The organism is Streptomyces sp. A012304, from assembly GCF_026008495.1.
Classification (GTDB): domain Bacteria; phylum Actinomycetota; class Actinomycetes; order Streptomycetales; family Streptomycetaceae; genus Streptomyces.
This window is the reverse complement of record NZ_BQUN01000228.1, coordinates 42,808-99,927: the sequence shown is the minus strand read 5'-3', so window position 1 is coordinate 99,927 and position 57,120 is coordinate 42,808. Positions and strand designations below refer to the sequence as shown.

At 70.3% G+C, this 57,120-nt stretch carries 51 protein-coding genes and 2 pseudogenes (1 of these 53 only partly in view); 35 read left to right on the top strand and 18 right to left on the bottom strand.

Features of this window, described 5'->3' with window-relative positions; all coding sequences use genetic code 11:
* A protein-coding gene (locus ALMP_RS43380; RefSeq protein ID WP_264937576.1) for a helix-turn-helix domain-containing protein crosses the window boundary here: on the bottom strand, window positions 1-100 show its 5' portion. It extends 368 nt beyond the left edge of the window; 100 of the gene's 468 nt are visible here — the first part of the coding sequence; its start codon is at window positions 98-100; the stop codon falls past the left edge of the window.
* A gap of 93 nt (window positions 101-193) precedes the next feature.
* Between ALMP_RS43380 and ALMP_RS43375 the strand changes: the two genes are divergently transcribed.
* Both ALMP_RS43375 and ALMP_RS43365 read left to right on the top strand, forming a co-directional pair.
* Window positions 194-694: a PaaI family thioesterase gene (locus tag ALMP_RS43375; RefSeq protein WP_264937575.1), complete on the top strand. Its 501-nt coding sequence runs from the start codon at window positions 194-196 to the stop codon at window positions 692-694.
* 476 nt (window positions 695-1,170) lie between these two features.
* Window positions 1,171-1,624: pseudogene (locus ALMP_RS43365) on the top strand (aldehyde dehydrogenase family protein); the annotation flags it as partial.
* 18 nt (window positions 1,625-1,642) lie between these two features.
* Here ALMP_RS43365 and ALMP_RS43360 read toward each other — a convergent pair.
* Window positions 1,643-2,168: pseudogene (locus tag ALMP_RS43360) on the bottom strand (TetR/AcrR family transcriptional regulator).
* Window positions 2,169-2,480: 312 nt separating this feature from the next.
* Between ALMP_RS43360 and ALMP_RS43355 the strand changes: the two are divergent.
* The 6 genes from ALMP_RS43355 to ALMP_RS43330 all read left to right on the top strand — a co-directional run bounded on the left by ALMP_RS43355 (window position 2,481) and on the right by ALMP_RS43330 (window position 8,239).
* Complete coding sequence (locus ALMP_RS43355) at window positions 2,481-3,107, top strand: TetR-like C-terminal domain-containing protein (protein ID WP_264937574.1); 627 nt, start codon at window positions 2,481-2,483, stop codon at window positions 3,105-3,107.
* Window positions 3,104-4,594 carry an FAD-dependent oxidoreductase gene (locus ALMP_RS43350; RefSeq protein WP_264937573.1) on the top strand — a complete coding sequence of 497 codons (1,491 nt, stop codon included), beginning with the start codon at window positions 3,104-3,106 and terminating at the stop codon, window positions 4,592-4,594. The genes ALMP_RS43355 and ALMP_RS43350 overlap by 4 nt, the downstream gene beginning before the upstream one ends.
* Before the next feature lie 39 nt (window positions 4,595-4,633).
* Window positions 4,634-5,860, top strand: a complete 1,227-nt coding sequence (locus ALMP_RS43345) for a cytochrome P450 (protein WP_264937572.1) — start codon at window positions 4,634-4,636, stop codon at window positions 5,858-5,860.
* A gap of 119 nt (window positions 5,861-5,979) precedes the next feature.
* The gene (locus ALMP_RS43340) at window positions 5,980-6,663 is read left to right on the top strand and encodes an SDR family NAD(P)-dependent oxidoreductase (protein WP_264937571.1); all 684 of its coding nucleotides are present in this window, start codon (window positions 5,980-5,982) and stop codon (window positions 6,661-6,663) included.
* Between the two features lie 203 nt (window positions 6,664-6,866).
* Window positions 6,867-7,616 (top strand): dienelactone hydrolase family protein, encoded by a 750-nt coding sequence (locus ALMP_RS43335; RefSeq protein ID WP_375803630.1) that lies wholly within the window; start codon window positions 6,867-6,869, stop codon window positions 7,614-7,616.
* 128 nt (window positions 7,617-7,744) lie between these two features.
* Complete coding sequence (locus ALMP_RS43330) at window positions 7,745-8,239, top strand: hypothetical protein (protein WP_264937569.1); 495 nt, start codon at window positions 7,745-7,747, stop codon at window positions 8,237-8,239.
* 190 nt (window positions 8,240-8,429) lie between these two features.
* Here the strand turns inward: ALMP_RS43330 and ALMP_RS43325 are convergent, their stop codons facing one another.
* Complete coding sequence (locus ALMP_RS43325) at window positions 8,430-9,077, bottom strand: response regulator transcription factor (protein WP_264937568.1); 648 nt, start codon at window positions 9,075-9,077, stop codon at window positions 8,430-8,432.
* Window positions 9,074-10,321: a sensor histidine kinase gene (locus ALMP_RS43320; protein WP_264937567.1), complete on the bottom strand. Its 1,248-nt coding sequence runs from the start codon at window positions 10,319-10,321 to the stop codon at window positions 9,074-9,076. Before ALMP_RS43320 ends, ALMP_RS43325 begins: the two co-directional genes overlap by 4 nt.
* 178 nt (window positions 10,322-10,499) lie before the next feature.
* Here ALMP_RS43320 and lgt point away from each other — a divergent pair, with 178 nt between their 5' ends.
* Both lgt and ALMP_RS43310 read left to right on the top strand, forming a co-directional pair.
* Window positions 10,500-11,366: a prolipoprotein diacylglyceryl transferase gene (gene lgt, locus ALMP_RS43315; RefSeq protein ID WP_264937566.1), complete on the top strand. Its 867-nt coding sequence runs from the start codon at window positions 10,500-10,502 to the stop codon at window positions 11,364-11,366.
* Between the two features lie 30 nt (window positions 11,367-11,396).
* A complete protein-coding gene (locus ALMP_RS43310; protein ID WP_264937565.1) occupies window positions 11,397-11,819 on the top strand; it encodes a DUF6069 family protein in 423 nt (140 codons plus the stop codon).
* Between the two features lie 224 nt (window positions 11,820-12,043).
* Here ALMP_RS43310 and ALMP_RS43305 read toward each other — a convergent pair whose 3' ends face one another.
* The 4 genes from ALMP_RS43305 to ALMP_RS43290 form a co-directional block, all read right to left on the bottom strand.
* A complete protein-coding gene (locus ALMP_RS43305) occupies window positions 12,044-15,238 on the bottom strand; it encodes a glycoside hydrolase N-terminal domain-containing protein (protein ID WP_264937564.1) in 3,195 nt (1,064 codons plus the stop codon).
* Window positions 15,239-15,747: 509 nt separating this feature from the next.
* A complete protein-coding gene (locus ALMP_RS43300) occupies window positions 15,748-16,692 on the bottom strand; it encodes an NADP-dependent oxidoreductase (RefSeq protein WP_264937562.1) in 945 nt (314 codons plus the stop codon).
* Between the two features lie 252 nt (window positions 16,693-16,944).
* Complete coding sequence (locus ALMP_RS43295; RefSeq protein ID WP_264937560.1) at window positions 16,945-17,421, bottom strand: peroxiredoxin; 477 nt, start codon at window positions 17,419-17,421, stop codon at window positions 16,945-16,947.
* A 267-nt stretch (window positions 17,422-17,688) separates the two neighbouring features.
* Entirely contained in the window at window positions 17,689-18,432 is a 744-nt protein-coding gene (locus ALMP_RS43290) for an NADPH-dependent F420 reductase (protein ID WP_264937559.1), read from the bottom strand.
* 322 nt (window positions 18,433-18,754) lie between these two features.
* On the opposite strand from ALMP_RS43290, the gene ALMP_RS43285 reads away from it, so the two are divergent.
* From ALMP_RS43285 to ALMP_RS43265, 5 genes are all read left to right on the top strand, one after another.
* Window positions 18,755-19,459, top strand: a complete 705-nt coding sequence (locus ALMP_RS43285; RefSeq protein WP_264937557.1) for a TetR/AcrR family transcriptional regulator — start codon at window positions 18,755-18,757, stop codon at window positions 19,457-19,459.
* Between the two features lie 844 nt (window positions 19,460-20,303).
* A complete protein-coding gene (locus tag ALMP_RS43280) occupies window positions 20,304-21,179 on the top strand; it encodes a catechol 1,2-dioxygenase (RefSeq protein ID WP_264937556.1) in 876 nt (291 codons plus the stop codon).
* Between the two features lie 272 nt (window positions 21,180-21,451).
* Window positions 21,452-21,700 (top strand): SDR family oxidoreductase, encoded by a 249-nt coding sequence (locus tag ALMP_RS43275; RefSeq protein WP_264937718.1) that lies wholly within the window; start codon window positions 21,452-21,454, stop codon window positions 21,698-21,700.
* Between the two features lie 382 nt (window positions 21,701-22,082).
* Window positions 22,083-23,633, top strand: coding sequence for an MFS transporter (locus ALMP_RS43270; RefSeq protein ID WP_264937555.1), 1,551 nt, complete (start codon window positions 22,083-22,085; stop codon window positions 23,631-23,633).
* Between the two features lie 5 nt (window positions 23,634-23,638).
* Window positions 23,639-24,271, top strand: coding sequence for an NAD(P)-dependent oxidoreductase (locus ALMP_RS43265; protein WP_264937554.1), 633 nt, complete (start codon window positions 23,639-23,641; stop codon window positions 24,269-24,271).
* A 115-nt stretch (window positions 24,272-24,386) separates the two neighbouring features.
* On the opposite strand, the gene ALMP_RS43260 is transcribed toward ALMP_RS43265, so the two are convergent.
* From ALMP_RS43260 to ALMP_RS43250, 3 genes are all read right to left on the bottom strand, one after another.
* Window positions 24,387-24,737, bottom strand: coding sequence for a Tn3 family transposase (locus ALMP_RS43260; protein ID WP_375803629.1), 351 nt, complete (start codon window positions 24,735-24,737; stop codon window positions 24,387-24,389).
* 142 nt (window positions 24,738-24,879) lie between these two features.
* Entirely contained in the window at window positions 24,880-26,283 is a 1,404-nt protein-coding gene (locus ALMP_RS43255) for a Tn3 family transposase (RefSeq protein ID WP_264937553.1), read from the bottom strand.
* Between the two features lie 528 nt (window positions 26,284-26,811).
* Window positions 26,812-27,510 (bottom strand): TetR/AcrR family transcriptional regulator, encoded by a 699-nt coding sequence (locus tag ALMP_RS43250; RefSeq protein WP_264937552.1) that lies wholly within the window; start codon window positions 27,508-27,510, stop codon window positions 26,812-26,814.
* A 143-nt stretch (window positions 27,511-27,653) separates the two neighbouring features.
* Here ALMP_RS43250 and ALMP_RS43245 point away from each other — a divergent pair, with 143 nt between their 5' ends.
* From ALMP_RS43245 to ALMP_RS43195, 11 genes are all read left to right on the top strand, one after another.
* Entirely contained in the window at window positions 27,654-28,598 is a 945-nt protein-coding gene (locus ALMP_RS43245; protein WP_264937551.1) for an NADP-dependent oxidoreductase, read from the top strand.
* 44 nt (window positions 28,599-28,642) lie between these two features.
* The gene (locus tag ALMP_RS43240) at window positions 28,643-29,326 is read left to right on the top strand and encodes an SDR family oxidoreductase (protein WP_264937549.1); all 684 of its coding nucleotides are present in this window, start codon (window positions 28,643-28,645) and stop codon (window positions 29,324-29,326) included.
* A 111-nt stretch (window positions 29,327-29,437) separates the two neighbouring features.
* A complete protein-coding gene (locus tag ALMP_RS43235) occupies window positions 29,438-29,809 on the top strand; it encodes a DoxX family protein (RefSeq protein WP_264937548.1) in 372 nt (123 codons plus the stop codon).
* A gap of 94 nt (window positions 29,810-29,903) precedes the next feature.
* A complete protein-coding gene (locus ALMP_RS43230) occupies window positions 29,904-30,962 on the top strand; it encodes an LLM class flavin-dependent oxidoreductase (protein WP_264937547.1) in 1,059 nt (352 codons plus the stop codon).
* Between the two features lie 1,027 nt (window positions 30,963-31,989).
* On the top strand, window positions 31,990-33,057 hold the full coding sequence (locus ALMP_RS43225; RefSeq protein WP_264937546.1) for an aromatic ring-hydroxylating dioxygenase subunit alpha: 1,068 nt from the start codon (window positions 31,990-31,992) through the stop codon (window positions 33,055-33,057).
* Window positions 33,054-33,248: a hypothetical protein gene (locus tag ALMP_RS43220; RefSeq protein WP_264937545.1), complete on the top strand. Its 195-nt coding sequence runs from the start codon at window positions 33,054-33,056 to the stop codon at window positions 33,246-33,248. The genes ALMP_RS43225 and ALMP_RS43220 overlap by 4 nt, the downstream gene beginning before the upstream one ends.
* Window positions 33,245-34,183: a PDR/VanB family oxidoreductase gene (locus ALMP_RS43215; RefSeq protein WP_264937544.1), complete on the top strand. Its 939-nt coding sequence runs from the start codon at window positions 33,245-33,247 to the stop codon at window positions 34,181-34,183. The genes ALMP_RS43220 and ALMP_RS43215 overlap by 4 nt, the downstream gene beginning before the upstream one ends.
* A gap of 202 nt (window positions 34,184-34,385) precedes the next feature.
* Entirely contained in the window at window positions 34,386-35,357 is a 972-nt protein-coding gene (locus ALMP_RS43210; protein WP_264937543.1) for an ABC transporter substrate-binding protein, read from the top strand.
* The gene (locus ALMP_RS43205; RefSeq protein ID WP_264937542.1) at window positions 35,354-36,127 is read left to right on the top strand and encodes an ABC transporter permease; all 774 of its coding nucleotides are present in this window, start codon (window positions 35,354-35,356) and stop codon (window positions 36,125-36,127) included. The genes ALMP_RS43210 and ALMP_RS43205 overlap by 4 nt, the downstream gene beginning before the upstream one ends.
* Window positions 36,124-36,903 carry an ABC transporter permease gene (locus ALMP_RS43200; protein WP_264937541.1) on the top strand — a complete coding sequence of 260 codons (780 nt, stop codon included), beginning with the start codon at window positions 36,124-36,126 and terminating at the stop codon, window positions 36,901-36,903. Before ALMP_RS43205 ends, ALMP_RS43200 begins: the two co-directional genes overlap by 4 nt.
* A 29-nt stretch (window positions 36,904-36,932) precedes the next feature.
* Window positions 36,933-37,745, top strand: a complete 813-nt coding sequence (locus tag ALMP_RS43195; protein ID WP_264937540.1) for an ABC transporter ATP-binding protein — start codon at window positions 36,933-36,935, stop codon at window positions 37,743-37,745.
* A 60-nt stretch (window positions 37,746-37,805) separates the two neighbouring features.
* Here ALMP_RS43195 and ALMP_RS43190 read toward each other — a convergent pair whose 3' ends face one another.
* A complete protein-coding gene (locus ALMP_RS43190; RefSeq protein ID WP_264937539.1) occupies window positions 37,806-38,471 on the bottom strand; it encodes a hypothetical protein in 666 nt (221 codons plus the stop codon).
* Between the two features lie 227 nt (window positions 38,472-38,698).
* On the opposite strand from ALMP_RS43190, the gene ALMP_RS43185 reads away from it, so the two are divergent.
* The 3 genes from ALMP_RS43185 to ALMP_RS43175 all read left to right on the top strand — a co-directional run bounded on the left by ALMP_RS43185 (window position 38,699) and on the right by ALMP_RS43175 (window position 40,466).
* Window positions 38,699-39,349, top strand: a complete 651-nt coding sequence (locus tag ALMP_RS43185) for a helix-turn-helix transcriptional regulator (protein ID WP_264937538.1) — start codon at window positions 38,699-38,701, stop codon at window positions 39,347-39,349.
* 32 nt (window positions 39,350-39,381) lie between these two features.
* Window positions 39,382-39,924: a toxin-antitoxin system, toxin component gene (locus tag ALMP_RS43180; protein ID WP_264937716.1), complete on the top strand. Its 543-nt coding sequence runs from the start codon at window positions 39,382-39,384 to the stop codon at window positions 39,922-39,924.
* 302 nt (window positions 39,925-40,226) lie between these two features.
* Window positions 40,227-40,466 (top strand): hypothetical protein, encoded by a 240-nt coding sequence (locus tag ALMP_RS43175; protein ID WP_264937537.1) that lies wholly within the window; start codon window positions 40,227-40,229, stop codon window positions 40,464-40,466.
* Window positions 40,467-40,624: 158 nt separating this feature from the next.
* On the opposite strand, the gene ALMP_RS43170 is transcribed toward ALMP_RS43175, so the two are convergent.
* Together ALMP_RS43170 and ALMP_RS43165 are read right to left on the bottom strand one after the other, a co-directional pair.
* Complete coding sequence (locus tag ALMP_RS43170) at window positions 40,625-41,314, bottom strand: 4'-phosphopantetheinyl transferase (RefSeq protein ID WP_264937536.1); 690 nt, start codon at window positions 41,312-41,314, stop codon at window positions 40,625-40,627.
* Window positions 41,311-42,171, bottom strand: coding sequence for a metallophosphoesterase (locus ALMP_RS43165; RefSeq protein ID WP_264937535.1), 861 nt, complete (start codon window positions 42,169-42,171; stop codon window positions 41,311-41,313). The genes ALMP_RS43170 and ALMP_RS43165 overlap by 4 nt, the downstream gene beginning before the upstream one ends.
* A gap of 319 nt (window positions 42,172-42,490) precedes the next feature.
* Between ALMP_RS43165 and ALMP_RS43160 the strand changes: the two genes are divergently transcribed.
* On the top strand, window positions 42,491-43,621 hold the full coding sequence (locus tag ALMP_RS43160; RefSeq protein WP_264937534.1) for an ATP-grasp domain-containing protein: 1,131 nt from the start codon (window positions 42,491-42,493) through the stop codon (window positions 43,619-43,621).
* A gap of 389 nt (window positions 43,622-44,010) precedes the next feature.
* Here ALMP_RS43160 and ALMP_RS43155 read toward each other — a convergent pair whose 3' ends face one another.
* From ALMP_RS43155 to ALMP_RS43140, 4 genes are all read right to left on the bottom strand, one after another.
* Window positions 44,011-45,261 (bottom strand): alpha-L-fucosidase, encoded by a 1,251-nt coding sequence (locus tag ALMP_RS43155; protein ID WP_264937533.1) that lies wholly within the window; start codon window positions 45,259-45,261, stop codon window positions 44,011-44,013.
* Between the two features lie 86 nt (window positions 45,262-45,347).
* Window positions 45,348-48,404, bottom strand: coding sequence for a glycoside hydrolase family 38 C-terminal domain-containing protein (locus tag ALMP_RS43150; protein WP_264937532.1), 3,057 nt, complete (start codon window positions 48,402-48,404; stop codon window positions 45,348-45,350).
* A 70-nt stretch (window positions 48,405-48,474) separates the two neighbouring features.
* The gene (locus tag ALMP_RS43145) at window positions 48,475-49,812 is read right to left on the bottom strand and encodes a 6-phospho-beta-glucosidase (protein WP_264937531.1); all 1,338 of its coding nucleotides are present in this window, start codon (window positions 49,810-49,812) and stop codon (window positions 48,475-48,477) included.
* On the bottom strand, window positions 49,809-50,573 hold the full coding sequence (locus ALMP_RS43140) for a DeoR/GlpR family DNA-binding transcription regulator (protein WP_264937530.1): 765 nt from the start codon (window positions 50,571-50,573) through the stop codon (window positions 49,809-49,811). The genes ALMP_RS43145 and ALMP_RS43140 overlap by 4 nt, the downstream gene beginning before the upstream one ends.
* Before the next feature lie 214 nt (window positions 50,574-50,787).
* On the opposite strand from ALMP_RS43140, the gene ALMP_RS43135 reads away from it, so the two are divergent.
* From ALMP_RS43135 to ALMP_RS43115, 5 genes are all read left to right on the top strand, one after another.
* The gene (locus ALMP_RS43135; protein WP_264937529.1) at window positions 50,788-51,807 is read left to right on the top strand and encodes a carbohydrate kinase family protein; all 1,020 of its coding nucleotides are present in this window, start codon (window positions 50,788-50,790) and stop codon (window positions 51,805-51,807) included.
* 90 nt (window positions 51,808-51,897) lie between these two features.
* On the top strand, window positions 51,898-53,184 hold the full coding sequence (locus tag ALMP_RS43130) for an ABC transporter substrate-binding protein (protein ID WP_264937528.1): 1,287 nt from the start codon (window positions 51,898-51,900) through the stop codon (window positions 53,182-53,184).
* A complete protein-coding gene (locus ALMP_RS43125; protein ID WP_264937527.1) occupies window positions 53,184-54,149 on the top strand; it encodes a carbohydrate ABC transporter permease in 966 nt (321 codons plus the stop codon). Before ALMP_RS43130 ends, ALMP_RS43125 begins: the two co-directional genes overlap by 1 nt.
* An 11-nt stretch (window positions 54,150-54,160) precedes the next feature.
* Entirely contained in the window at window positions 54,161-54,997 is an 837-nt protein-coding gene (locus ALMP_RS43120) for a carbohydrate ABC transporter permease (RefSeq protein ID WP_264937526.1), read from the top strand.
* The coding region (locus ALMP_RS43115; protein ID WP_264937525.1) for a glycoside hydrolase family 2 TIM barrel-domain containing protein at window positions 54,994-57,120 on the top strand (2,127 nt) is incomplete at its 3' end. The genes ALMP_RS43120 and ALMP_RS43115, both read left to right, overlap by 4 nt.

Below are 57,120 nucleotides of genomic sequence, written 5' to 3'. Positions count from 1 at the left end.
TGACGGCGTCCCGCAGGATCAGCAACGTCCATTTCTCTCCGACCACGTCGAGCGTGCGCTGGACGGGGCAGTTCTCCGTGCTCGTCTCAAGCCACTCCATCCAGCCATCGTAGGCGCCTGACTTCGTCATTGACAGTCAGGTGAGCGGAAAGCTAGCTTCACCTGTAAAAGCCAGATGGGAAGGCGCTCGGTCGTGGGACGAACGCGTACGTATCAGTGGGAAGATCCCGCGGTCTCAGCGGAGGCCGCCGGACGCATGGCCGGCATCGACTTCCTGCGCGAGTTGCAGGCGGGGCGACTGCCGGGGGCGCCCATCGGCTCCGCCATCGACTTCCGCCTGGACGAGGTGGAGCCCGGCAGGGTCGTCTTTTCCCTGACGCCGGGCGAGGAGCACTACAACCCGATCGGCAGCGTGCACGGCGGAGTCTTCGCCACCCTGCTCGACTCCGCCGCCGGATGCGCCGTCCAGACCACCCTGCCGCAAGGCATGGCGTACACCTCACTCGACCTGACGGTGAAGTTCCTACGGCGGATCACCGCGGAGACGGGCACGGTGCGCGCCGTCGGAACGGTTGTCAACAAGGGCCGCCAAACCGCCCTCGCACAAGCGCAGTTGGTCGACGCGAAAGACCGTCTGCTCGCCCACGCCACCAGTAGTTGCCTGCTCTTCCCGGTTCCTCCGCCTCAAAGGTGAGGGTCTGTTGGCGACCGGTGAATCAGACTCGCGGCCGATCAGGTCCGGGGCCGGCTTCGCCTTCTTGTCCGGCCGGGTCAGTGAGCGGTGCTTGCGGCGGGTGACGCCGCGGATGTCGCGCTCGCGCATCACCCGGGATATGCGCTTGCGGTTCACCCGCCGCCCGAGGCGGCGCAGCTCGGCGTGGATGCGCGGGACACCGTAGGCACGGCGGGAGGCGAGGTGCAGCCCGGCTCACCGTGCCGCTCGCGCGGCGGCGCGGTCGCCTCCGCTCACCACACGCGCCGCTTCGCCATGGTGCCCCGGCTGAAGAAGGCGCTGCGGGTCCCCACCCCGGCCGACCGCGGGCCGGGCCGACCGCGGCGGCCCGGCACACCGCCGCCGGCGCCGCTCGACCCAGACCGGCCGAGCGCCGACATCCGCATCGGCTACGCGAGATGCTCTCCGGCCCGCTGCCCGGCACTTACGTGCCACCGGGCGCGGAGATGGGCCCCCTCGTCGGCGACCGCCAGCTGGAGACCGTCACGAGGCACGTCGACGAGGCCCTGGCGAAGGGCGCGAAGGTGGTGGCCGGCGGCGTGACCCGCCCCGACATCGGCCCCTTCTTCTACGAGCCCACGATCCTCGACGGCGTCTCGGAACCCATGGCCGTCTGCACGCAGGAGACCTTCGGCCCGGTCGTCTCCATCTACCGCTTCAAGACGGACGAGGAGGCGATAGAGCACGCCAACGGCACGCCGTACGGCCTCGATTCGCCGGTCTGGACAAAGAACGGCCGCCGAGGCCACGCCGTCGCCGCCCAACTCCGCACCGGAACCGTGAACGTCAACGAGGGCTACGCGCCCGCCTACGGGCAGCCTCCAGTCCCCGATGGGCGGCATGAAGGACTCCGGCCTCGGCCGCCGCCACGGCTCCGAGGGCATCCTCAAAAGTCACTGAAGGACCCGCTCAGCCGACAAGCCCCCGGTCGTCGACTGGTGTGCCCGGTTCGGCTCGCAGGCCGGTGCACACCACGTCGATCATGCGCTGCCGGGCTTCCGGGGCGCAGCCCTGACGTTCTCGGGCCAGACAGCCGACCAGGAGCGCTTTCACATCGGCGCGAGTGATGTCCCGCCGTACCACACCCCTGCTGAGCCCTCGTCAGCAGCTCGCCCTCCACGGCCCCCAGGCTGTGCTCGGGGCGGAAGGCGACCGCCTCGACGTCGAAACCGGCACCGCTGATCGCCTCGGCAAGACCGCGGTTCACCGTCGCTTGCTCGACCATGTGGGCCAGGAACTGGAAGAACGCGCTGCCCGGATCATTCTGTGCGGAGAGGTCCCGGGCCTTGTCGACGATGCCACCGACCAGGTGAAGCACGATCGCTTCGTACAGGGATTCCTTCGTCGGGAAATGCCGACTGACGGTGCCGGCCCCTGCCCGCCGGGCGATTTCGGCCACAGGCACCGACAGGCCCTCCGTGGCAAACGTCTCCATCGCCGCCTCCAGGACGCGCTTGCGATTGCGCTGGGCGTCAGAACGCATCGGGGTCCCTTCCGGCTCGACATCCGGGACGGCCGTCCCGTACCGTTAACTGGAAAGCACCTTCCGATTAGGGCGGGGCGGGACTCCCCCACCCTGCCTGGACACCCTGAGCCACTGGGCAGCAGGCGCACATCCGCCTCGGCAGTCGTCACAGTCACCACTCCCAGAGAGACGCTCATGCCACAAGATCAACTTTCTGTCCGCCTTACGTCTGAGCAATTAGCAAAGGAACCCATGGCGTTTCCTGATTTTCTGGAGCCGTCCATGACCACGCCGACCCCAGCCACATCAGCAGGCCGCCCGATGGACGTCCACCGCGAGGCCGCGCTGCTGGACGCCACGCTGGACCTGCTGGCCGAGGTCGGCTACGAGCGGCTGACCCTGACCGCTGGGTGTGAGCGGGCCAAGGCCAGCACGAAAACGATGTACCGCCGTTGGGCGAACAAGGACGAGCTGGTGGCCGCGGCGCTGCGCCGGGCCGCGTACCGGGTGGTCGACCAATCCGCTGACGTGACCGCCACCGGATCGTTGCGCGGCGATCTGCTGCACAACTTGGTGCCGACCGGCGGCGCGCAGGTGCAGCCTTCCACCCAAGTACCTCTCCGGCCTGCTGGTCATACCCCCGACGACGGCAGTGTCGGAGGCATGACCAAGGAACTGGTCCGCCTGCACCACGCCCGTCTGGCGGAGACCGTCCTGGGCTGGGCCAGGGAACGCGGCGAGGTCGGGGATGACGCGGACCCCGTCCTGCTGGCGGATCTCGCGCGTGCCGCGATCCTGCACCAGGTCCTGGTCGCCGACGGCCAGGTCGATGCCGCCTTCGTGGAGTCCTTGGTGGACCGGATTCTGCTTCCGGTGCTCACGTCCCGGCAGGGCGGGGATGCCCAGTGAAGGTAAGTGTCGACCTGAACCGCTGCGAGGGCTACGGACAGTGCGTGTTCGCAGCCCCCGACGCCTTCACGCTGCATGGCCTGGAGGCTCTGACCTACGTACCGAACCCACCCGACGAGATGCGGGACGCGGTACACCGCGCCGCACTGGCCTGCCCCGTGCGCGCCATCACCGTCGGCACGGGCAACGCGGACGAACCCGCCACGACCAGCGGGGAGAACGGCCGCCACGTTGTCATCGTCGGCGCCTCCCTCGCCGGGCTGAAGACCGCCGAGGCCCTGCGCGAGTCCGGCTTCTCCGGACAGCTGACCATCATCGGTGATGAGCCCCATCGTCCGTACGACCGCCCTCCGCTGACCAAGGCGTGCGTGAGCGAGAAGCTGCCGCCCGATCGCCTCGAACTGCCGGTCACGCGGCCCCTGGACGCACGCTTCCGGTTGGGTGTCCCGGCGACGGGCCTGGATACGGACCACCGCCTGGTCCGGCTGGCGGACGGCGGCTCGGTCGGCTACGACAGCCTGGTCATCGCCACCGGCACCCGGGCCCGTCCGTTCCCCGGTGGTGCCGCCGACGACATCGACGGTGTCCTCACCGTCCGCACCCGCGACGACGCCGAGGAACTTCAGCGGCGCCTGGCGCGTCCACCGCGTCGCGTCGTCGTCATCGGCGCCGGCTTCCTCGGGGGCGAACTGGCCTCCGGCTGCCGCGAACTCGGCCTCGCCGTCACACTCGTCGAGGCACAGGCCACGCCGTTGCAGGGACCGCTGGGAAGCGTGGTCGGTGGCGTGGTGGCGGACCTGGCCCGAACCAAGGGCGTGGACCTGCGGCTGGGAACCGTCGTCGAGCGCTTCGTGGCGGAAGAGACCGGAACGTTGCGGCAGATCGCGTTGTCGGACGGTGACACCGTCGACGCGGACCTGGCCGTCGTGGCGCTCGGCGCACAGCGCAACGTCGAATGGCTGGACGGCTCCGCCGTACGGGCGGACAGCGGCGGCGTGCACTGCGACGACCAGTGCCACGCTCTCGGCCGCGACGGGCAGCCCCTGCCCGACGTGTACGTCGCCGGTGATGTCGCCGCCGCGCCGCATCCCCTCCTCCCGGACCGCCGGCTGTCGGTGGAGCACTGGGGCAACGCCGTGACCCAGGCCCGCACGGCCGCCCACAACATCATGCGTCGGCCCGGCCAGGAGCCGATCCCACACACCGGTCTGCCGGCCTTCTGGTCCAGCCAGTTCGGCGTGAACATCAAAGGCGTCGGCTACCCCGGCATCGCCGACCGCATCGCGGTGGTCCAGGGCGCCCTCGGCCAGGGCTCCTTCAGCGTGCTGTACGGACGCGACGACCGCACCGTCGCCGCGGTCACCTTCGACAACGGGCGTTACCTGCACTACTACGAATCACTCGTCCGCCAAGGCGCGCCGTTCCCGGCCGAGTTCATCGCCTGCGACGAGAACACCGCACGCGCCCTTCGGCCGGTCGGCCGCTGATCCCCCCGTTCCCCCCACACGAAAGCGAGTGGCACCCCCATGGCGTCCACCCTGTATAAGCAGGTTCTTCACCCCGACAGCCGCCCTCACCCCTGGCCTCTCTACACCGAACTACGCAAAGAGGCGGTCTCCGTCCAGGACGACGGAACCTGCGTCGTCAGCGGATACGACGAGGTCAGTGCGCTGCTCCGGGACCCACGCATCTCCGCCGACCGTGGCAACGCCACCCCGGACAGCCGGGTTGGCGTGGACGCTCCGGCTCCCGGTACTGCTCCGTCGTTCCTCGTGCGGGACAACCCCACCCACGACCAGCTGCGCGGCCTGGCCCAGCGCCACTTCGGCCCGCCCGCACGTCCGGGCTTCGTCGAGAGCCTACGGCCCATGGTGGAAGAGCTGATCCGCGACCACATCGACCACCTGACCGGGCGCGGCGAGTTCGACCTGGTTTCGGAGTTCTCCCATCCGATCCCCGTCCGCGTGGCCTGCCACCTCCTGGGTGTCCCGCCCGAAGACGCCTTCACGCTGGCCCCTCTCGCTGAGGAGGGGGCCGGCAGCCCGGAGTTCTTGGTCGACCCGCGCGACCCTGAGGCCGCCGCGGCCAGGAACCATGCCCAGCAGGAGCTGGCCGAGTATTTCCTCGCCCACATCGAGCGGCTTCGCAAGAAGCCGGGGCAGGACATCTTGTCGCGCATGATCCACGACGACGGCCCGGGCAGCCCGATGAGCCTGCCGGAACTGCTCAGCACCGCCATCATGCTCTTCATCGGAGGCCACGAGACCACCGTCAATCTCATAAGCAGCAGCATGCTCCTGCTGCTGCGTCACCCCGAGCAGCTGGCCCGGCTCCAGGCCGACCCCTCCCTCGCCGCCGGTGCCATCGAGGAGACCTTGCGCCTGGAGCCCTCCGTGCATCTGCGGCCGCGTGTCGCGGTCGACGACATCGTCATCGGCGACCGCACCATCCCCAAGGGTTCCACGGTCATCCTCGCCCTCGCCGCGGCCAACCGGGATCCGCGCCGCTTCCCCGACCCGGACACCTTCGACATCACTCGTCCCGACACCGGCCACCTCAGCTTCGGCGCCAGCATCCACTTCTGCTTCGGGGCCGGACTCGGCCGCATGGAAGGCCAGATCGCGGTCCGCGAGCTGACCCGACGTCTGGTCAACCCTCGCTTGTCGCAGGACCCGCCGCCCTACCGCCCGATGGCCGACCTGCGTGGCCCGTCGGCCCTGCGGATCACCGTGGACGGCGTCCGCCCGGCCTGACCCAACCCCAGGCGGCACACGTGAGTGAGGCCTGGTGCTGCGCCTCGTCCGACGTCATCGGCGCAGAGCGACCGCGGCTGCCTGCCCGCAACAGACGACCGTAAGGAAGTGATCTGACAGTGGACGGAATCTCGTTCGAGGGCAGGGTCGCCATCGTGACCGGCGCCGGCGGCGGTCTGGGTCGCACCCACGCCCTCGACCTCGCCGCGCGCGGCGCCAAGGTCGTCGTCAACGACCTCGGCGGCACGATCGCGGGCACCGGCGGCGGCACCGCCATGGCCGACCATGTCGTCACGGAAATCATCGACGCGGGGGGCCAAGCCGTCGCGAACTACGACTCGGTCGCCACCCCCGAGGGCGGCAAGGCCATCATGCAGACCGCGCTCGACGCCTACGGCACCGTGGACATCCTGATCAACAACGCGGGCAACATCCGCAACGCCCCCTTCACCGAGCTCACCCCCGATTCGATCGAGGCGTTGCTCGCCGTACACGTCAAGGGTGCCTTCTATGTCACCCAGCCCGCCTTCGCCGTGATGCGCGACAAGGGCTACGGCCGGATCGTGTTCACCTCCTCCGCCTCCGGCGTGTTCGGCAACCCCGAGCAGGCCAACTACGGCGCGGCCAAAGGAGCCGTCCTGGGCCTGGCCAACGTGGTGGCCCTCGGGGAGGGCTGGCACGTCGCCGCCGACGAGCCTCTCGCCACCGCGGACGACGTGCGAAGGCACATCGCCCGCATCCGCGACCAGGACGGCTACCACGTCCCCGGTTCTCTGATCGAGGAGGCCGGACTCATCCCCTGATCCAGCCGTGGGGCGACCGGCGCCTCGCATCTGCGCAATGGGGACCAGCGCCCTTCACGGTTGCCCGGAGAGAGAGCAACAAGCAGCTGGCCGATCTTGCGCAATCGCACATGTACGACTGTGTCACCACCGCCCAGGTATGAACCCCAGTCCATCTGCCACACCCACACCACCCCACCCCATGTCGTCGTCCGGAGGATGCCGTGCCAGATCCCGTTTCCGTCACCCTGACCCACCTCAGCGCCCCGGCCGGCGGTTCCAAGCGGCTGACCGGACATCTCGTCCGGCCGGACGGACCTGGCCCATGGCCCGGAGTCGTGGTCGCGCACGAGGTCATGGGTGCCAATGACGAGATGCTCCGACAGGCGCGGCGGCTCGCAAGCGCCGGATATCTGACCCTGATGCCCGACCTGTACACGGACGGAGGCGCACGCCGCTGCCTGATACCCACCATGCGGGCCGCGCTGTCCGGCCACGGCCGCGCCTACCAGGACATCGCCGCCGCGAGAACCTACCTCGTCGATGACCCCGACTGCACCGGCGCGGTCGGGATCATCGGTTTCTGCATGGGCGGGTCCTTCGCCCTCATGGGGGCAGGCAGCGGCATCTTCGACGCCGCGTCCGCCAACTACGGCCAGCTCCCCAAGGACATGGACCAGGCCCTGGCCGACGCCTGCCCCATCGTCGCCAGCTACGGGGGCCGCGATCGACCGCTCAAGGGGGCGGCGGCGAAGCTCGACTCCGCCCTCGACAGGCTCGGCGTCGTACACGACGTGAAGGAGTACCCACAGGCAGGCCACGCCTTCCTCAACGACGAACAATTCGGCCCGCGCCTGCTGCACCCGCTGTACCGCGTCGCCGGGTTCGGACCTGTCCCAGAAGCCTCTGTTGACGCATGGCTACGCATTGAGGCCTTCTTCGACACCCACCTCAAGCACACGACCAAGGCCTGAGAAGCCGTTGTCTTTCCGGATCTGAGTAATGAGTTTCCGCTGTTCAGGCATGGTTTCGGCATCGCCGCGGGAGAGTTCGGGCGATCAGTTCGTTCTCGGTGATGCGGAGATGACCGATGCCATCGGTGATGGGGTTGCTGGAGGAGCGGGAGGCGGCTGCCCGGGTGCGGGCGGAGGAGCTGCGCGCGGAGGTGGAGCGGATCACGGCTGAACTCGCTGACGCGGAGGCGGTGCTGCAGCGGCGGGTGATCGCCCGGGCGGAACTCGCCGAGGCCCTGGCTGCTGGGGGCGAACAGACGCAGGTGCCCGCGGCCGGTGTGCAGAAGGCGCCGGCCGTGACCGGGAAGGCTCCGGCTCCGGTTGTGGGGTCCGTCGTGCCGCGCTGGCGCGAGGCGGCGACGGTGGACGCGCTCGCGGTGGACTACCGGCGGATCGTCGAGCTGGTGGAATCCGGTGCGGGTGACGGCGAGGAGATCTCGGCGAAGCAGATTGCCGCCGGGCTTCAGCTGGAGCTGGTGCCCGCGAAGATCGAGGGGGTGCGGTCCAAGGCGAGGCGTTGGCCGAGCGGGGCTGGCTTGCGGCGTCGCCGTCGGGCCGGTTCACGCGCGGCCACTGTGCCATGACCGGGGCAGGCCGCCTCCCGGGTCGTCCGTGCTGCGAAGGCCACTGCGGCATCGTCCACCACGATCTTCTCGACCAGCACCGCGGATCTCAACCGTCTTTGACTGGCCGTCACCGGGCCACAAGGAGTGGAGCAGAGCCGAACGAACTGGTGCGGCCTCGGTCCCTGACCGCCGTGCTTCTGAGCGGCGTTCAGTCGATGCGTATGATTCCGCGGCCCAGTGCGGCGGTGACAGCGGCGGTTCGGTCGGCGACGTCGAGCTTGGTGTAAATGTGCAGCAGGTGGGTCTTGACCGTTGCCTCGGACAGGCGCAGGGCGCGGGCGATCTGCTTGTTGCTCTGTCCGCGGGCCACGGCGGACAGAACTTCGAGTTCCCGGCCGGACAGGCCGGCACTCCGGTCGCCGCGCATATGGGCGAGGACTTTGGCGGCCACTGTGGGGGACAGGGCGGCTCCTCCCCGGGCGGCGGTGCGCACGGCCTCGCACAGCTCGTGTCGTCCGGTGTCCTTGAGCAGGTAGCCGACCGCGCCGGCGTCGATGGCGGCGGTGATGTCGGCGTCCGTGTCGTAGGTGGTCAGGACGAGGACGCGGACCTGGGGGTGGGCGGCGCGGATGGCGGCGGTCGCGGCGGTGCCGTCCATGCCGGGCATCTGCAGGTCCATCAGGACGACATCGGGTGCGAGTGCGGCGGTCTGGCGTACTGCTTCGGCACCGGTGGCGGCTTCGCCGACGACCGTGAGGTCGGGCTGGGTGGCGAGCACGGCGGCCAGCCCGTCGCGGACCACGGGGTGGTCGTCGGCGAGGAGGACGCGGATCGAGGGAGTGGGCGAAGTGCTCATGGCGCCGGGGCCATGGGCTGGGCAGCGGCCGCGGGTGACGGTGCGCAGGCCGAGGGCTCGACCGGGACGGGGACCGAAGGCTCGATCGGGAGCGGCACCGTGACGGCGACGGTCGTACCCTCGCCAGCGGCGCTTTCCAGCGCGAACGTGCCGTTCAGGGCGGCGATGCGCTCGCGCATGGTGGTCAGGCCGATGCCGGCCTGCCGGGCGGCGGGTGCGAAACCGGTGCCGTCGTCCTGGATGTCGATGGCCAGGGCGTCGCCGAGGTAGGACAGCGTGACCGACACGCTCGCTGCGCGGGCATGCCGCCAGGCATTGGTCAGCGCCTCCTGCACGACCCGCAGCAACTCGCCCTCGATGCTGGCAGTCAGGGCGACCGGTTGGCCGGTCACGACCGTGTAAGCCTCGATGCCGGTCTCCTCCGTCAGCCGGGCGGTGAGCTCGCGGACCGCTTCCGCCAGGTGCGTGCGCTCCAGTGGCGCCGGGCGAAGGGCCTGCACGAGGCGGCGGCTCTCGACCAGGTTGTCCCGGGCCGTCCGCATGGCCTGCTCGACGCGGCGGGCCGCGGGAGAGCCGGGTGGCAGGTCGTCGCGTGCGGCGTCCAGCAGCATGGAGATGGACGCGAAGCCCTGGGTCAGGGTGTCATGGACCTCTCGGGCCAGGCGCTGACGTTCGGCCAGGGTGCCCGCCTGACGTTCCGCCGCCGCTCGTTCCGCCTGGGTGGCGGTGAGTTCGTCCAGGAGCCGCTGGCGCTTGTGGCTCTCGTGGTCGAGGGTGGCGACGTAGCAGACGATGGTGACCGCCACCGCGGTCGTGAGCACGCAGCCCGTGAGCGTTCGCACGTCGGCGGAGCCGTCCGTGGTGAAGCGCTGCCACTGCCAGGCGCCGCCCAGCACCAGCACCCCGCCGGCCGACCACCAGGCCCGTCGCAGCCAGTACGGGGTCAGCACGGCCACGGCGACCGGGAGCAGCGCGGGGTCCACCACGGACATGGCCACCCACGCCGTCAACGCCCCGACAAGGTAGGGCAGCGGAGGGCGACCGGCCCCGCCGCGCAGCGCGATCCAGTACGCGTACCAGGCGGCGAGTCCCACCGCCGGGCCGATCCGCAGCAGTGCCGTGCCGGTCGTCAGGTCCGTCCCGGCCAGCGCACCCAGCACGGACAGGGAAAGCACGACGGCGAAGAAGGCGTGTTGACCCACGGCCTTCCACCGTGATCTCTCCCGTACCTGTTGCAGTGCCATGGGCCTCAGCGTACGGGCAGCCGAGTAGCCGGAGGACCAGCCGGTCGGTGCGAACGCATCCACCGATCGGTGGGCGGATGATGCGTCGATCGGTTGATGTGCCAGGCCAGTGCGGGCGGCGAAGATCAGCCCCGCACCCGGCCGCCCGAGCTCCACCGCACCCCGTGAGGAACCACCAGTGCCCCTGGCCTTCATTCCCAGCCCGTCCATCGGCGAGATCCACCTGGGCCCGCTGCCGCTGCGCGGCTACTCACTGCTGCTGGTCCTAGGAATCGCCGCGGCGGTATGGCTGGGCGGCCGTCGCTGGGCCGCCCGCGGGGGAGAGAAGACCGTCGTGACGGATGTGGCCCTGTGGGCGGTCCCCTTCGGTGTGGTCGGCGCCCGCCTCTACCACGTGGTCACGTCCAGCGAGCCGTACTTCGGCAAGGGCGGCGATCCACTCAAAGCCCTCTTCGTCTGGGACGGGGGCATCGGCATCTGGGGCGCCATCGCGGGCGGTGCCGTCGGAGCCTGGATCGGCTGCCGCCGCAACGGTGTCCCCCTGCCCGCGTTCGCCGACGCCGTCGCCCCCGGCATCGCCCTTGGCCAGGCCATCGGCCGCTGGGGCAACTGGTTCAACCAGGAACTCTACGGCCGGGCCACCACCCTCCCCTGGGCGTTGGAGATCGACCCCGCGCACCGGCCCGAGGCCACCCCCGGACTGGCCACCTACCACCCCACCTTCTTGTACGAGTCGCTGTGGTGCCTCGGTGTGGCCGCCCTCATCATGTGGGCGGACCGCCGCTTCCACCTCGACCGGGGCCGCACGTTCGCGCTGTACGCCGCCGCCTACTGCGTCGGCCGCTTCTGGATCGAGTACCTGCGGGTCGACGAGGCCCACCACATCCTCGGCCTGCGCCTGAACGACTGGACCGCACTGCTGGTCTTCGCGGCCGCCGTCGCCTACCTCATCGCTGCGACACGGCGGGCGGCCGACAGCCGTGGCGATGCCGACGCCGACCGTCTCCTTCCGCGCCTGGACGCGACCAGCAGTCCCAAGAGCTGACCATCTCCCCTTTCACGGAATGGAGTTGCCATGTCCTCTGTCACCGAGACACTCCCTTCACGGCGGAGCCCGCTGGTGGTGGCGGGAGGTGTCTTCATCGCCTTCCTGCTCGCCTCCGTGGCGAACGCGTTGATCGCCGTGCTGGCCCACGCGATGAGCGCGCCCGACGACTTCCAACCGCTGGAGCCCCCGGCGTATGTCTTCATGACAGCCCTGGGTTTGCTGGCGGGAGCCGTCGGATGGGGCATCGTCCGCAGGCGTTCCCAGGACCCCGAACGCCTGCTCCGCCGACTCGTCCCATCGGTCGTCGCCATCTCCCTCGTTCCGGACTTCTTCCTGTTCGACAAGGGCGAGGCGACCGGTGTGGCGGCGCTGCTCATGATGCACCTCGCGGTCGCGGTGATCGCGGTGCAGGCGTACCGCAGGGTCATGCCACTGGGCTCGGTGCGGTGACCGCAGCGACCTTCGGGCCACGTACGCAGTTGCTTCACGGCATCCTGCCGGCTGATTCCGACCTTGCCAGCAACGAGCACGATTGCCGGACGCGACGTGTCTTGTACCGGTCGGCAGGACGCGGTCGCGAAACCGGCCGTGCCGACGGCAGCGGCGGCGCGGGACGAGAACGGATCGGTGTTCGCCGTCACGGCCCCGCGGCCGCCGTCTCCCCTTTGGCGCCGTCAGGACTTGCTCGGCTTCACCTTCGTGTCGGCGCCGTTCACCCGTACGGTGATGTTCCCCTGGTTCCGTGCCCGGTCGGCCACGATCTTGTAGGACGTGACCTTCCCGTCCCGCCATTCACAGCTGACCTCGTAGCCGCCGCGGGCGCGCAGTCCGGTGAAGGAACCCTTGGCCTTCCAGGCGTCCGGCAGGGCGGGGAGCAGGTGGATGACGTCGTCGTGGCTCTGCAGGAGCATCTCCGCGACGGCGCCCGTGATGCCGAAGTCGCCGTCCATCTGGAAGGGCGGGTGGTTGCAGAACAGGTTGGGCAGCGTGTTGTAGGTCAGCAGTCCGCGCAGCATGATCTGGGCGCGGTGTCCGTCGCCGAGGCGGGCGAAGAGGGCAGCTCGCCAGGGCCAGGTCCATGAGCGGCGGCTGTCGCCCGACACCGTCGCGGCCGTGAACGGGACGCCGTCCTTCTCACCGCACCTCGCCTTGAGCGAGACGAGGGCGGCGGCCGCGAAGTCGGGTGTCTTCGGGGTGATCTGGCGGCCCGGGTAGACCGCGAAGAGGTGTGAGGTGTGGCGGTGGATGTCGGTGGGGCTGTCGATGTCCTCCTGCCACTCCTGCAGTTGCCCCCACCGGCCGATCTTGTTCGGCGCGAGGCGTGCCTGCATGTCCGTGACCTTGGCACGGTAGGCGGGGTCGGCCTCGAGCGCCGCCTCGCAGTCGAGGTAGTTCTGGAACAGGTCCCAGATGATCTGCTGGTCGTACATGACGCCGTCCTCGCGCGGCCCGTGTTCGGGGGACCAGCCGTTCGGTGCGACGAGCAGTCCGTCCTCGCGCTCCTTGAGGTGGTCCTCCCAGAACTCGCAGATCTCCTTGATCATCGGGTAGGCGACGGTACGGAGGTACTTCATGTCCTGGGTGAACGCCCAGTGTTCGTAGAGGTGCTGCGCGTACCAGGCGCTCGCGACGGTGTTCCACTCCCACGCGTTGCCGCCGAAGATGCTCTGGCTGGTGCGGGCGGTCCAGCCTCGTGTGTCCTTTCCGAAGGCGTTGCGGGTCGCCACGCGGCTGGGCACCGCCACCTGCCTGATGAACTCGATGAGTGCTTCGTGGGACTCCGGCAGGTTCGTCGTCTCGGCCCCCCAGTAGTTCATCTGGACGTTGATGTTGGTGTGGTAATCGGAGGCCCACGCCGGTGAGTTGCTGTCGTTCCACAGGCCCTGGAGGTTGGCGGGCAGGCCGTCCGGGCGCGAGGAACTGATCAGCAGGTACCGGCCGTAGTCGAACATTGCCTGTTCGAGGGTCGGATCCTCGCCGCCCGCCGCGTAACGTGCGAGCCGGGCGTTGGTGGGCAGGGCGACGACGGCGTCGTCGGAGGTGCCCCAGTCGACAAAGACGCGGTTCATGAGAGCACGTGTCGCGGCGGTGTGCTCCTCGCGCAGCTCCCCGTAGGACCGGGCGGATGCTCTGTCGAGTGTCCTGGTGATGACCGGTTCGGGATCAGCTCCGCGCCATCCGGCGGCGGCGTCCAGCTTGTAGTCGGTGCGGGCGTCGAGCAGCAGGGTCAGGCTTGTGCAGCCGCTGAACCGGAGCATCGACCCGTCGGCGCGCAGGTCGCCGTCGGTGTCCACGACCTGGACGGTGCACGCGTGCTTGAGACCGTTGCCCATGACTCCGCCGAAGGCGATCCGCCGGGCGGCGGCGTCGACGGTCGTCGGGGCGCCTTGCTGCGCGGACGTCAGAGAGATCGCCCCGGAAAGTCCCCGGTCTCTTTCCGACCTGTACCGGAAGACCATGACGTCCGCCGACCGGCTGGCGAAGGCCTCCCGCAGGACGCGCCGCCCCGGCGCGCCGAATCGGGTGACATGGACACCGTCTACGAAGTCCAGGGCGCGCTGGTAGTCGACGAACGCGCGCTGCGTGCGTGTATCGAACCCCCTGCCTTCCAGGGCGACTTCGGCGATCTGGAAGCCGGTGGACGACCCGCCGGGGGTGAACGTGAGCCGGTAGGTGCGGTAGGCGGTGCTGTTGGTGATCCGGAACGCCCGGGTCTCACCGCGGTCGGCGAAGGGCGCACCGGGGTTCTGCGTGTCGAGGGTCACCCACGCCCGCCCGTCCTGCGACGCCTCCAGCGTCCAGCGCCGGGGGTCGTCCTGCGGACGGTCCGGGGCCGCCGTCAGCGTGTACGAGGTGACGGCGACCGCGCGGGGCAGGTCGGTCTGCCAGATGACCGTGGGGGCGGCGTCGTCGACCCGCCAGACGGTGGCCGGATCGCGGTCCACCGAACACGAGATGTCCATGGCCCCGGCCCCGGCACCCGATCCCTCGGAGTGCCCGCTCGGCGACGACAGGTACAGCGCGGCGCCGCCGAGGTCGACGCCGGACAGACCGATCTCGGCCACCTGAAAGTGGCTGACCCCTGCCTTGGGGATGAAGTCGAACCGGTAGAAGCGGTACGACCCGCTGGTGGCGCAGGTGAACTCCTTCGTCTGGAAACGGCTCTCGAAGGGCGCCGCCAAAGTGCGGCTGTCCAGCGTGGTCCAGGCGGATCCGTCGGCGGAACCGGACAGCGTCCACTCCTGCGGGTCGCGCTGCGGCACATCGTTCGCACTCGTCAGACGGTAGGAGGGGACCTCGGCGGGCTCGGGGAGCTCGACCTGCCACCGCACCCTCGAACCGGGCCCGTCGATGCACCACTTGGTGCTCGCGTTGCCGTCGTACGACTTCTCCACGCCCTCGGACGAGGACGTGCGGTACGGCCCGCCGGGAGCCGTGACCTTCGCACGGTCGGCGAAGGTGACGACGACGTCGCCGAAGTTCCGGTACGAGCCGAAGCCGGTCATGCTGGTGTCGAACGCGTTGTCGGGCTTGCCCGCGAGCGCGTTGTCGTAGTTGTTGACCCCGCCCCACAGACTCTGCTCGTTGAACTGGATGCGCTCCTGGTCGGGGTCGGCGAACAGCATGGCGCCGAGACGGCCGTTGCCGATCGGCAGCGCCTGCGACTGCCAGTCCAGGGCGGGGACCGAGTACTTCAGCGCCTTGCGCGACAGGGTCGGCCACCGGACGGCCGCCGACGCGGCGGAAGTGGCGGCGAAGGCCGGCCCCGCAGGGGTGCCGCCGGCCAGCTGAGTGATCAGGGGTGCGAAGGCCAGGGCGCCGCCCAGCTTCAGGACGCTTCTTCGCTGCGGGTGGGATGCATCGGTCACGGCAAGATCTCCCAGCCATGGGTGTGCTGACATAAGGGGGAGTGCAACCTCTTCGAGTCCTCCGAGGGGCACGTCATCTTCGCCGCGGTATAGATCGGATGTCTAGAGGGCTGCAGCACCAACTCGTGTGACTTCCACCGGCAACTCGCAGACCACTCTGGCGTGATGAGAGACGAACCGCCTGCGTGTCGACTGCGCCCAAAGCAGCAGAGGACAGCGAGGAGCTTCGCAATACATCGGATGTCAGTCGCCTTGACTGACCGTGCCGATGAACGTCAGGCGAGCTCGCGACTCCCCCCAGTCCCGGTCGCTCAGGTCAAGTTGACGGTCATGGACGGGGCCGGAGTGCCCGCCCCGGCCGGCACAGCCGGGGAGATCTGGGTGCGCGAGCCCTCGGTGGCGGCGGTGTACCGGACCGCCGCCGGGACAGTGCCCGTGACCGACGGCGTCGGCGATTCAGGGACCCCACCCTCAAAGAACGACTCGTTGACGAAGTGAGCAGGGCCGACTTACTGAGTTGGGTCGACTACGCGCTTGCCTCGGGCGTGGCCGGTCTCGACCGCGCGGTGGGCGTCCTGGACGGCGCTCAGCGGGTAGACCTGCTCGACCACCGGGCGCAGTTCGCCGCGGTCCACATACCCGGCCAGGGTCTCCATGTCGTCGCGCCGCATCTTCTCGGACATGAAACGCATCCGGGGGCCGGGAAGCAGCACGGAGAGCAGGGCGAACGGCAGGCCCTTCATGGTCATGGTGACGGCGCGGCCTCCTCTGCGCACCATCCGGTGGTACTGGCGCGCGGAGCCTCCGTGGCAGTCCACGAGCGCGTCGAACTCCCCTGTCAGGGCGCCGGGCTTGATCGAGTCGTAGTCGAGGAACTGGTCGGCTCCGAGCTCACGGCAGAAGTCGGCATTGCGGGCACTGGCGACGGCCGTGACGCTCGCGCCCATGGCCTTGCCGAGCTGGACGGTGGTGCTGCCGACTCCACCGCTGGCGCCGACCACCAGGAGCCGCTGGCCGCTCTGCAAGCGCAGCCCGTCCCGCAGGACCTGCAGAGCGGTGAGGCCGACGGCCGGCAGCGCCGCCGCCGAGACGAAGTCGATGGTGGTGGGCGCGGCCGCCATCTGCTCCGGTCTCGCGACGAGGTACTCGGCGACGGCACCGGTCCTGCGCATGCGGATGCCCAGGAAGCCCCATACCCGCTGCCCGGGTTCCAGACCGTCGACGCCCGGGCCGAGCGCGGCCACCTCTCCCGCGTAGTCCACGCCGGTCCCGCGGGGGAAGGATCCCAGCCGGAGCCGACGCAGCTGGGTGTCGATGGGATTGACGCCGGCCGCGTACACCTTCACGAGTACCTGGCCGCGCGCCGGAGTCGGCACAGGGACATCGCGGATCTGCAGCACTTCCGGCCCACCGGAGCGGTCGATCTGAGCCGCTCTCATCGTACCGTTCGGCATGGTCATGCTCCTGTCTGAATTGTCGAACGCGGGTCGGCCACTGGCCAGGAGCGCGTCGCGGACGCCTCCTGCGGCTGCGGCCTTCCAGGGGGTGGGTGCCTGCGGTCAACAGGGAGGCGAACCGGGCTTCGCCGCTTCACCACTGGCGAAGTCGGGGAGCGGCACGGCGGAGTTGTCGTCGGGGAAACGGGTTGGACAGAACCTGCTCTGTGGCACAGCGGTCCACCCGGCCTGAGGTGGATCGCGGCGGCGTCAGACCGGGTCCTCGGTCTGGATGTTGCGGACCACGTCGAGCGCATCGTTGACGTGTTTGTCCGTGTTGGTCAGCGAGTTGAAGACATGCCGGACCGTCCCCTGACGGTCGATGACGTACGTGACCCGGCCCGGGATGATGCCCAACACGCTGGGCACCCCGTAGTCCTTGCGTACCTGCCCCTCCTCGTCGCTCAGCAGCGTGAAGGGCAGGTTGTGCCGGGCGGCGAAGGCCGCATGCTCGTGCACCGAGTCCGAACTCACGCCGATGACCTCGGCTCCGGCGTCGGTGAAGACCTCGTGGCTGTCCCGGAAAGCACACGCCTCGGCCGTGCAGCCGCGGGTTTCGTCCTTGGGATAGAAGTACAGGACGACTACCCCGTCGTCGAGCCGGTCGTACAGCCGGACCGGTGCACCGGATTGTGACGGCAGGGTGAAGTCGGGCGCCTTGTCGCCCACTTGTATGCCTCTTGCCATGTCCGTCTGCCTCTTTTCTTCCGCCGCAGGCAGGAGAGTGCTGCGGCTGTGGGGGGATGACCTGCACCCCTGCGGCCAGCGCGAGGAGACCGTCCTGGCCACGGCGCGTGAAGCCACCGGGCGCCACGTCAGGTCGCCCGGTCGAGGCCGGCGCGCATGAACGTGGTTGGCTCGTCCGACTCCCGGACGGCGGCCGGCTGTCCCGTTCCTTACCGGTGCTTCCGGACCAGCCACGGACCATTCGCGTCCGGCCTGAGCGGGCCGCCTCTAGTAGGAGAAACGGCCGCCTACCGGGCCCCGGACTGCGCTGACGGTCAGTTCCTTCACCTTGTGTGCGGGCACCGGGGCTCCGGAAGTCTCGCGGACCCAGCGCATGACCTCTTCCTGACCGGTTCCGAACGGCGGCAGACCCGGGAAGTACGGGTACACGTAGACCGGGGTGTTGGGTTCGCTGCGCCAGCTCTCGGTCAGAGTGCCAATGTCCACCGTGTCGAAGCCGAGGGTGTCCAGCAGTTCGGTTACCTCGGCCTTGGCGCTCGGCTCGTCACCGGCGATGGGCAGCGCACTGCGATCGGGCGCCCCAGAGGGACGGGCAAGGGTGAGCAGGCAGCGGAAGGAAATGTTGTTGAACGCCTTGACCACATGGGAGTCGGCCAGGTGGCGCTGCACCAGGGCGCTGGAGGTCGACTCGCCGGAGTCCAGCTCGCTGATCTGGCCGTCGCGCTCGGGGTAGTAGTTCATCGTGTCGATCACGGTCTTGCCCGCCAGCGCGGCGACAGGCAGCTTGTCATAGGCGACCAGCGGAATGGTGGCCACGACCAGGTCGCCGGACCGGGCGGCCTCGGCCGGGGTGGCCGCGCGGGCACGGGAGCCGAGGTCGGTGACGAGGTCGCTGAGGGTCTCCGGGTCCCGTGAGTTGCTCAGGACCACATTCAGGCCGGCGTCGACGGCGTGGCGGGCCACAATGCCGCCGATCGCGCCGGCGCCGATGATTCCGAGAGTCTTCCTCATGGGTCATGTCTCCTGGTAAGTCAACAGAGCTGGGTAGTAGGTCGCCGGGGCATAGCTTCGAAGGGTGCGAGTGGGCCAGGCTCGATCACGCAGGGGCAGATTCGAGGAGGCCGCCATCCGCTGGGCCCACAGAAACGCCGGCGGTCCTTCGACTCTTTCCCGGCCACGTCTGGGCCGGTCGCGAGACGTCGTCGCCGGCAGGACCTGCGCGGGAGGACGCTGGTCCGGACTCCGTATGCGACTGGCGACATGCACTCCCGACCATACAAGTCGAGGGGTCCCTCATGTTGCCCATCGTAGCAGCAAACATGAGGACTGCCTCATGTTGGGTACCCTCTCAGGTATGTCCACTCATCGAGCACGCGGCGAAGCCGCGACGGGCCGTCCTCTGCGGCGTGACGCGCAGCGCAACCGGGACGCCCTGCTCTCGGCGGCTCGCGCATGTCTGGCCGAGCAGGGCATGGAAGCCTCGTTGGAGCAGGTGGCCAAGCGAGCGGGCCTGGCCATCGGCACGCTGTACCGCCATTTCCCCACACGCCTCCACCTCGTGCAGGCGGTGTTCGCCGACAAGATCGAGGCCTGGCGGGAGGCCGCAGAGAAGGCCGAGGCCATGGACGACGCGTGGGAGGGGCTGCGCCTCTTCCTCGAGACGATGTGTGAACTCCAGGCCGGCGACAGGGGATTCCAGGACCTGGCTGCCATTCGGCTGCCGGAGACCGCCTGTCTGGCGGGGGCGCAGTCACGCATCCATGAACTCGCCGTCCGCATCGTGGAGCGCGCACAGGAGCAGGGAACGCTTCGCTCCGACGTCACACCCGAAGACCTCACCTTCGTCATCTGGGCCAACGGAAGCGTCGCCGAAGCCACTCAGGACGTCGCACCGGGGACTTGGCGCCGCTTCTTGCACCTGCTGCTCGACGGATTCCGCGCCGAGCGGGCGCATCCGCTTCCCCAACCGCCGTTGAGCAAGGACGAGTTGTACCGCGCCATGCTCCGACTCGACGGTGATCGCGACTGCACTGGGTGAAAGACGGTTCTCCGCGACGGCACACCGCGTGACGCCGCGCACAGGTGACTGCCCTGTGCCGTGACGCTCGCCAACACCGCCTGCAAGCGCTCGAAGACCTGTGGAACCGACCCGTCGGCGTCCCCTCGCAGCACGACACCCGATGGGTGTACCAGCACAGGAGCGGCGCGACCTGGACGGCGTGGCCCGCCGAGCGCCGCCCGAGGGACGTGCCGGTGTCGCGACACCGGCACGTCACCCCGTGAAGCGATCCACGAGTGCCTCATTCGGCGTGCCGTTGGCGATCGCAGCGACCAGCGCGGGCCGTGTCGCGCAGGTCGTCTTCGAGGAGTTCCGGCTGCCGCACACGATGGGGGCAATCCCCATCGTTCCCACACGATCTCCTCCATCGCCGTGCTCGGCTGCGGACTCATGGGTCTGACGAGGTCGATCAGCGGGATGGAGGAGGTTTTCCCGGCCGGGACGCGCCGCCATCGGTGGGCTCGGTGAGGAGTTTGTCGACGTCGCGCAAGAGGGTCAAATCTGGGCGTTTCCATCGGCAACCTGCTGCCTGCCGAACGACCCGGCCTCCTCGCCCGCATGCGGTCCTTGCTTCGGCCCGGCGACGTTTCCCTCCCGGGCGCGGACGTACGCAACAAGGTAGGGGGACGCGGATTCAGTGCCGTGAACGGGGTTGTCCAAGACGGCTCCGACGCCGAGTTGGTCACATTCTGCGACCAGCAGCTACGGGACCAGCTTTATTGGATAAGCCATTCCAGTTGATGTAACCTCAACTGGAGTGCCATATCCACTTGTGAGATCCGGGCCGTCGCGGCCCGACTCCCACGACCGGCAGGGGACTTTGATGAGCACGTCGGAAAGCACCAGGCTCCAGGTCGTCTTCGACGACCTCCAGTCGACGATCGCGGATCTGATCATCAAGCACGGAGTGACCGAGCAGGAGTTGCAGCGAGCCGTCGCATGGGCCCTGGAACTCGCCGAAGCCGGCGAAATGCCCATGACGATCTGGCAGTTCTTCATGCATCCGGTACTGGAGGCCAACCTGGGCGCCGCGTATGCGAATCCGGAGAAGGACGGTGCGAGCCCCTGGGTCGCCAGGGGGCCGGCCTATGTACCCGGGGCGCCGGTCCTGGAACGCCCGTACGCGCTGCCCATGCGCCCCGACGAACCCGGCGAGGTGCTCTTCGTCTCGGGACAGGTGCGCTCCACGAGCGGCGAGCCGATCGCGGGCGCGGAGCTCGACATCTGGATGACCAACGCCAAGGGCGACTACTCGAACTTGACCGCGGAGATGATCCGGCCTCTGGTCATAGACCTTGACGAGAGCCTGCCCCCGTTCAACATGCGCGGAAAGCTGCTCACGGACGACGAGGGTCGCTTCGAGTACCGGACAGTCATGCCCGGCATCGAGGTCATGGGCATCGCCGAGAACGGCCCTTTGGGCAAGCTCATCAAGAAACTGGACCGGGTCGAAATCCGCCCGCTGCACATCCACACGATCGTCACCGCCGCCGGCTTCCACACGCTGACCACGCAGTCCTACTTCGAAAGCGACCCGATCGTCTACAAGACCCTCGAACCCCGCACGACGCCCGAGTCCAGCGTGCACGCCACACAGCTCCATGACGACCCGGCCGACTTCAAGGCGCGCGGCCTGGATGCGCCCTACCACACCGTGACCCACGACTACGTACTGCGCCCGGTGACCGCAGCAGTCTGAGTGAACCGGACCCAGGCGGTTCGGCGGAGCGCGGGGCGCCAGACCGCGCTCCGCCGCAGCCCAGGCATTGGCGGCGATGTCCCTACCGTGGCGCGGACATCCATCACACCGGCCCGATTTCGCAACGTCCGTGCGTCGACACCTCCCCTCCACGCCCGGACCGGACGCCATCAAGCTCACAACTCCGTGCTGCACGGAGCGATCAAGGAGGATCCACATGCCCGACAGGGTCGCCGACGAGTTGGCCATCCGTGGCCTGACCGCACGCTTCAATCACATGGCCGACCAGTGTCGCGGGACGCGGCTGGGCCGCTTACGGCACCGCGAAGGCCGCGCTCTCCCACTACACGCGCCTTGCCGCGCTGGACCTGGCACCCCGGATCCGGGTCAACGCGATCGAGCCGGGCTCGATCGCGACGTCGGCGCTGGACGGTGCGAGCACCCCCGTAACCGGCAAGATCCTCGAAGTCGACGGCGGGAGTCAGCTTCCCCCCGATGGCCTTTGGCCGACCGACCTGTAGGACACGGCACGGGTCGATAGACCAGCCGAATCGGCCGCGAGCTCGACATTCTCGACGTAGCGGCATGCTCGGCGGCCCACGATGTCCGGCTCGCGGGGCTCGAGAAGGCACGGTCCCGCCGGGCGGCGCCAGGGTGCCCGCCGGCTTCGGTCAGATCCGGTTCACCGGCGGCGAAGGCGGCGGTCACCTCCCCGCCGAGCGCGAGGGGGTGGAGCGACTCCTGGCACCTCTTCTCCTCCATGGTGTCGATGGGATGCGCGGCAACGAACCAGGCCACGGCGTGCTCGGGACCACGTCCGGAGCGTTCGTGAAAGCCGCAAGGCTTCCCTATCGCACCACCCCCCTGTCGCCTAGCACCTCTTGTACTCACGGAGGCTCGACCATGTCCCACGCCTTTCCCCGGACCGGTGACGATGGGAGGGCCACAGCACCGAGGGCCAATGCCGTCGTGGCGGCCCTGGCCTTCGGTGGGATCGTGTTCTCGCTGATGCAGTCCCTGGTGATCCCGATCGTCCCGGACCTTCCGAAGTTCCTGGGAGCCTCGCCGTCGAACAGTTCCTGGGCCATCACCGCCACGCTGCTCGCGGCCGCCGTGGCCACCCCTGTGACGGGCCGACTCGGAGACATGATCGGCAAGCGCCGCATGCTCCTGGTCAGCCTGGTCCTGCTGGTGGCGGGCTCGGTCACCGCCGCCCTCAGCGACACACTGGCCCCGATGGTCGTCGGCCGAGCGCTGCAGGGGCTGGCCGCCGGCGTCGTCCCGCTCGGCATCAGCATCATGCGCGACGAACTGCCCCCGGAGCGACTCGGCTCCGCCACCGCGTTGATGAGCGCATCTCAAGGCGTGGGCGCTGCCCTCGGCCTGCCCGCCGCCGCGGCCATCGCGGACAACTTCGACTGGCACACGCTGTTCTGGGCCTCGGGCGCCGCAGGCGCCCTCGCCGCCGTCCTGGTGCTGGTGTTCGTACCGGAGTCGAAGGTGCGTTCCGGCGGACGCTTCGACCTCGTCGGAGCCATCGGCATGGCGGCCGGCCTGGTCTGCCTGCTCCTCGCCGTTTCCAAGGGTGCCGGCTGGGGCTGGACCAGCGGCACCACCCTCGGCCTGTTCGCCGCGGCCGTCGTGGTGCTGCTGTTGTGGGGTCTGTTCGAGCTGCGCGTCAAGGAGCCGCTGGTGGACCTGCGCACCAGCGCACGCCGCCAGGTGCTGTTCACCAACGTCGCCTCCCTCACCGTCGGGTTTAGCCTGTACATGACAATACTGATAGTGCCGCAGTTCCTGCAGCTGCCCGCGGCGACCGGTTACGGCCTGGGCAAGTCGCTGCTCACCGCGGGCCTGGTCATGGCGCCGATGGGCCTGGTGATGATGGCCACGGCTCCGGTGTCCGGCCGCGTCACCAGGGCCAGGGGCCCGAAGACGACCCTGATGATCGGCGCTCTGATCGTGGCCGCAGGCTACGGGCTGAACATTGTGCTCATGAACGCGGTCTGGCACTTCGTGCTGGTGTCCTGCATCATCGGCGCCGGCGTCGGCTTCACCTTCGGCGCCATGCCGGCTCTGGTCATGGGCGCCGTGCCCGCATCCGAGACGGGTGCCGCGAACAGTCTCAACACCCTCATGCGTGCCATCGGTACGTCGTTCGCCAGTGCCGTCGCCGCCGTGATCCTCTCCCAGATGACCACGAACTTCGGCTCCGTCGCCCTGCCGTCGGAGAACGGCTTCAAGACGGTCATGGCCGTCGGCGTCGGCGCCGGCCTCCTCGCCTTCGCCCTGGCCTCCTTCATCCCGCGCCACCGGCGCGCCACCGCCACGGCGGATACGGCATCCGAGTCCGCGACGCCGTCCGCGGTCCCGGGCGGCACCGCCGCACTGGCACGTCACGCGGTCAACACCACCGAGCCTCCGAACCAACCTCTCCACGCTGCGAAGGAATGAACCCCATGCGCGTCACCGTCTTTGGCGGAACCGGCCCCACCGGCCTGCTCCTGATCAACCAGGCCCTGGCCGAGGACCACGAGGTCACCGCCTACGCCCGCACCCCCTCGAAACTGCCCACGCACGAGCGGCTCACCGCCGTCCAGGGACAGCTCGACGACGCCGCAGCCATCACCGAGGCGGTACGCGGCAGCGACGCCGTCCTCAGCACACTCGGCCCGACCACCAAAAAGGCCGACGCCCCGCCGCTGGTCACCGGCTACCGCCACATCGTCGCGGCCATGCACGAACACGGCGTCGAGCGGCTGGTGGCGCTGGGCACGCCCAGCATCCCCGACCCGGCCGACAGCAAGGAGTTCAAGGTCGGCCTCACAGCCACCGCCGTGAAGAAGTTCGCGCCGGACGCGTACAACACCATCGTGACCATCGGCCACATCGTGCGCGAGTCCGGACTGAAGTGGACCATCGTCCGTATCCCCTGGCTCTCCAACGGCCCGAAGACCGCCTCCATCAACGTCCGCAAGGTCGGCGACAAGGGAGGACTGCGCCTCTCTCGGGCCAACGCCGCCGCGTACTTCCTCCAGCAGCTCACCGACTCCTCCCAGATCGGCCGCGCACCGTTCATAACCGACAAGTAGGCACACCGTCGGCCATGCAACAGAACGCGGCTGCCGCCTGGCCACTCCCGGACATTCCGATCAGCCGGGGGTGGCTTGCCGATGGTTCCCAAGTCGGCCGGGCCCTGGAAGTCCCTCAGCGTGACTTCGAGGTTGATCGGGCGGCCTGATGCGTCGGTGTGCGAGGGCGGGGCGCGGTTCGACGTCTCGGCGTGCTCTTTGTCGGGCCGGTCAGGGCGCCGTCCTTGCCGTAGTGGAGCACGGTGTTCGCGCTGTTCCAGTTCTCCACAACCTGGAGCCCGCCGTGGATCTCGCGGCGCAGGCCGGGACTGGCCAGATAGTCGCAGGCAAAGATCGTGCGCACGGCCCGGCCGAGTTCTTCGAGTGCCTGGTAGGTGGGGTGCTTGGGGCCGCCGCGGGTGAAGCGCCGCAGCACCTGCTCCGCCTCCGCCGTTCCGAGCCGGAGCGCAGTCGCGTACTTCACCATCTGGTCGTACTGCTGCTCGATCAGCTCCCAGCGGATCGGCCTCGTCGGCGAGGCGCCGAGCGCCGGCCAGCCGGGCGGGGTGTCGTCCGGGCGTACAGGCGGATGCTGCCGATGTTCTTCAGCCTCGGCAGCAGGCGGTAGTTCAGCAGTTCGGTGAAGGCGAACCGACGACCGAGGCGCCGTGGGTGTCGACGTGGTTCGACTCGATCTCGGCGTCGCTGCAGTGCCGCAGCAAGCCCCCGATCATTGCCGCCACCTCGCACGACGAGCAGCTCTTGAGCTGGGAGTAGACGCAGACGTTCTTCCGCTCGACGTGCCAGTAGATCATCACGCCGTTGCCGCCATAGCGGGCGTGGTACTCGGTCATGAAGTTCGAGGGCCAGGACCCGAACTTCTTCGAGTCCGACGCGCACGCGGTGCCGCCGCCCCACCACCATGCGGTGTCGCGGGCGGCGAAGGTGGCGTTCACCAGCCTGGTGACGGCGGCCCGGAGATTGCCGACGGTGATGAAGTGCCGGCGCACGTGCCACAGCGCAGCCTCGCTCTCGCCGTGCTCGCCGGTCGCCACGATCGCCCGGATACCCATGTTCGTGCCCAGAGCGAAGAGGGCCAGCAGCAGACGGCGCTGGAGGACGTCACGCTCGATGCGCTCGTCCGCGGCCACTGAGGAGAACTCCTCGGTGAAGCCGGTCAGAAAGTCGGCGTTCTTCAGCCCGTCCAGGAGGTCGAGGACGCCCCAGCGGCGTGCGACCTCCTCTTTGAGGACCGCCAGGCCGGTGGGCTCGGCCACCGGCTCCAGCTTCGGAACCGTGATCCACGGCTCGCCCTTGCGGGTGGTGACCTTCACCCCGCCTGCCGAGCCGTCCGCGAGCGCGCGGGACAGCTGGTCCAGGCCCGCGGCCATGCGCTTCCTCAGGTCCGCGATGAACGCCCTCGGGTTCAGCGGCTGCCGGATCGCGGCGTGGTGCACGGCACGAATGGCCTCGAAGTCGCCGGGCAGGTCGTCCTCCGGGTTACGCCAGCGCGCGGCGCCCTCGACGTGGATCTCGCGGCGCCGCACGGCGTCCCGCAGCGCGACCAGAACGCACAGCTCATAGGGGATGCGCTCGACCTTGTCCTTGTCGTCAACGACCGCCTCGCGCCAGTCCTTGCGCGCCACGCCGTCCAAGGGCACTTCGTCGCCGGCGTCGCAGAAGCGGGCCTCGCCGTCGACATCGGCGTATTTCTTCAGTAGCTTCATCGCGTCCATCACCGGCCGGTAGGCGGTGTTGTTGCACCTGAAGCCCAGCGTGTTCAGCAGCGGAGGCAGCATCTGCCGGTAGTACGAGCTGTACGAGGAGCGCAGGGTGGTGTGGACCTTGGCCTTTAAGACCTTCTCGTTCGTCTTCGCCTCAGCCACCAGCTCGCGCAGCGTCTTCTCCCCGACCACCGGGAACGGAGCCCGGCGCCCAACCTCGTCAAGCTTGTCGACCGCGGTCGTCGCCAACTTGAAGAGGATGCCCTCCGTCCCACGGGCCTGCCGTCGGCAGCCGCTGTCATAGTCCACGGGCGCACCTCCAGAACACCCCCTACGGCTGCGCCCCGCACGCGCACCACGCCCGACAAAGAGGCACCCACGCATGTACGAATGACCTGTACGGAAGTGGAAACCGCCGCGTACATGCGTTTCCAGATCAGCCTCAGTTCACGGCGGCACGCGCAATGAGCATCGCCACCAGTGGGACCGTTTCGGTCTGACTGTTGTTCTCCATGCCTGGCTCCCCTTTCCTCGTAGCGAGGGGAGCCGATCCAGCCGTATCGTCACGGCCCGTGCTCCCGAGCAGGCGATGCTGCGGTATCCCAGCGAGAGGCCCTGACATCAGAGCAAGACAGCTGCTGGCTCAGCTCAAGCGGTAACCGAGCAGCGCGAGGCCGGCGGGCGACGTCATCACCCTCCCGGAAGATCAGTCGTACCTGCGCTGCCAGTCATCCCGTGAGCTTGATAGATGCGTTGGCTGTCGGCCTGGGCGCCTTGGACCGACGGTGCCGGCCACCGGGCCGAGCCGCTGATGCGCATCCGGGCGCACGTGACCTTTCAGTCCTTCTTCCCGGGTTCCGGCGAGGCAGAGCACGCCTGACTGGCACGGAGCATGGCTTTGTAGAAGGCGCGGGGCTCGGGCGGGTCGGGCAGGGGGCCGCGGGCGGGGGCCTCGAAGGACTGGAGCATCAGGGCGACGACGCGTTTCCAGGCGTCGGGAGCGGCGTCGCCGGTGGCGTTGACGACGCCGGCAATGGCCATGTGCACCAGCACCAGGTCCTCGGGGCTGAAGTCCTCACGCAGACGTCCGGCGGCCTTGGCGCGGCCGATGAGCTGGACGACGCCCTCGTACGCCTGGTCTCGGCGCCCCTCCAGAGCCTTGGCTGTGGGGAAGGTCATGGTCAGCACGTCGGCGAAGCCGTAATCGGCGGCCTGCATCGCGCAGGCGGTTTCGACGAACCCCGCGAGACCGCGCCAGGGATCGGGGTCGTCGAGGGCGACGCCGACCGCGTCGACGTAGGCGTCCATACGGTCGGCGAAGACCGCGGCGACCAGGTCCTCCTTCGTCGGGAAACGGCGGAACAGGGTGGCGATGCCCACCCCCGCCTCGCGGGCCACGGAAGCCATGGAGGCATTCAGGCCGTCACGCCTGAACACCGTGCGCGCGGCGGCGACGATCCGCGCGCGGTTGCGCTCGGCATCGCTGCGCAGAGGCTGTGCGGCGGGGTCATCGCTGGATTGGGCGCCAAGGTTCATGACACTCAGTCTAACCGAATCGGAACGCCCAATCCATTTTCAGTGTTATCGTGGGCACCGCGGAACCGGATAGGTCATTCCGGATCGCGAATCGGATAGCCCTTTCTGAATCGAGCGATACCCGTGTCAAGGAGTTGATGATCATGCGCGCTGTGATATTGGCGCAGATACCCGGCAGCCCCGAGGTGACCGAGGTGGAGGTGCCCCGCCCGGAGGCCGGTGAGGTGCTGGTGAAGGTGGCCGCGTCCTCGGTGAACGGGTTCGACCTGGGCACGGTGGCCGGATACCTGCAGGGCATGATGGAGCACCGTTTCCCGCTGATCCTCGGCAAGGACTTCGCCGGCACCGTCGAGGCGGTCGGTGAGGGTGTCGAGGGTTTCGCGGTCGGCGACGCCGTGTTCGGCGTGGACGCCAAGGCGTACCTGGGTGCCGGTGCGATGGCGCAGTACGTCGCGGTTCCCGCTGCCATCGGCATCACCCACCGACCCGACGGGGTCTTGGTGCGTGACGCCGGCGCGCTCGGGCTGGCGGGCACCGCCGCCTTCGACGGTCTCGCCCTGCTCGGCCCGCTGGAGGGCAGCACGGTGCTGATCTCCGGTGCCACCGGCGGCGTGGGTGCCATCGCCGTGCAGCTGGCCGCGGCCCGGGGCGCGAGGGTGATCGCCACGGCCAAGCCGGGTTCCGAGAGCGGCTTCGTCTCAGCGCTGACCGACGCCGAGGTGACCGTCATCGACTACACCCAGGACATGACCGCGCAGGTTCGGGCGATCGCCCCGGACGGCGTGGACGCGGTGCTGCACCTCGCCGGCGACCTGGCCGAGCTCACCGCGCTCACCCGCGACGGCGGCGCCGTCGCCTCCGCCCTCACCCTCGCCCCAGTCCCCGAGGCCTCGGAGGACCGCAAGCTGCGGACCGCCATGATCCAGTCCAACCCGACCGCCGACACCCTGTCCACCCTCGCCGGGCACGTCGCCTCCGGCGCCCTCAAGGTGCCGGTGAACTCAGAGTTCGACCTCGAGCGTGCCCCCGAGGCATTCGCCGCGTTCGGCGCCGGCACCGTCGGCAAGATCGCCATCACCGTCGCCTGACCCACTCCGTACCCCAGACGCTTCCCCCACGAAAGGACTTCACCATGCCCAGCATCGCCATCGTCGGAGCCGGCCCCGGCATGGGCCTCGCCATCGCCCGCACCTTCGGCTCCCGCGGCTACGACGTCGCTCTCATCGCCCGCAACCGCGCCAAGCTCGACGGCCTCGTCGCCCGGCTCACCGCCGAGGGCATCACCGCCGCCGCGTTCCCGGCGGACGTGCGCGACCACGACGCTCTGACCCAAGCCCTCAAGGACGCCGCCACCCGCTTCGGCGGCATCGACGTCCTGGAGCACTCCCCCTCTCCGGGCAACGGCTCCATAAGCTCCATGACCCTCACCTCCCCGTCCCAGACCAGCCCCTCCGATGTGCAGGGATGGATCGACTTCCTGCTCCACAGCGCCATCACCGCCACCCAGGCCGTCCTGCCCGCGATGCGTGAGGCCGGCGCGGGCACCCTGCTCTTCACCAACGGCGCCGGCTCGGTCGACCCCATCCCGATGCTCGGCAACGTCAACCCCGCCCAGGCGGCACTGCGCAACTGGGTGCTCAACCTGCACAAGGAGCTGGCCGGCACCGGTATCCAGGCCGCGCACGTCGCCATCGGCGTGTGGATCGGCGCGGGCGGCCCTCCCGAAATCCCGACCGCCGAGGCCGAGGACATCGCCCCTCTCTACTGGGACCTGCACACCCAGCGCGACGAAGCCGAGCGCGTCTTCACCGTCTGACGCCTCCCAGCTCTCCCCCGTTGAATCTTTGTTGAACCTTGATCCGCTCCATCCTCATCCGCCGCGGCGATCCCCACCGCGGCGCGACCTAAGAAGAAGGTCTCCGCTCCGATGAACGTGTTCCTGTGGATCCTGCAGGGCGTCCTCGCCGCGCTGTTCGTGGCCGCCGGCATCACCAAGGCCACCCAGCCCCGCGAAAAGCTCATATCCCAGCTGCCGTGGGTCAGTGACGTCTCGACACCCGTGGTGCGTCTGATCGGCGTCGCCGAACTCGCCGGCGGCCTCGGGCTGATCCTGCCGGGTGCTTTCGACATCGCCACGGTGCTCACCCCGCTGGCCGCCACCGGCCTGGCTGTGATCATGGTCCTGGCCATGGGCCTCCACGCCCGCCGCAAGGAGCCGCAGGCCATCGGGTTCAACGCGATCCTGCTCATCGTCGCCGCGGTCATCATGTGGGGCCGGTTCGGGCCCCACTCCTTCTGACCACCCGGCCCCCGCCCCTTCACAGCGGCCCGGTCCGCGACCACGCCGGTCGGGCCGCTCCCTCTCAACCCCTGTCCGCCTACCGGAGACGACCGTGGAACTGGGCATCATCTCCCTGTCCGACCTGCAGACCGACCCCGCCACAGGAAAACTGCACGACCCGGGGCGCCGCACTCGCGAGATCATCTCCTACGCCATCGCCGCCGACCAGGCCGGCCTGGACGTCTTCGGTCTCGGCGAGCACCACAGCTGGGACTTCGCTGTCGCCAACCCCGCCGTCCCGCTGGCCGCGATCGCCCAGACCACCAGCCGTATCCGGCTGGCCAGTGCCGTGTCGGTGCTCTCCACCGCCGATCCGGTCCGGCTGCACCAGGACTTCGCCTCCCTCGACCTGATCAGCGACGGCCGCACCGAGATCATCGCCGGGCGCAGCGCGTTCGTCGAGGCGTTCCGCCTGTTCGGCGTGGACCTCGAGGACTACGACGACGTGTTCACGGAGAAGCTGCGGCTGCTGCTCACCATCCGTGAGAACCCCGAACACGTCACCTGGCGCGGGCGGTTCCGCCCGGCCATGGACGGCCTGTCCGTCCAGCCTCCGCCCCAGCAGCCGCAGCTGCCGCTGTGGCTCGGCGTGGGCGGCACCCCCTCCAGCGTGGAACGCGCCGGACGCCTCGGCCTGCCCATGGCGCTCGGCCTCATCGGCGGGGACATCCGAAGTGTCCGCCCCCTCGTCGAGCACTACCGTGCGGTCGGCACAGCGGCCGGCCACCCCGCCGACCGGCTGCGACTCGGCAGATCCGGCCACTTCTACGTCGGCCGCACCTCCCAGGGCGCACGCGACGACGTCTTCCCCTTCTACACGGAATACGTCCGCCCCAGGCCACCCACCGGACGCGGCTTTCACATCGGACGCGCCCAATTCGACGCCGCAGCGGTGCCGTTCGGCGCGCTGATGGTCGGCAGTCCCCAGGAGATCATCGACAAGATCCTCGCCGAACGCGAAGTGCTCGGCATCGACCGTTTCATGGGCCAGGTCGATTTCGGCGGTATGCCCGCCGGGATGGTCCATGACTCGATCGAGCTTCTCGCCACCGAGATCGCCCCCGTCATCCGCAGGGAACTCGCCCCGCCGGCCGGACCGGCCGCAGCCTGACGAACTACTGAACCGGCGTCGCGGACATCGGCGACCACGATCTTGCGACATGCGCACCCTGTTCGAAAACGACGATCGACCTGCTGAAGCACCCGGCCCGACGTCAGGCGTCCCAGGATCCTCGCCACAATCGCCACGACCGTGATCGACGATCGACCTGAAGACCTCGAAGAGAGTTACGGCGTGGGGATTGACCAACGCCCGGTCGACGTAGGACAACCCGGTCACTCAACTTCTTCTGCGAGGTCTCAGCAGACGCAGGACGCTGACGTAGTTTCCGGTGCCAGGCATCAAGCGTCCGCGCAGTCGCCGCACCAGCGGTCACCGGCTACCCGGTGCAGCGGAGTTGGTCGGCGAGACCCGGGTCGTCGTCACCGGCGGTCGTGTCACAGTGCAGGGTGACGCGGCCCGCGTCGAGGCAACGAAGTGCAGCCTGGGAGTCCTGCGGCCGCCGACGCCAGCAGCGACAGCCGCGTCGGCGTCGCCGCCCCGGCATGGCCCGCACGCTCCGCGGATTGAGCCGACACATCGCCTCCAGCTTGCTCGCGCCCTGACCGCACAGGAGCGCGGCCGCGAGCCCGACGTACCCCACAGTAGTTTGTGTGTGGCCTGTGGGCTCCTTGTGCGACCGGACTCTGCAGAGCCGCTACGCGGTCGCGAGGGGACTCACGATGAGGTTGCTGAACCAGCCGTTGCGCCGCGCCGTGCCGCCGATGGCCTCGTCGACACCTTCCCGGGCGTGGACCAGCGGGGCTCAGACATTATTGGGCGATTAACGCCAAACTGCGAGTAGTCGTTGCACTCGCCGTCGCTGCCTTCGGCTCCCTGAGCGCGAACCGAACGGCCGCACCACGCGGCACTCCACTCTGGCGACTAGAGGTTTACCGAACCAGGCTCTGACCAGCCTCTTTACAGAAGTTCTTCCGCCTGGCAGAAGCCGCCTTGCCGAGTCGACACAAGCCTCACGACCCTGATTCCAACCACGGCACGCGGGGCGAGGGCGCCCCGCCGACAGGGACGGGAATCCATGCCTCACATGACCGCCTTCGCCAGGAACCAGTGGTACGTCGCCGCCTACAGCCACGAGGTCGGGCGCGAGGAGCTGCTCGGCCGTACGATCCTCGGCGAGCCGCTCGTCCTCTACCGCACCGAGGAGGAGGGAACGCCCGTCGTGCTGCACGACCGCTGTGTGCACCGGCGCTACCCGCTCTCCGAGAGCCGCCTGGACGGCGACCGGATCGTGTGCGGATACCACGGCTTCACGTACGACACGACGGGCACCTGCGTGTACGTGCCGGGGCAGAAACGCATCCCGCGCACGGCCCGGGTCGCCTCGTACCCGGTCGTCGAGCAGGATTCCCTGGTGTGGGTGTGGATCGGCGACCCGGCGCTCGCCGACCCGCAGACCATTCCGCGCGCCCGCCACCTGGACTCCCCCGGCTGGACCACCGTGCGCGGCATGGAGCCCATCGACGCCGACTACGGGCTGCTCGTCGACAACCTGCTCGACCTCTCCCACGAGACGTATCTGCACGGCGGTTACATCGGCACCCCCGAGGTCGCGGAGACGCCGATCACCACCGAGGTGGACGAGGGCGCGGGGATCGTGCGGGTGAGCCGGCACATGGACGACGCCGAGTGCCCGCCGTTCTACGCCCGTTCGACCGGCATCGAGGGCCGGATCACCCGCTGGCAGGACATCGAGTACCACGCCCCCTGCCTGTACCTGCTGCACAGCCGGATCGCGCCGGTGGGCGTCCTGCCGGAGGCCGACGGCAGCGACCCGCACGGCTTCCACACCGAGATCACCTACGCCATCACCCCGTCCTCGGACGGCAAGGTGTACGACTTCTGGATGGTCTCGCGGGACTGGGCGACGGACGACGAGGAGGTCACCGAGTTCCTGCGGGGCAACAACCACACGGTCGTCATGCAGGACGTCGACGCGCTCAATCTCCTGCAGAAGACGCTCGGTTCGGAGCGCGAGGGCTACCAGGAGCTGAGCATCAACATCGACACCGGCGGTCTGGCCGCCCGCCGCATCCTCGCCCGGCTGGTCGAGGAGGGCGACAAGCCGGTGGAGAAGGTCCAGTGACCTCGCCGACGGGCGAGATCTACCGCATCGACTGGCTGCCGGGCACGGACATCCTGCACGGCACCTGTCACTGCGGTGCCGAGCACAGCGCCCAGGACCCGGTGGAGATGTGGGAGTGGATGCTCGGCCACCCCGAAGGACACCGGCCGGCGGCCCGGCCGGGACGCGAGCCGCGAGGGAACGACTCATGACGACCGTGTACGAAGCAGAGCTCGTCGTCGACGGTGTGCGGCCGGCGGCGGACGGTGTACGGGCGCTCGTCCTGCGCCATCCGCTGGGCGAGCCGCTGCCCGCCTGGGAGCCCGGCGCCCATGTGGACCTCGTGCTCGACGCCGGGCTGGAACGCCAGTACTCGCTGTGCGGGGACCCGGCCGACCGCACGGTCTGGCGGATCGCCGTGCTGCGCGAGCCCGACGGCCGCGGCGGTTCCGCGTACGTCCACGAGCGGCTGGGTCAGGGCGACAAGGTGCGGGTGCGCGGCCCCCGCAACCACTTCGCCCTGCGCCCCGCTCCCCGCTACCGCTTCATCGCCGGCGGCATCGGCATCACACCGATCCTGCCGATGCTCGCCGCGGCCGAGGCGGCGGGCGCCGAGTGGACCCTGCTCTACGGCGGCCGCACCCGCGCCTCCATGGCGTTCACCGACGAACTGGCGGCCTACGGCGACCGGGTGACCCTCGCCCCGCAGGACGAGACCGGTCTGCTGGACCTCGCCCCGGTCCTCGACGACCTGCCGGAGGGCACCCTCGTCTACTGCTGCGGGCCAGGACCGCTGCTCGACGCGGTCGAAGCGCGCTGCCCGTCCGGGGCACTGCGCGTCGAGCGGTTCCAGGCGAAGGAGCAACACAGCGGCGAGGACGACGAGTTCGAGGTCGTGCTCGCTCAGAGCGGACACACGCTGACGGTCGCGCCGGGTGTCTCCGTGCTGGACGCCGTGCGCGCCGCCGGAGTCGAGGTGCTCTTCTCCTGCGCCGAGGGCACCTGCGGGACCTGCGAGACCGACGTGCTCGAAGGCAGCCCCGACCACCGCGACTCCGTGCTCTCGGACGAGGAGCGGGAGGCCGGGGAGACGATGCTCATCTGTGTGTCGCGCTGCCGGGGGAAGCGCCTGGTCCTGGATCTCTGATCCACAGGTCCGCCTCGATGCCCGCCACGGCCGTGAGCAGGAGGGGCCGCGCTCGGTGCGCGGCCCCGGTGGGAGACGGTGCCGGCACGGTGGTGACCGGGCGTGAACGCGCGTGACTCCACGTTCCCTGAACGCGAGTTGGGCACTACTGTGCGAGGTGCGCACAGCCTGTCGGAAAACCGTTGTCTGCACAGGGGGAGCCATGCGTCGTCTGCTCGCCGGTCTCGCGGCCGGCGCCTTCCTGCTCACCACGGCGGCCTGTGACTCGTCCGACGACTCCGGTTCGTCGGGCTCGGGCACGTCGTCCGGGGGCACCACCACCGTCAAGCTCGGGCTGATTCCCATCGTCGACGTCGCACCCGTCTACCTGGGTGTGCGGAAGGGCTTCTACGCCAAGCACGGCCTGAAACTGTCGATCAGTACCGCGCAGGGCGGCGCGGCGATCGTGCCGGGCGTGGTCAGCGGTCAGTTCCAGTTCGGCTTCAGCAACACCACCTCCCTGATGGTCGCCTTGTCGAACGGCGTTCCCGTGGAGACCGTCTCCAACGGCATCGCGTCGACGGGCGTCCAGGGCAGGGACTTCGCGGCGCTCACGGTGAAGAGGGGCAGCCCCGTCAAGTCCGCCAAGGACCTGGAGGGCAAGAAGGTCGCCATCAACACCCTGAAGAACATCAACGAGACGGCCGTACGCGCCTCCGTGCGCAAGGCGGGCGGCGACCCGGACAAGGTGCGGTTCGTCGAGCTGCCCTTCGACCAGATGCCCGCCGCTCTCGACAGCGGGCGGATCGACGCGGCGATGGTGGTCGAGCCCGCCCTCGCCACCGTCAAGTCCCAGGGAGGCGTGGAGATCGCCTCACCGATGGTCGACGTCTCCCCGGACCTCACCGTCGCCATGTACTTCACCTCCACGCGGTACGCCCAGCAGAACCCGGACGTGGTGAAGAGGTTCCGGCAGGCCACGGCGGAATCCCTCACCTACGCCGACGCGCACCCGGACGAGGCCCGCGAGGTCGTCACCACGTACACCAAGATCCCGGCCTCGCTGCTGAAGCGGGTGACGCTGCCCAAGTGGCCCGCCGAGGCGAACGAGTCGTCCATCGTGGACCTGATGAAACTCGGCTACGCGGACGGTCTGTTCAAGACCGGCCCCGACATGAGCAAGCTGATGCCGTGAGGGGCGAGAACGCCGCACTCGGCGCGGCCGGGCTCGCGGCCTTCCTCGCCCTCGGCGAGGCGGTGCCGCGGCTCGGCCTGGTCGAGGAGGCCTACTTCCCGCCGACGAGCCGCATCGCCGACGCCCTCGGCGCCGAACTCACCGACGGCGCCTTCTGGACGGCCCTCGGCGACACCCTCACCGGCTGGGCGATCGGCCTCGCGATCGCGGTCGGCGCGGGCGTCGTGGCCGGCGTGACGATCTCCGTCGTCCCCCATCTGCGCGAGGCGACGGCCTCCACGATCGAGTTCCTGCGCCCCATCCCCTCGGTCGCCCTGATCCCCCTCGCGGTCCTCCTCCACGGCACCGGACTCCGCTCCGTCCTGCTGCTCGTCGTCTACGCCTCCTTCTGGCAGGTCCTCGTCCAGGTCGTGTACGGCGTCCAGGACGTCGACCCGGTCGCGGAGGAGACGGCCCGCTCCTACGGCCTCGGCCCCTGGGCGCGGATCCGGCACGTGCTGTGGCCGACCGCGCTGCCGTACGTGATGACCGGTGTGCGGCTCGCGGCGGCGGTCGCGCTGATCCTTGCCGTCACCGCCGAACTCGTCATCGGGGCACCGGGGTTGGGCGCGCGTATCGCCGTCGCGCAGGCCTCGCAGGCGGTGCCCGAGATGTACGCGCTGATCGTGGTCGCCGGACTGCTCGGCCTGCTGATCAACGTCGGGGCGCGGACGGTGGAGCGGCGGGCGCTGGCCTGGCACCAGTCGGTGCGCGGGGAGGTGGCGGTGTGAGGCGCGCCCTGCTGCGGCTGGGACACGTGCTCGCCCTGCCGGCCGTGCTGGTCGCGGTGTGGTGGGTGGCGTCCGACGACAGTACGGACGTGTACTGGCCGCCCCTGCGGACGATCCTGGAGACCTTCCCTGACGTGTGGACGGTCGACCGGCTGCGCGCGGACGTGCTGCCGAGCGTGCTGCGCCTGACGGGCGGGTACGCCCTGGCGGCCGTCGTCGGGATCGCGTGCGGCACGCTCATCGGCTCCTCCCGGCGGGTGCGGGCCGTGTGCGAGCCGGTGCTGGAGTTCCTGCGGGCGGTGCCGCCGCCCGTGCTGGTGCCGGTCGTCATGCTGTTCGCGGGCATCGGCGACACCATGAAGGTCGTGGTGATCGCGGCCGGATGCGTGTGGCCGGTCCTGCTCAACACCGTCGAGGGCGTGCGGTCGGTGGACCCGGTGATGGCGGACACCGCCCGCTCCTACGGCATCACGGGCGTGGCGCGGATCAGGGGCCTGGTGCTGCCCGCGGCGAGCCCGCGGATCTTCGCGGGCCTGCGTCAGGCGCTGTCCATCGGGATCATCCTGATGGTGATCAGCGAGATGTTCGCCGCGAGCAACGGGCTGGGCTTCACCATCGTGCAGTTCCAACGCGGCTTCGCCATCCCCGGCATGTGGACCGGGATCCTCGTCCTCGGTCTGCTGGGCTTCGTCCTGTCGGTCCTCTTCCAACTGGTCGAGCGGCGGGTGCTCGGCTGGTACCACGGTCTGCGCGCCTCCACCCGGCGGCCCGGGTGACGTCTGCGAACGGTTCGAAAGGGCGGGTCATGCTCGACGTACGCGGCTTGAAGAAGGTCTACGAGGGGTCCGGGCGTCGGGTGGAGGCGGTGCGCGACCTCACCTTCACCGTCGAGGCCGGCGAACTGGTCTGTCTGGTCGGCCCGTCCGGCTGCGGCAAGACGACCCTGCTGCGGTGCGTGGGCGGCCTGCTGGCCCCGACCTCAGGCGAGGTCCTGCTGGAGGGCCGGAAGGTGACGGGCCCGCCGCCCGGCATGGCGTTCGTGTTCCAGGAGTACGGCCGGAGCCTGTTCCCCTGGATGCGGGTCGGCGCGAACGTCGAGCTCCCCCTCAGGCAGAAGAAGTTGAGCAAGCGGCGGCGGCGGGAGCTGGTCACCGACGCGTTGGAGTCGGTCGGTCTCGCGGACGCCGTCTCCGCGTACCCGTGGCAGCTCTCGGGCGGCATGCAGCAGCGGGTGGCGATCGCGCGGGCGCTCGCCCACGAGCCCCGCGTCCTGCTGATGGACGAGCCGTTCGCCGCCGTGGACGCCCAGACCCGCGCCGACCTGGAGGACCTGGTCCGCGGCCTGTGGCGGGAGCGCGGGATCACCGTGCTGTTCGTCACCCACGACATCGACGAGGCCGTCTACCTGGGCGAACGGGTCGTCGTCCTGTCCGCCTCACCGACCGTCGTGCGGGAGCAGCTGAAGATCGACCTGCCGCCGGAGCGCGACCAGCTGCACACCCGGGTCGCCCCGCGCTTCGCCGAGCTGCGCACGCAGGTGTACGAGCAGATCCAGGCGGCGAAGCGCGGCACACCCCGGCAACCGGTCCCGGCGGACACGCCTGACCCGCTGAGGTGAACGAGCGGTCGCGGCCGGCCCGGGCGCCGTCGGCGACCTGAACGCCGGCGGTGCCCGGGGTCAGGCCTCGGGGGCGGGGACGACACTGAGGTGGCCCGCGGCGCGGCGCGGACGGCGGGCCCGGCGGGGCGCGGACGCCGGGGTCTCGCGCAGCACCAGCGTCAGCCGCGTGTACCCCAGCTCGCGCAGGTTCCTCGGGGTCTCGACGACGACACGGCACTCGACGGAGCCCCGGCGCGGGTCGGGGTGGAGCAGCGGCCGCACCGCGCCGTCGTGCTCGACGGCCTCCGCGCCGACCGCGCGGATCCAGTGCGGCAGGCCCTGCCGGTAGGCGGCCTCCATCAGGGGGTCCTGGGCGATCTCGCGGCGGATCGCCTGGAGCCCGGCGTCGTGGCCGTGCCGTTCGACGGCGGCCGCGAAGCAGGCCAGCATCGGCAGGCACCAGCTGGACTCGTGGTCACCGAGCACCGACGAGGCGTCGGGGTGGAAGAGGACGAACCTCAGGAAGTTGTCGCCCGGCAGCGCCGTCGGGTGGGGGCCGACACCCCGGAAGAGTGTCTCGAACGCGCTGTTGGCCAGAACGACGTCCCAGCGGTGGTCCATCACGACGGACGGGAACGTCACGGCCTCCAGGTACGCCGCGTAGTCCTGGAGATAGGCCCGGGCCTCGGCGGTGCCGGGGACGGGCCGCGGCACCGACCGCTGCCCACCTGCCTGATATGCCATCGGGAGGTCACCCCTCTTGCCTCTGCGGCCCGTCGCGGGGCCCCGATCCTGCTGCCCCGATGCTCAGCGTGTCAACTATCGTGGCATTCCGCGCTCGTTGACAGCTGAAATTGGCCACAGTTGTGGCGAGACCTGGATGTGAGTTCGAAAGACCCGCTAGTCTCCGGGCAGTTCACGGCGATTCCTGTGCCTGTGAGAGGGTCGTGAGAGACGTAGGAGACCTGTCGGTGACGGATGGCTTCGAGGTTCCGGGCGCCCCGGCGACGATGCTGCTGTCGGCCGTCGTCGCCCGTGTCACCGCACTCGCCGACCGGCTCGGCGTGCCGCACACGGAGGTCTTCGACACCGGACGGCTGTCCGTCGCCTCCGGCGTCCCGGAACCCGTGGTCAAGGCCCTGCTGAGCGGCCGGGCCGCCGGCGAACCGGACGTGCAGGCCCGGTTCCTGCAACGTCTGGACCTGCTGCGCCGCACCCGTCTGAAGCCCAACGGCCGCAAGTACACCCAGCAGGAGATCGCCGACGGCGCCGGCATGTCCCGGCAGCAGGCGGGCGCCCTCATCAACGGCGACCGCCGTCCCACGATGGAACACTGCGACGCCCTCCAGCGCTTCTTCCGCGTGCACGCCGGCTTCCTCACCGCCGAGGACCCCGAGGCCGTCGCGGGCGCCCTCCAGCGCACCGAGCAGGAGCTGCTGCAGAAGCTCGCCGCGCGGGAGGCGGCCGCGGCCGCCGACGACCCGCTGGAGCGGCTGCTCCAGGACCACGGCGTGCGCGGCATCGCCTGGCGGGCCGCGCAGCTGCCCACCGACCAGCACCGCGACAAGGTCGCCGAGTGGCTGGACATGCTCCTGGAGAGCGTGAAGCGGCCCGAGTCGTGATCCGGGGGAGAACTGTGGGCATCGCCAAGGACATGCGCCGTCTGTGCGGCGAGCTGGTCGCGGAACTGACCCTCCCGGCCCCCGCCGCGCCGACCGACCTGTACGCCGCGCTGTGCGACGGCATGAGCAGGCGCCGGGGCCGCCCGGTCCTCTTCCGTACGGCCGCGTTCCCGCCCGGCACCGCGAGCGGGCTGTGGCTCGACATGGCCGACCAGGACCTGGTGGTCATCGAGGAACGCACCGCGCCCGATCATCAGTTGGTGATCCTCGGCCACGAGCTGTGGCACATGAAGGCGGGGCACTGCGGCCACCACGTCGAGGGCGCCGCCGTCGCGGCCCGGCTGCTGCACGACGGGGCGGACCTCCAGGAGACGATCCACAAGGTGGCCGCCCGCACCCGTTTCGACCAGGCCGACGAGCGGGACGCCGAGAGCTTCGGCCTGCTGCTGGCCAGCAAGTGCCGTGCGTGGCTCGCGGGTTCGTCGCAGCGGGGGCGCGGGCAGCGCGACCACCTGGCGGGCCGTATCGAGGTGTCCCTGGGATACCTGGGGCCGCAGGACCGCGGCGGCGCCTGAGCGGGCCGGCACCGGGCCCGGGCCGGCCGTCCGGGGGCGCGCCCGCAGCCGTGCACGACGCGGTGGCGCCTGCCGTCACCCGGTCCGCCGACGCTCCTTCGAAAGCCCTTACCACCAGCGTGGGGACGGTTTCCGGCGGGCGGTCGCGACCAGGTTCCGCCTCCGCTAAGCGGGCGAACCGAGGTGGAGCGCGGCCGGATTGTCAGTGGTGCGCGGCAAGCTGGGGGGTGCGCCGCCGCACGGGTGGCGTACGCGCCGTCGGGGCGCGGGGGAGACGACGCCGAAACGGGGAGAGCCGACCGATGCCCACCGCCGTACTGACCGACCGTGAGCGCACCGCCGTCCAGGCCTATCTGCGGCTGTTGCACACCGTCCGAGCCGCCTTCGGGGACGAGGCAGCCGGCCCTCCGCACGACCGGCGTGCCCCGGTCGTCCCGCCGAGCGTCCTGGCCGAGGCGGAGCGGGCCCTGGCGGACGCGGGGCTCGCGGGCAACGAGGAGGAGTTCTTCCGGCTGCTGCACCTGTGGTGCCCGGAGCGGTGACGGGCCCGGGCCTACGGGGCCTCAGGCCCGCACGGGCCCCTGCGGCGCGGGGCACCCGGCACGGGCGGTGAGCGGTCGCCGCCTACACACCGGTCGTCGCGCGCTCACCGGTCGCCGCCCACACACCGGTCGCGGCGCGCTCACCGGTCGCCGCGCGCTCACCCGTGCGGCACCACGACCGCCGTCGCGACCAGCCCCCGGCCGACGATCCAGCGGCCGTCGAAGTGCCCGACCTCGCGGCCGCCGACCACCGGCCCGGGGACGAGGAGCCGGGCGCGGAATCCGCCCAGCGCGCCGTCGGCGGGGCCGGCGTCGATGTCGATGTCGGCCTCGCCGAAGTCCAGCCACTTCCGGGTGAGGGGGAACCACGCCTTGTAGACGGACTCCTTGGCGCTGAACAGCAGCCGGTCCCAGTGCACCTCGGGACGGTCCTCGGCCAGCCGGCGCAGCCGCTCCTCCTCCGCGGGCAGCGCGACGGCCGGCAGCACGCCCTCCGGGAGCGGCGCGTGGGGTTCGGCGTCGATGCCGAGGGAGGCCAGGTCGTCGGCCCGGACCAGGGCGGCGGCGCCGTAGCCGTCGCAGTGGGTCATGCTGCCGGCCAGGCCCTCCGGCCACCGCGGCGCGCCGCGCTCACCGGGCAGCACCGGCTGCGGGGGCACCCCGAGCTTCTCCATCGCGCGACGGGCGCAGGAGCGTACGACGGTGAACTCGCGGCGGCGCTTGGCGACGGCACGTGCCACCAGCGCCTCCTCCTCGGGGTACAGCGGTCCGTCGCCGAACGCGCGCACGCCGTCCTCGCCGTGCGCCTCCACGGCGACGACCGTCTCCGGCAGCAGCTCCTCGATCACGCGGTGTCGTCCTCCGTCGGCAGGATGCGGCGCAGACGGCCCGGCGGCCGCTCCCGTCTGCGCCACTCGCGGGGGTAGCCCACGGACACCTCTTCGAAGCGGACGCCCTCATGGAAGGTGGTCCGTGGGATGTGCAGATGGCCGTAGACCATGGCGGCGACGCGGAACCGGCGGTGCCAGTCCGCGGTCAGCCCGGTGCCGCACCACATGGCGAACTCGGGGTACCACAGGATGTCCATGGGGTGGCGGTGCAGCGGGTAGTGGTTGACCAGGACCGTGGGCAGGTGGTCGGGGATCTCGGCGAGCCGGCGCTCGGTCTCGGCGACGCGGGCCCGGCACCAGTCCTCGCGGGTCGGGTACGGGTCGGGGTGCAGCAGGAACTCGTCGTTGCACACGATGCCCGTGCCGTGCGCGTAGGCCAGGCCCTCGTCCTTGGTGGCGCAGCCGGCCGGCAGGAAGGAGTAGTCGTACAGCAGGAACAGGGGTGCGACGGCGACCGGGCCGCCGGGTCCCTCCCACACCGGGTAGGGGTCCTCGGGGGTCGTCACGCCCAGCTCGCGGCAGACCTCGACGAGGTGCTCGTAGCGGGCGACGCCGCGCAGGGTGACGACGTCCTTGGGGTGGGTCCACAGCTCGTGGTTGCCGGGCGCCCAGATGACCTTGCGGAAGCGGCTCGCGAGGGTCTTCAGCGCCCAGCGGATGTCCGCGACGCTCTCCGAGACGTCACCGGCGACCAGCAGCCAGTCGTCGTCCGATTCCGGGGCCATGCGTTCGACCAGCGCCCGGTTCTCGGCATAGCCGATGTGCAGATCGCTGATGGCCAGCAGCTGTCCGGCACCACCGGCCGTCGTTGTCACCTTCCGCCCCCCGCTCCACACGCACCACTGAACGAGCACACCCGAACGGCACCACGAGAACACATTCACGCGGGCGGGACAAGGACGCGCCGCACCAGGTGGCACGAAGGTGCCCTTACCCGACTCCGGGACCTACGTGAACATGATCGGAAAATCCGTAACACGCGCGTTGCACGCGGCACCCTCGGGAAGCCGTATGATCGCCCCAACACCTCCGCCATGAACCCGCTTCCGCGCCGCGCGGTTTGGTGTCCCTCCATTTCCCTGCCCGGGCTCGGGCCTGCTCCGCCCTGCCCGCGAACCGTGAAAGGCGGCCTGCATGGTCTCTCGCGTACGCGTCTGGCTCAACCGCACGTACGCGGAGAACGTGTTCTTCATGGATCAGCTGCGACGAAATCCGAACGACCGGGCCGTCGAGATCCATGCCACGCACGGTGACGCGGACTCCCCCGTGCTGGCCGCCGCCGACACCGCCGACCTGGAGCCGGAGGGCCTCTCCCCCGCCGCGTACGTCGAGTACGCCCTCGACCAGTGCCAGCGCCGCGGTATCGACGTGTTCGTGCCCCGGCTGCACCAGTCGGCGATCGTCGCGCACCGCGCCGACTTCGCCGCGATCGGCACGGCGCTGCTGGCGCCGCCGCCGGAGGCGGTGGCCGTCTTCCACGACAAGGTGATCGCCTACGAGGCGGTCCAGGCGATCGGCGTGCCCGTGCCGCCGTGGCGGCGGGTGCGGACGGCGGACGAACTCGTCGCGGCCGTCGATGAGTTGGAGGCCGACGGGCACAAGGCGTGCTTCAAGCCCGCGTCCGGCGCGGGCGGGGTGGGCTTCCGGGTGATCACGCGCGCCCCCTTCTCCCTCATGCACCTGAGCGGCTTCCCGACGCCCTACGTCCAGCTGGACCTGGTCGTGGAGGCGCTGAAGCAGGCCGACGAGCCCGTGGACTGGCTGGTGATGCCCCGTCTGGAGCAGCCGGAGGTGTCCGTGGACTGCCTCACCGGGCCCGACAACCTCGTCCGGCTCGCCATCGGCCGCACCAAGAACGGCCGCCGGCGGGGCTTCACCCTCCAGGACCAGTGGCTGGAGCCGGCCCGCCGGATCGCCGAGGGCTTCGGGCTGCACTACCTGTCCAACATCCAGTTCCGGATGTTCGGCGAGCGGCCGGTCCTGATGGACGTCAACACGCGTCCCGCCGGAGGGCTGCACCAGCTGTCGCTGTGCGGGGTGAACGCGCCGTGGGCGGCCGTGCAGCTGGCCCTCGGCGAGGACCCGGGCGAGATCGTGCCGCCGTTCCTCGGCCAGGACTACACGGTGGTGTCGGGGCCGCGGCAGCTGCGCCCGGTGTCGCTGCCGCAGCAGCGGCTGGAGGAGACCGAGACCCTGCTGCCGGCGGTGCCCGCCCCGGTCGAGCCCGTGCAGACGACCACCGCGGCCGAGGCGCTGCCGCTGTAGGGCTGTCCGAGCCCGCCCAGGAAGGCCCGCTCCCCCCGGATCCGGATCCGGGGGGAAATTTTTTTCGCCGGGGGTGTATCAGGGCCGCGTCCGCGTGCTCTTAAGGGTGAAGGGCCACGGGGGAAGGACCGGCCCTCGGGGGAAACGCAGGGAAGAACGGGGGACCCACGGGGGACACCCGGAGGAGAAGCGCGGGGAGCGAACGGGGGAACCACGGGGCCACGGGGGAAACCCACGGGGGAACAGGGGAAGCACCACCAGGGAAAGCCGGGGATCGGGGGATCCTCGGTGGCACGGGGGATCGGGTCGGTCGGTCGCTGTCACGGGGAGCGACCGGCCGACCCGAACGTGTTCCCCGGGTACGGGACGTCGCCTCGGGCGGCCCGCCGTCAGAAGCGGCCCGAGCCCCGGTACAGCTCCAGCTCCCCCTCCAGTTCCACCGCGATCACCGTGGCGTGCGGGTCGAGGTCGGCCGCGGCCGGCGGGTCGATCCACAGCACCCCCGGCGCCTCGTGCAGGCCGCCGACGACCCGGTGACCCAGCTCCGTGCCGCTGCCCAGCACCGTCGCCCGGCGCACCTTGCCGAGCAGCCCGCGCACACCGAACGGGGCACGCGGCGCGTCGTACAGGGTCAGGTACAGGGTGCGGCGGTCCGGGGAGAGCGTGCTCGGCCCGTGGTGGTGCCCGGCGGGCAGCCCCCGGACGGTCCCGTACACCGCCTCCGCGTGCCGGGTGATCCAGTCGCCGAGCCCTTCGAGCCGCTCCGCCTGCTCCTCGGGGATCGTCCCGTCCTCCCGGGGGCCGACGCTGAGCAGCAGGTTGCCCCCGCCGCCGATGGTCTCCGCGAAGTAGCGGACGAGCTGATCGACCGACTTGTGGTTGTGGTCGTGGTGCTGGAAGCCCCAGGAGTCGTTGATGGTCAGGCACAGCTCCCAGGGGCCCTCCGGCGGGACGACGGGAGCGCCCTGCTCGGGGGTCGCGTAGTCGCCCTCGCCGAGCATGCGGGCGTTGAAGACGCAGTCGGGCACGTAGGAGCGGATCAGCGCGGCGAGTTCGCGGATGCGCCACTGCTCCTCGCTGCGGTCCCACTCGCCGTCGAACCACATCAGATCGGGCCGGTAGCGGCCGGCGAGTTCGCGGATCTGTCCGTCCCGGTAGGCGAGGAACCGCTCCCAGGCCTGAAGGTCCTCGAACTCGGCGGCCACCTCGGAGTAGCGGTTGTCCTCCAGCTCCGGCGGGCGGCCCGGCTTGCGGGTGGAGGCGTAGTCGGGGTGGTTCCAGTCGGAGTGGGAGTAGTACAGGCCTACCTTCAGCCCTTGCTCGCGCAGGGCGTCGGCATAGCCGGTGATGAGGTCGCGCCCCACGTTGAGGTCGCCGTGGGCGGTGTCCCACAGGGCCACGCCGTCGTGGTGACGGCTGGTGAGGACCGCGTACCTGGCGCCGGCGCGGGCGAACAGGCGCGCCCAGGCCCGCGGGTCGTAGCGCGCCGCGGTGAAGCGGTCGAGCTGGGACATGTACTGGTCGTGCGGCACGATGTCGTCGTAGAACGACCAGGACTCCTGGACTCCGTCGACGGCGTAGATCCCCCAGTGGACGAAGATCCCCAACTTGGCGTCGGTGAACCACGGTTGCATCGGCACGGGTGAACTCCTGCTGGCGCGAGGGGATGCGGGGGGCGGGCGCGGCGTCGGCCCGGGGAAGGTGCCGCGCCCGCCGGGGGCCGGGGTTACCGGCCGGTGGTGGCGCGCTTCAGGCGGAGCGTCAGGATCTGGAAGGGCCGCAGTTCGACGGCGACCGCGTCGGCGCCGTCGGTGGGGGCCGGCTCCTGCGGCCGCTCCAGCAGATCGGTGACCTCGGCCGAGGCGAGCGGGAAGCCGGTGCGCAGCACTCCGCTCGCCCGGCCGCCCCGGCACTCGTAGAGCCGTACGACGACGTCGCCCGAGCCGTCGTCGGCGAGCTTGACCGCCTCGGCGGTCACGCCGTCGCCGTCGACCGACACCACGGGGGCGGGTGCGCCGGCCGCGTCCGCCACACGCAGCGGGAGGTTGAGGGCGTAGCCCTCGGCGACCGCGTCCTCGATGCTCGCGCCGGGCAGCAGCGCGTAGGTGAGGCGGTGCCGGCCCTGGTCGGCCTCGGGGTCGGGCACGCGCGGGGCGCGGACCAGGCTGAGGCGGACGGTGGTGGTCGTCCCGCCGTCCTCGCGGACCGTGCGGGAGACGTCGTGGCCGTACGTCGAGTCGTTGATCACGGCGACGCCGTAGCCGGGTTCGCCGATGTGCACCCAGCGGTGGCCGGAGACCTCGAAGCGGGCCGCCTCCCAGCTGGTGTTGGTGTGGGTGGGTCGCTGGACGTGGCCGAACTGGATCTCGGCGGAGGAGTGCGGGGCGCGGACGTCCACCGGGAAGCCCGCCTTGAGGATCTTCTCCGTCTCGTGCCAGTCGATCTCGGTCTCGAAGTCGACGCGGGGGCTGCCGGCACGCAGGGTGATGGTCTGGGTGATCGTCGAGCCCTTGCCGAAGGCTCGCTCGACGCGGATCGCGCCGACGAGCGGGCCCCGCTCGACGACCGTGATCGCCGTGGCGTCCAGCAGGTCGGTGTAGCGGTTCTTGTAGTGCTTGTCGATGTCCCAGGCGTCCCAGTAGTTCGGGAGGTCGGTGTGCAGGCGCAGCAGGTTGCCCTGGTCGGCGAGGACCTCACGGTCCGCCCGCAGATCGTGAACGGACGACAGTGTGCCGTCGTCGGCCACCTGTACCCGCACCAGCCCGTTGTCCAGGGTCCGCCCGGAGACGGTCACCGGCCGGGCGGGCTCGGCGTCGGTGAGGGGCGCGCTGCCGTTCGCGGGGACCTCGACGTACGCCGGCGCGCCGTCGGGCGTGCGCACGACCTCGGCACGGTCGAACGGGCTGGTGTTGAACACCCGGGGCCCGCCGCCGCCCAGCGCGGCGATCGCCTTCGCCGTCAGCTCCTCCAGTTCCTTCGCCACCCGGGCGTACTCGGCCTCCGCCTCGCGGTGCACCCAGGCGATCGACGAGCCGGGCAGGATGTCGTGGAACTGGTGCAGCAGGACCGTCTTCCACAGCCGGTCCAGCCGCTCGTACGGATAGGCGTAGCCCGGCGCGTGCAGCGCGGCGGTCGTCGCCCACAGCTCCGCCTCGCGCAGCAGGTGTTCGGAGCGGCGGTTGCCCTGCTTGGTGCGGGCCTGGGAGGTGTACGTGGCACGGTGCAGCTCCAGGTAGAGCTCCCCGACCCACACCGGGGCGTCGGGGTACTCCTCGCGTGCCTTGGCGAAGAAGGCGTCCGGGTGCTCGACGACGACCTTGGGCGAGCCCTCCAGGTCGGCGAGCCGGCGGGCGCGCTCCATGATCTCGCGGGTGGGGCCGCCACCGCCGTCGCCCCAGCCGAAGGGGGCCAGGGAGCGGGTGGCGCCGCCCTTCTCGGCGTAGTTGCGCACCGCGCGGGACATCTCCTCGCCGCTGAAGCGGGCGTTGTAGGTGTCGACGGGCGGGAAGTGCGTGAAGATCCGGGTGCCGTCGATGCCCTCCCACCAGAAGGTGTGGTGGGGGAACTTGTTGGTCTGGTTCCAGGAGATCTTCTGGGTGAGGAACCAGTCGTTGCCGGCGAGCTTGGCGAGCTGCGGGTAGGCCGCGTTGTAGCCGAAGGAGTCCGGCAGCCACACGCCCTTGGTCTCGATGCCGAAGTGTTCGATGAAGAACCGCTTGCCGTGGATGAACTGGCGGGCGACGGCCTCGCCGCCGGGCAGGTTGCCGTCGGCCTCCACCCACATGCCGCCGACCGGCGCCCACTGGCCCTTCTTCACCGACTCCTGGATGCGCGCCCACACGTGCGGGTAGTTGTCGCGCACCCACTCGTACTGCTGGGCCTGGGAGCAGGCGAACACGAAGTCGTCGTACTCGTCGGCGAGCGAGGTGACGTTCGAGAAGGTGCGGGAGGTCTTGCGCTTGGTCTCGCGGATCGGCCACAGCCAGGCGGAGTCGATGTGGGCGTGGCCGACGCCGGAGATGATGTGGGCGCTCGCGTTGGCGGGCTTGGACAGCACGGGCCTGAGCGCGGCGCGCACCTCGGCCGCGGAGCCGGAGATGTCGTCCAGGTCGAGCAGGTCCATCGCGCGGTCCAGGGCGTGCATGATCTCGTGCCGGCGCGGGTCGTGCTCGCCCAGCTCCCGCATCAGCTCGCGCAGCACCTGCACGTCCAGGTCGAGGTGCCAGACCTCCTCGTCGAGGACGGCGATGTCGGCGCGGCGGAATGTATACAGTGGGCGGTCGCCTGCCGTCAGTACATCGCCGAGCGGTGTCGGCGCCGCGAAGTCGTTGGCCAGGATGTCGGGGTTGGAGGCGGCTTCGACCAGGTAGTCGACCTGCTCCCCGCCGGCCGCCGGGTTGGCGATGGGCACGTACTGGTTGAGCGGGTTGACGGCCTTCAGCGGGGTGCCGTCCGTCAGGTGGACGAGCGCCTCGGCCTGGTTGCCCGGCCAGTCCCCCACGAAGCCGAGGTCGATGACGGCCTCGACCCGCCGGCCCGCGAACTCGGCGGGTACCCGGCCGCGCATCCGGAACCAGGTCGTGCCCCACGGCGGGCCCCAGGGGGTGTCCATCGCGAAGGGCTCGTACGGGGCGGCGGCCGCCTCCTCGAAGGGGACCGGCTCCCCCGGGGCCTGCCAGGCCTCCACCTCGAAGGGGACGGTGGCCGCGTAGATCGCGGGCTTGATGCGCTGGTTGTGGAGGCGCTCGGCGCGCTCCTCGATCCGGCGGCGTTCGTCGTGCATGGGGAGTCTCCAGGAAACCAGGGAGGCGAGCGGGGCAGGAAGCTCAGAAAGCGCTTGCCGAGGCAGGACGCTACTTAAGGTACGCCAGGCCCGGGTGGGCCTCGGTGTAGCCGTCGACCAGCCGGCGGGCCACGTTCACGGAGTCGACCAGCGGGTGCAGCGCGAAGGCCTTCACTGCCGTCGTCCGGGAGCCGGACTCGGCGGCGGTGAGCACCTCGCGCTCGACCGCCTTGACCGCGCAGACCAGGCCGGTGGCGTGGCCGGGCAGCGGGTCCACGGCGACCGGGTGGGCGCCGTTGGCGTCGACCAGGCACGGGACCTCGATGACGGCCTCGGCGTCCAGGACCGACAGCGTGGTGCGGTTGCGGACGTTGAGGATCAGGGTGGTGCGTTCGTCGCGCGCGATGGCCCGCATCAGGGCGAGGGCGACCTTCTCGTACCCGCCGGAGAGGTCGTCGGCGTCGCGTTCGCCGGCGCCGGCGCTCTCCCGGTTCTCGGCCATGTACGTGGCCTCGCGTTCGGCGCGGGTGCGGTCCCAGGCCGCCAGGGCGGCCGCGCCGGGGTCGCGCATCTCCTCGTAGAAACGGGCCTGCTGGTCGCGCAGGAAGGCGCCGCGGGTCTTCTCGGCCTGCTGGTAGGCGCGGACCGCTTCCCGGTTGAAGTAGTAGTAGTGCAGGTACTCGTTGGGGATCGCGCCCAGGGACTGGAGCCAGTCGGCGCCGAAGAGCTTGCCCTCCTCGAAGGAGCCGAGCAGGTCGGGGTCGGCGAGCAGCCGCGGCAGCTCGTCCCGGCCGGCCACGCGCAGGCCGCGCACCCAGCCGAGGTGGTTCAGGCCGACGTAGTCGATCCACGCCTCCCTCGGGTTCGCGCCGAGCACCCGGGCGATACGGCGGCCGAGGCCGACCGGTGAGTCGCAGATGCCGATGACGCGGTCCCCGAGGTGACGGGACATGGCCTCGGTGACCAGGCCCGCGGGGTTGGTGAAGTTGATGACCCAGGCGTCGGGGGCGAGGCGGGCCACCCGGCGGGCGATGTCGACGGCGACGGGGGTGGTCCGCAGACCGTAGGCGATGCCGCCGGCGCCGACCGTCTCCTGGCCGAGGACGCCCTGGGCGAGGGCGACCCGTTCGTCGTCGGCGCGGCCCTCGAGGCCGCCGACGCGGATCGCGGAGAAGACGAAGTCGGCGCCGCGCAGGGCCTCGTCGAGGTCGGTGGTGGCGGTGACGGTGGGGGCGTCGGACACGGGCGCCGCCTGTTCGGCCAGGACGCGGGTCACCGCGTGCAGCCGGCCGGCGTCCAGATCGTGCAGCACGACCCGCGTGACCCGTCCCTCGCCGCGGTCCGTCAGCAGCGCCCCGTACACGAGCGGCACCCGGAACCCGCCGCCGCCCAGAATCGTCAGCTTCACGCCTGCACCTTTCCTGCCAGTACCACCTCGACGCCCGCCTCCTCCAGGGAGGAGCGGGTGGCCGGGTCGACCGGCGTGTTCGTCACCACCATGTCCAGGTCCTCGGGACCGCAGACCCTCGCCATGCCCGTGCCGGGGAACTTCGCCGCGTCGGCGAGCAGGACGACCTTGTCACTGGCCTTGATCATGGCGCGTTTGACCGGCACCTCGACGACGGTCGTGTCCATCACCTGCCCGCCCGGGCGCACTCCACTGGTGCCGAGGAAGAGCCAGTCCGCGTGGAGCTGGCGCAGGTTGTCCTCGGTGAGGAAGCCGACCAGGGAGCGGTACTCACGGCGGACCATGCCGCCGAGCAGCACCAGCTCGATGCCCTCGTCGTCGGCGAGCTCCTCGTAGACCACCAGGTTGCTGGTGATCACGGTGAGCCGGCGGCCGTGCAGCTGGCGGGCCAGCCGGTAGGCGGTGGTGCCGATGTCGAGGAGGACGGACTGGCCGTCGGCGACCATGGCCGCCGCGCGGGCCGCTATCGCGTCCTTCTCCGGCACGCGCACCTCGGCGACCTCGGCGAAGGGCTGGTCGCCCTCCTCCACGACCGCGCCGCCGTGCACCCGCGTCAGCAGCCCGTCCTCCTCGAGCTTGACCAGGTCACGCCTGATCGTGGCGGGGCTCACGCCCAGCTGCTCGGAGAGATCGGTCACGGCCGCGGGACCGCCGGAGCGCAGGGCCCGCAGGATGAGTTGGTGTCGTCGTTCTGCCAGCACGCCGTGAACACTACTCGTCATCTTCGATCATTTCCATGCTCACTTCTGCTCGGGTATTGACCAATCTCCCGGAGCGGCGCACGATTCCGGTCACGAAATGAAGAGTTTTGACGAGCTCCCCGCGCGGCCCGACCGACCCCCCGCGCGAACCGGCCGGCTCGGGCGACCCGCTCGGCACCGGCGACCCGACCGATGCGACGGAGAGGACGTTCCCGTGGACGACGACCGGCCCGATGTGCTGCTGACCGGGCTGCTCTTCTACGACCTCGTCCTCACCGGGCTGGGCAGGCCGCCGACACCGGGCGAGGAGATCTGGACCCGCGGCATGGGCTGCGGCCCCGGCGGCATCGCCAACCTCGCGGTCGCCGCCTCCCGCCTCGGCCTGCGGACCTCGCTGGCCACGGTCTTCGGCGACGACTTCTACGGCGCCCACTGCCAGGAGGTCATCGCCGGTCTGGAAGGCGTCGACCTCTCGCTCTCCCGTGTCGCGGACGGCTGGCCCACCCCGGTCACCGTCTCCCTCGCCTACGGCCAGGACCGGGCGCTGGTCACCCACGGCCAGGAACCGCCGTACTCCCAGGACACCCTGATGGGCGACCCGCCCGAGGCGCGTACGGCGCTGGTGCACCTGGAGGCGGAGCCGCGCGCCTGGCTCGCCAAGGCCGCCGCGAACGGCACGCTGATCTACGCCGACGTCGGCTGGGACCCCACCCAGGAGTGGTCCCGCGACCTGCTCGACCAGCTGGCCCTGTGCCACGCCTTCCTGCCCAACGAGGCCGAGGCGATGGCCTACACCCGGACCGACTCGGCGGTGGCGGCCCTCGGCACCCTCTCCGAGCTGGTCCCGGTGGCCGTGGTGACCCGCGGCGGCGACGGCGCGCTCGCCGTCGACCAGATCACCGGCGAGTACGCGCAGGTCCCGGCCCTCGGTGTCGACGTCCTGGACGCGACCGGCGCGGGGGACGTCTTCGGCGCGAGCTTCGTCGCGGCCTCGCTCGGCGGCTGGCCGCTCCAGGAGCGGCTGCGGTTCGCCGTGCTCGCCGCCGGGCTGTCCGTCACCCGGCCCGGCGGGGCGCTCGCCGCTCCGGGCTGGTACGGCGTCGACCGCTGGTGGCGCTCGCTGACCGACCCGGAGCTGAAACGGGCGTACGGCTTCCTCGCCGAGCGCCTGCCGGCCGATCCCGGCCCGCCCGTCGCGTACGCGCCGGTCACCCCGCCCGTCCCGCGGCACTGACCCCTCTCCCCCACCTTCCCCCCTCGCTTCCCCCCTCGCTTCCCCTCGTCCCTGCGAAGTCCCGAACAGATCCGAAAGGCGGTGGGAGCTGTGCGGCTCTCACGAAGAGGCCTGCTGCGCGCGGGCCTGGCCGGTACGGCCGCCACGGCGCTCGGCGGCCTGGCGTCCGGCTGTGCCGTTCCGACCGGCTCGACCGGCCGGAACATGGTCCTGTGGTACTGGAGCGGCGGCCTGAGCGACACGGTCGTGAAGAACGCCGAGGCCCGCTACGGCAGCACGGTCGACCTGAAGGCCATCCAGATCGGCGGCTACTACCGGTCGAAGCTGATCACCACGATGGCCGGGCGCGCCCACATCCCCGACATCGCGGGCCTCAAGGGCGAGGACATGGCGTCCTACCTGCCCAACGCCGACCAGTTCGTCGATCTGCGCACACTCGGCGCCGACAAGTACAAGGACCAGTACCTGTCGTGGAAGTGGGACCAGGGCATCGCCGACGACGGCTCGATGGTCGGCTTCCCGATCGACTGCGGGCCGGTCGCGCACTTCTACCAGTACGCCGTGTTCCGCGAGGCGGGCCTTCCGTACGAGCCCGACGACGTGTCGAAGGAGCTGAACACCTGGGAGAAGTTCTTCGCGGCGGGTGAGCGGCTGAAGCAGCGCATACCCGGGACGTTCCTGCTCACCGATGTCAACGCCGTCTTCGAGAACGCCGTGAACCAGGGCAGCGAGCGGTACGTCGACAAGGACCGCAACTTCATCGGCGACCAGGAGCACGTCCGGAGCGCCTGGGCCCTCGCGGTGGAGGCCAAGCGGCGCGGCATCGTCTCCAGCATCGTCAACGGCACTCCCGACCAGCAGTCGGCCATCGAGGGCGGCAAGCTGCCCAGCCAGCTCGGCGCCTCGTGGGCCACCGGCGACCTGAAGAACGGCCTGCCGAAGACCAAGGGCCGGTGGCGGGTGGCCCAGATGCCCGTGCGGCCCTCCAACAACGGCGGTTCGTTCCTGTCGATCACCAAGGCGTGCCGGGAACCCGAGCGGGCCTTCGAGATCATCACCTGGGTGCTGAACGCGGACAACCAGGCACAGGGCTTCGTCGACGCGGGCCTGTTCCCCTCCACGCCCGCCTCGTACGGCTCGAAGAAGCTCCAGGAGCCGGACCCCTTCTTCGGCGGCCAGGTCACGATGGACGTCTTCGGGCCCGCCGCGCAGAAGATCGCGGTCGCCTACAACAGCCCCTACGACGTGGCGCTGGGCCAGCCCGTCAAGGACGAGATCAAGAACGTCGGTGTCCTCGGCAAGGATCCGAAGAAGGCCTGGGAGGACGCCATGAGCAAGTGCCGGCGCATCGCGAAGCACCTGGGGGTGAGCTACTGATGGCCGCTGTCCCCGCACTGGAGAAGCCCCCGGTGACCGTGGCGGACGTGCCCGCCGCGCGGCCGAGGAAGGGCCTGCGCCCGTACTGGCACCTCTACGCCGCGATCTCCCCCTTCTACCTCCTCTTCCTCGCCTTCGGCCTGATCCCCGTCGGCTTCTCGCTCTACCTGTCCTTCCACCGCTGGGACGGCCTCGGCTCGATGGAGTGGGCCGGTCTGTCGCAGTACCAGTACCTGCTGAGCGACAGCGACTTCTGGCAGTCGATCGGGAACACGATCCTCATCTGGGCGCTGGCCACCTTCCCCATGATCTTCCTGGCGATGGTGACGGCCGTGATGCTCAACTCGGCGGTCCGCTTCAAGAACCTCTACCGGTTCGCCTACTTCCTGCCGAACGTCACCTCGGTCGTGGCGATCGCGATCGTCTTCGGGTCGATCTTCTCCACCAACTTCGGCCTGGTGAACGCCCTGTTGCAGGCCGTGGGCCTGGACCAGGTGGCGTGGCTGAACACGCCTTGGGGCATCAAGGCCGCCATCGCCACCCTGATGACCTGGCAGTGGACCGGCTACAACGCGATCATCTTCCTCGCCGGCCTCCAGACCATCCCGGGCGATCTGTACGAGGCGGCGCGCATCGACGGCGCCGGGCCCGTGCAGACGTTCTTCCGGGTGACCCTGCCCCTGCTGCGGCCGACGCTGCTGTTCGTGCTCGTCGTCTCGACGGTCACCGGACTGCAGAGCTTCTCCGAGCCACAGGTGCTGCTGCAGACGACGGCCAACGAGTCGACGTTCTCGGGCGGCCCCGACCACGCCGGCCGGACCATGGTCCTCTACTTCTTCCAGCAGACCTTCGACAACAACGACTTCGGCTACGGCGCCGCCGTGGCGTGGGGCATCTTCCTCGTCGTCGTCCTCTTCTCGATCATCAACTGGCGCCTGCTCCAGCGCCGGGGCGAAGAACAGTGAGGCCGGTCACCATGGCATCCATCAAGGGTTCTGCAAGGCGGGGCGTCGCCCTGCACGCGGCGCTGATCGTCGGCCTGCTGCTGTCGGCCTTCCCGTTCTACTGGGCCGTGATCATGTCGACGCACTCGTCGTCGGAGATCTTCTCCTACCCGCCGAAGCTGCTGCCGGGCTCGCACTTCCTGGAGAACGTGCGCAACCTGCTCGACACGATCGACTTCTTCGGGTCGATGTGGAACTCGCTGCTGGTCGCGACGACGGTGACCTTCCTGGTGCTGTTCTTCGACTCGCTGGCGGCCTTCGTGTTCGCCAAGTTCCGGTTCCCGGGCAGGAAGGCGCTGTTCGCGCTGCTCATGCTGATCTTCATGGTGCCGGCCCAGCTGGCGGCGATCCCGCAGTTCGTGATCATGGCGAAGATCGGCTGGATCGGCTCGATGACCGCGCTGATCGTCCCGGCGGCGGCCAACGCGTTCGGCATCTTCTGGATGCGTCAGTACATGAGGAGCGCGATCCCCGACGAACTCCTCGACGCCTCCCGCATCGACGGGGCGAACTTCATGCGCCAGTACTGGCACGTGGCCCTCCCGGTGGTCCGGCCGGGCCTGGCCTTCCTCGGCATCTTCACCTTCATGGGCCAGTGGAACGACTACGCCTGGCCGCTGATCGCCCTCACCAACCCCGACAACGTCACCCTCCAGGTGGCGCTGTCGCAGCTCAACGGCACCCACGGCACCACGGACTACGGCATGGTCATGACCGGCGCGCTCCTCGCCCTGGTCCCGCTGCTGATCGTGTTCGCGATCGGCGCCCGCCAGATCATCGGGGATCTCGCCAAGGGAGCCGTCAAGTGACGGATCCGCTGCTGTCGCTCCGCCCCTGGGAGGCACCCGAGGTGACCTCCCGGGGGCGGCTGCCCATGAACGCCGTCGACCGGCGGGCGGCCGCCCTCGTGCTGGACGGCACCTGGCACTTCCAGCTGCTGCCGTCCCCCGACACCCCGGTCGGCCCCGAGTGGTCGACGCAGACCGTGCCGGGCGTGTGGACCATGCAGGACACCGACGACCTGCCGGTCTACCTCAACGTCCGGATGCCGTTCCCCGACGTGCCGCCCGCGGTGCCGGCCGCCAACCCGACGGGCGTGTACGAGCGGACGGTGGAGGTGCCCGCCGAGTGGGCCGGGCGCCGGATCGTGCTCCAGGTGGGGGCCGCCGAGAGCGTGCTGCTGGTGCACGTGGACGGGCGGCCCGTCGGCGTGTCCAAGGACTCCCACCTGGCCGCCGAGTTCGACCTGACCGAGGTGGTGCGCCCCGGCGGGCGGGCCCTGGTCCGGCTCACCGTCGTCAAGTGGTCGGACGCCTCGCACATCGAGGACCAGGACCACTGGTGGCACGGCGGGATCACCCGCTCGGTGCTGCTGTACGCCACCGATCCGCTGCACCTGGCCGATGTGACCGTACGGGCGCGCCGGGACGGGGAGCTGCGGGTGGACTGCCGGGTGCGGGACGCCCGTGGCACGCTGCCGCACGGCTGGTACGTCAGCGGGGAGCTGGACGGGCTGCCGCTGGAACGGGACGCCGAGTTCGACCGGGTCAACGCCGCGGACGAGCGGGTCTCGGCGTTCCTCGGCGAGGCACGGCTGTACACGCGCGTGCCCCTGGTGCGCCCGTGGAGCGCCGAGACGCCCGAGCTGTACGGCCTGACCGTGCGCCTGCACCGCGCCGACGGCGCGGTCGCCGACACCTCCCGCCACCGGATCGGCTTCCGCGACGTGGCGATCGTCGGGCGGGACCTGCTGGTCAACGGCGAGCGGGTGTTCATCCGGGGCGTCAACCGGCACGACTTCCACCCGCTGACCGGCCGTACGGTGTCGTACGACGACATGCGCGCCGACCTGGTGCTGCTGAAGCGGTTCGGTTTCAACGCGATCCGCACCGCGCACTACCCGAACGACCCGGCGCTGTACGACCTCGCCGACGAGCTCGGTCTCTACGTCGTCGACGAGGCGGACATCGAGTCCCACGACCACGCCCATGAGATCGCCGACGACCCGCGCTATCTGAACGCCTTCGTGGACCGCGTCTCGCGCATGGTGCTGCGCGACAAGAATCACCCCTCGGTGATCGTCTGGTCGCTGGGCAACGAGTCGGACTACGGCGCGAACCACGACGCGGCGGCCGGCTGGGCGCGCCGGCACGATCCGACCCGGCCGATCCAGTACGAGGGCGCGGCCAAGCGCGGCTGGGCGGACCCGGACGTGGCCTCCGACATCGCCTGCCCGATGTACGCGCCGCTGGAGGAGTGCGTGGCGCACGCGCTGTCGGGGCGGCAGACCAAGCCGCTCATCCAGTGCGAGTACTCGCACGCGATGGGCAACAGCAACGGCACGCTGGCCGACCACTGGGCCGCCATCGAGGCCACCCCGGGTCTTCAGGGCGGGTTCATCTGGGAGTTCTGGGACCACGGGATCCTCCAGCGTGTGAACGACGGAAGACCGGCCGGGCGTGGGGGCGCCGGGCTCTACGACAACGGCGTCACCGCACCCGGCCACCGCTGGGCGTACGGCGGTGACTTCGGCGAGAGCGACCACGACGGCGCGTTCATCGCGGACGGCGTGGTCTTCCCGGACCGCACGCCCAAGCCGGTCCTGTACGAGCACCGGGAGCTGGCGGCGCCGGTGCGCCTGAAGTGCTTCCGGCACGAGGGGCTCGTCCTCTCCAACCACCAGCACTTCCGCGGCCTGGAGTGGCTCGCGGCGGAGTGGGAGCTGTCCCTCGCGGACGGCGGCACGCTCACCGCGCCCGCCGACCTGCCGGAGCTGCGGCCCGGCGGGACCGCGGTGGTGCCGCTGCCGTTCGAGCTGCCCCGTGACGGCGGCGAGGCGTGGCTGACGCTGCGGGTGCGCACGGCCGAGGACCTGCCGTGGGCGCCGCGCGGTACGCGGGTGTGCGCGCCGCAGCTGCGGCTGCGGGCGGCC

What these genes read in the sequence shown, in the direction of transcription:
- ALMP_RS43310 (WP_264937565.1), top strand. Translation starts at nt 11,397, where the DNA reads ATGTCCTCTGTCACCGAGACACTCCCTTCACGGCGGAGCCCGCTGGTG.
- ALMP_RS43300 (WP_264937562.1), bottom strand. Translation starts at nt 16,692, where the DNA reads ATGCCGAACGGTACGATGAGAGCGGCTCAGATCGACCGCTCCGGTGGG.
- ALMP_RS43290 (WP_264937559.1), bottom strand. Translation starts at nt 18,432, where the DNA reads ATGAGGAAGACTCTCGGAATCATCGGCGCCGGCGCGATCGGCGGCATT.
- ALMP_RS43325 (WP_264937568.1), bottom strand. Translation starts at nt 9,077, where the DNA reads ATGAGCACTTCGCCCACTCCCTCGATCCGCGTCCTCCTCGCCGACGAC.
- ALMP_RS43235 (WP_264937548.1), top strand. Translation starts at nt 29,438, where the DNA reads ATGAACGTGTTCCTGTGGATCCTGCAGGGCGTCCTCGCCGCGCTGTTC.
- ALMP_RS43260 (WP_375803629.1), bottom strand. Translation starts at nt 24,737, where the DNA reads ATGGTGAAGTACGCGACTGCGCTCCGGCTCGGAACGGCGGAGGCGGAG.
- ALMP_RS43265 (WP_264937554.1), top strand. Translation starts at nt 23,639, where the DNA reads ATGCGCGTCACCGTCTTTGGCGGAACCGGCCCCACCGGCCTGCTCCTG.
- ALMP_RS43120 (WP_264937526.1), top strand. Translation starts at nt 54,161, where the DNA reads ATGGCATCCATCAAGGGTTCTGCAAGGCGGGGCGTCGCCCTGCACGCG.
- ALMP_RS43215 (WP_264937544.1), top strand. Translation starts at nt 33,245, where the DNA reads ATGACGACCGTGTACGAAGCAGAGCTCGTCGTCGACGGTGTGCGGCCG.
- ALMP_RS43150 (WP_264937532.1), bottom strand. Translation starts at nt 48,404, where the DNA reads ATGCACGACGAACGCCGCCGGATCGAGGAGCGCGCCGAGCGCCTCCAC.
- ALMP_RS43245 (WP_264937551.1), top strand. Translation starts at nt 27,654, where the DNA reads ATGCGCGCTGTGATATTGGCGCAGATACCCGGCAGCCCCGAGGTGACC.
- ALMP_RS43345 (WP_264937572.1), top strand. Translation starts at nt 4,634, where the DNA reads ATGGCGTCCACCCTGTATAAGCAGGTTCTTCACCCCGACAGCCGCCCT.
- ALMP_RS43175 (WP_264937537.1), top strand. Translation starts at nt 40,227, where the DNA reads ATGCCCACCGCCGTACTGACCGACCGTGAGCGCACCGCCGTCCAGGCC.
- ALMP_RS43195 (WP_264937540.1), top strand. Translation starts at nt 36,933, where the DNA reads ATGCTCGACGTACGCGGCTTGAAGAAGGTCTACGAGGGGTCCGGGCGT.
- ALMP_RS43160 (WP_264937534.1), top strand. Translation starts at nt 42,491, where the DNA reads ATGGTCTCTCGCGTACGCGTCTGGCTCAACCGCACGTACGCGGAGAAC.
- ALMP_RS43190 (WP_264937539.1), bottom strand. Translation starts at nt 38,471, where the DNA reads ATGGCATATCAGGCAGGTGGGCAGCGGTCGGTGCCGCGGCCCGTCCCC.
- ALMP_RS43295 (WP_264937560.1), bottom strand. Translation starts at nt 17,421, where the DNA reads ATGGCAAGAGGCATACAAGTGGGCGACAAGGCGCCCGACTTCACCCTG.
- ALMP_RS43180 (WP_264937716.1), top strand. Translation starts at nt 39,382, where the DNA reads ATGCGCCGTCTGTGCGGCGAGCTGGTCGCGGAACTGACCCTCCCGGCC.
- ALMP_RS43270 (WP_264937555.1), top strand. Translation starts at nt 22,083, where the DNA reads ATGTCCCACGCCTTTCCCCGGACCGGTGACGATGGGAGGGCCACAGCA.
- ALMP_RS43225 (WP_264937546.1), top strand. Translation starts at nt 31,990, where the DNA reads ATGCCTCACATGACCGCCTTCGCCAGGAACCAGTGGTACGTCGCCGCC.
- ALMP_RS43210 (WP_264937543.1), top strand. Translation starts at nt 34,386, where the DNA reads ATGCGTCGTCTGCTCGCCGGTCTCGCGGCCGGCGCCTTCCTGCTCACC.
- ALMP_RS43240 (WP_264937549.1), top strand. Translation starts at nt 28,643, where the DNA reads ATGCCCAGCATCGCCATCGTCGGAGCCGGCCCCGGCATGGGCCTCGCC.
- ALMP_RS43330 (WP_264937569.1), top strand. Translation starts at nt 7,745, where the DNA reads ATGGGGTTGCTGGAGGAGCGGGAGGCGGCTGCCCGGGTGCGGGCGGAG.
- ALMP_RS43285 (WP_264937557.1), top strand. Translation starts at nt 18,755, where the DNA reads ATGTTGGGTACCCTCTCAGGTATGTCCACTCATCGAGCACGCGGCGAA.
- ALMP_RS43125 (WP_264937527.1), top strand. Translation starts at nt 53,184, where the DNA reads ATGGCCGCTGTCCCCGCACTGGAGAAGCCCCCGGTGACCGTGGCGGAC.
- ALMP_RS43250 (WP_264937552.1), bottom strand. Translation starts at nt 27,510, where the DNA reads ATGAACCTTGGCGCCCAATCCAGCGATGACCCCGCCGCACAGCCTCTG.
- ALMP_RS43355 (WP_264937574.1), top strand. Translation starts at nt 2,481, where the DNA reads ATGACCACGCCGACCCCAGCCACATCAGCAGGCCGCCCGATGGACGTC.
- ALMP_RS43320 (WP_264937567.1), bottom strand. Translation starts at nt 10,321, where the DNA reads ATGGCACTGCAACAGGTACGGGAGAGATCACGGTGGAAGGCCGTGGGT.
- ALMP_RS43280 (WP_264937556.1), top strand. Translation starts at nt 20,304, where the DNA reads ATGAGCACGTCGGAAAGCACCAGGCTCCAGGTCGTCTTCGACGACCTC.